The organism is Nostoc sp., assembly GCF_036917235.1.
GTDB lineage: Bacteria > Cyanobacteriota > Cyanobacteriia > Cyanobacteriales > Nostocaceae > Nostoc.
Map to the genome: position 1 here is coordinate 1 of NZ_JBALDU010000079.1, position 49,083 is coordinate 49,083.

The window sequence follows — 49,083 nt, forward strand, 5'->3', positions numbered from 1 at the left end:
CTAAGTCGAGTCAAGCCAATAAAATACATTTTCACCAACTTAATACATGCGTACTATTCATTAGCGATCGCATTGTGCCAGTTGCGTAAGTCCTGTTAGTGTTTAAATACGAAATCGATTTCATGAATCGAGTCATAATTGATTGAGGTAATCGTTGCGGATATTTAGAAAAATAGAAAATTCTTAATGGAATAAAAATTATAATTCGATTTATACGTATCTCCCATTGCTCTCGAAAGGAGAGTGTTTTAGCATAATCCTTAAACAACTGTTGGATTCGCGTTTCACTTGTTCCATTTGTAGAATCATCAAAAGTTTTCGTTCCTGGATAATATCTATAATTTCCCCAAGTTTCATTAAAATATTTAACATGAGCTACTTTAACTGCTTTAAGTAAGAAATCTATATCCATTGCATAATGCTCTTCAACTTTGTAGACTCCAATCTGTTGATGCAAGGATTTGTGGTAGAAATAAGCAGATGGATTCACAGGAAAAGCAGCATCAATAATTCCGTCATCATTAATTTGCTTTTTCATCAGTAAATCAACTGACCGTAGCCGTCTAGGTTTATTAATATGAATTAGCTTGTCTTGATGATCCCACGTATTACAATTACCAACAATCAAGCTAGGTTCTGGTAGAGTTTTAAATAGTTCTGAGATGCGGCTCAAAAGGTTTGGCTCATAGAAATCATCAACATTTAAAATGCCTATAATCGCTCCCTGTGCTATAGCAATTCCTTTATTCATTGCATCTGATTGTCCCTGGTCTTTTTCAGAAATCCAGTGAATGTGGGGATATTGATTGGCATAATGTTTGATAATATCTATTGTTTTGTCGCTGGAACCGCCATCAACAATGATATGCTCGACTTCTGCAAAAGTTTGATTAATGACATTTTGAAAACAGGATTCTATAAATTTCTCACCGTTATAAACTGGTGTAATTATACTAATCATTAGTTATCACCTCGTATAAAGAGACTAGGGGACTGGGGATTTGGAAAGAGTTTTCCTAATTACTTTTATGAACATAATTTAGGATTCCCATTTTCCTCTAGATAATTAAAAAACCCGATCTCTTTCAGAAAACGGGTTTTGTATATGATTTATAAGGTGTAATTAGCTGGTAAATACTTCAGCAGGTAAGCGACTAAAAGAAAGACGCTCATTTTGCACATCAACAAAGATGGTGTTACCGTCGTTGAATTCGCCGCGCAAGATGGATTTAGCAATTTGAGTTTCTAACTCTCGCTGAATCGCCCGTTTCAGTGGACGCGCTCCATAAACTGGGTCATATCCTACTTCTGCTAAAAAGTCAAGTGCAGCATCCGATAGTTTGAGAGATATTTTGCGATCGCTCAATCTTTGACGTAATCTTTCCACTTGCAGTAGCACAATATGCCGCAATTCCTTCTTATCTAAACCGTGGAAGATGATGATTTCGTCAATCCGGTTCAGGAACTCTGGACGGAAGCTATTTCGCATTGCTTCCATGACTCGACGGCGCATTTCATCGTAGTGGCTGTTATCCCCAGCGATATCAAGAATGTACTGGGAACCGATGTTGCTGGTCATGATGATAATAGCGTTCTTGAAGTCCACCTTATGACCTTGGGCATCAGTGACGCGACCATCATCAAGAATTTGCAAGAAAATATTGAAGACATCGGGGTGTGCTTTCTCGATTTCGTCGAAGAGAATCACTGAGTAAGGACGGCGACGAATCGCTTCTGTAAGTTGTCCGCCTTCTTCGTAACCTACGTATCCTGGAGGCGCACCAATTAAGCGAGAGACGGCGTGTTTCTCCATATACTCAGACATATCGATTCGCACCAACGCATCTTCGCTATCGAACATATACGCCGCCAGTGCTTTCGCCAATTCAGTTTTACCTACACCTGTCGGTCCAAGGAAAATAAAGCTAGCGATGGGCCGATTAGGATCGGCTAATCCAGCCCGCGATCGCTGAATTGCATCGGCTACTGCTGTGACTGCTTCTTCTTGTCCAACTACCCGACGATGTAGTTCATCTTCTAAATGCAACAGTTTTTCTTTCTCCGATTCCACCAACTTGCTGATCGGAATTCCTGTCCATTTAGAAATAATTTCGGCAATATCAGCTTCTGTGACTTCTTCTCGTAATAGTGATTTACCACTTCTTTGAGTGCTTGCTAATTCAGCTTCTACTGCTTCTAATTGACGATGCAAGCTGGTTAAATTACCGTATTTCAACTCCGCAGCGCGGTTAAGGTCGTAGTCGCGTTCTGCTTGCTGAATCTCTAAGTTAACCCGTTCAATCTCTTTTTTCACAGACTGAATTTTGTCAATGATATCTTTTTCAGACTGCCATTGAGTATTTAGGGTTTTTTGTTCTTCTTTGAGATCGGCAATTTCTTTTTCTAGTCTTCCTAAACGTTCGCGAGAAGCGGCATCGCTTTCCTTTTGCAGCGATAGCTTCTCCATTTCCAATTGCAAAATCTTACGGTCAATTTCGTCGAGTTCTTCTGGTTTGGAGGTAATCTCCATTTTTAATCTCGCGGCGGCTTCATCTACCAAGTCAATTGCCTTATCTGGTAAGAAGCGATCGCTAATATATCGACTCGACAATACGGCTGCGGCAACTAAAGCACTATCAGAAATCTTCACCCCGTGGTGGTTTTCATAACGTTCTCTCAATCCGCGTAGAATCGAAATACTATCTTCTACACTAGGTTGATCGACATAAACCTGTTGGAAACGTCTTTCTAGTGCGGCATCTTTTTCGATGTATTTGCGGTATTCATCCAGGGTTGTTGCCCCAATACAACGCAATTCGCCCCGCGCCAACATCGGTTTTAATAAGTTACCCGCATCCATCGCGCCTTGGGTTGCACCAGCGCCGACAACGGTGTGAATTTCATCAATAAATAAAACAATATTGCCGCCAGATTCGGTAACTTCCTTTAATACTGCTTTCAGGCGTTCTTCAAATTCACCCCGGAATTTGGCCCCCGCAATCAAAGCACCCATATCTAAAGCGATTAGCTTGCGGTCTTTGAGGGATTGGGGTACATCACCTGCAATAATGCGCTGTGCTAATCCTTCGGCGATCGCAGTTTTACCAACACCTGGTTCACCAATTAGCACAGGATTATTCTTGGTGCGGCGAGAAAGAATTTGGACAGTCCGACGAATCTCATCATCTCGCCCAATTACTGGATCGAGTTGACCTTTACGCGCGGCTTCGGTGAGGTCACGCCCGTATTTTTCCAGTGCTTCGTATTTGCCTTCTGGATTTTGATCGGTCACTTTTTGGCTCCCACGAACTTGTTTAATAGTATTTTTGAGTTTGCCTTCGTCTAAACCAAACTCTTGGAATAAAGCTTTGCCAAAGCGGTCATCTTTGGCGTAAGCCAGCAATAAGTGTTCAATTGAAATATATTCGTCTTGAAACTCTTTGCGATATCCGTCTGCTCGATCTAGAAGTGTATCTAAGCTCCGTCCTAAGTATACTGAGGTACTATTACCAGATACTTTCGGCTGACGTTGAAAAAATTGTTCAGTGCGATCGCGCAGTTTTTGGAGGTTAACACCCGCTTTTGTGAGAATCCCAGTTGCTAGACCATCTTGTTCTAGCAGCGCTTTCATCAGGTGTTCGCTTTCAATTTGCTGTTGTTGATATTGTTTAACAATATCCGGGGTATGGGCGATCGCTTCCCAGGCTTTTTCTGTAAATTGGTTAGGATTAGTAGGTTGCATAGGCTTTTTCAGGAACATAAAGGTGTAGTGGCTTGTCGCAGGCTACCACCAGAACACCAAGTAAAGACAATTTCTATTCTTAATAGATATTGTAAGAACAGGATAGCGATCGCCTAGATCGGTGTTCACGTCTTGTAAAAGTCGTATTTTCCCGTAGTTCCGATTTTCCCATATGCGATTCTTTTGCATTGCACAACAAGCAGAACAACTTAGGGAATGAAAATTCGACGTGTCCCCATGTAATTTTCAATGTGTTTTGAACAATTTAAAGTAGGCCATTAACACAGAGATCCCGGTAATCAGGGTCATTCAAAACTCAATCGGTATCTCTAATCGTGATAACAGGAAACGAAGTCGGCGTATTTTCTTCCTGCAATACTTGCTCTAGGAATCCTTGTATAGGGTAATGCGCGTACCTGCGATCGTTAGTCCTCGTTCTGTGCGGGCGATGGTTGCTTGTTCATTAGATGCTGAAGTCATACCGCTTACTTCTCAAAAGCTTCTCCCATCCTAACCTTAGTCATTTATCGAATTGATGTGATGACAAAATTCTTTTAACTTACCCCCGCTATTCTCCTCCTGCCTCCACACAGAGTTACCATAATTCCAGGTCGCATAGTGGATGCTAAAAATGATTGACCCCTACAACTTTGAAGATGATGTGCGAATCGTTGGCTAGAAACTAAAATCCATAAGGGTTTGGAGGATTAGCCGCAAGGAACAGAACCTTCTCCCAAAGGGAGAGGCTGCGCCAAGACAACTGAATGACCATGTAGGTGAGAGTTATTATCCTAGAACCCTCAAATCCTACCCCGTAGGTGCAACGGTGAAAGCATCACCCCCAGGTTTGAGACTAGCCATCAACGCCTGAAGCGGGGTGAAAAGGTGTTATTACTGACAGCCTAAGTTAGTAAGCATCGAGCAAAGTACCCATGAGTAAAGCCCCGGCTTGAAGATGCGCTTGAATCGTCGTTACAAAGAACCAGCGAAATAAGGCTAAATGCGCTGGAGCCAAAAGGCACAGGATATGGAGTTGGCAAGTGTGATCGTTGACCAATAAGCACCTCCCATAAACCCGGCGAATAGCATCACTCTAAAGGTACATAGTATGGTCATTCGGAACGAGATAACCTCTCGTCTGTTCTCAGGTGGTCGAATCCCTGAGTAGGTGCTAACCGTATGCAGCGAGTAGGAAAGATTAAGTCAAAAGCGAACGTCTGGGGTAATGCCCAGAATATGCAGACAGACTTACGGTGATTTGGATGATAAAGTCCCAATTAGTGAGTATATATGTCTAATACACAGTCTCAACAACTGATGGTGGAATGGCACAAAATTAACTGGTGCAAGCTAGAGCGTAATGTGTATAAGCTCCAAAAGAGAATTTATCAAGCCTCTGCCCGTGGTGATGTAAAAGCATATCGCAGACTCCAAAAGACGCTGATGAAGTCTTGGTCAGCAAGAGCTTTATCGGTTCGTAGAATCACCCAGGATAACCAGGGGAAAAAGACGGCGGGTGTAGACGGCGTTAAATCGCTGACTCCAAAGCAACGTGCAGAACTCATTGGAAATTTAAACCTGGGTACAAAGGTCAGCCCAACCAGACGGGTATGGATTCCTAAGCCTGGAACGGAAGAGAAGCGACCTTTGGGCATACCTACAATGAAAGACCGAGCCTTGCAAGCGCTAGTCAAACTGGCACTAGAGCCAGAATGGGAAGCGCGATTTGAGCCTAACTCATACGGGTTCAGAGCCGGACGCTCATGCCATGATGCGGTTGAGGCAATATTCAACGCAATTAGGTTTAAGCCTAAATACGTGCTAGACGCGGATATTGCCAAATGTTTTGACCGCATCAACCAGGAAGCACTGCTAATAAAATTAAATACATCTCCCACCATCCTCCGACAAGTTCGTACTTGGTTAAAAGCGGGAGTGATGGATGGTAAGCAGTTGTTTCCAACATCTGATAGCGAAGCGGGCGCACGTACCCGTGCGACGGGTACGCCGCAAGGTGGGGTCATTTCTCCACTATTAGCGAATATTGCCCTTCACGGGATGGAAGAACGGATAAAGCAATACGCAGAAACGCTAAAAGGGGGTAAGCAGGAGAACCGTAGTGCCCTCAGCTTAATCCGGTACGCCGATGATTTCGTGATTCTCCACGAAAATATAACCGTTGTCCAAAGATGTAGGGAGATAATCTCGGACTGGTTAAAAAGCATGGGACTGGAACTAAAACCCAGCAAAACTAGGATGGCACATACCCTCACCGTTCTTGAGGAAGAAAGACCAGGATTTGATTTTCTTGGTTTTAATATACGCCAATTTCCTGTCGGAAAATACCAATCAGGAAAAAATACCTATGGATATAACCTGGGATTTAAGACCCTCATCACTCCAAGCAAAAAAAAGCAGAAGGTACATTACGACCATATCGCTAGTGTTATTGAAGCTCATAAGGCAGCACCGCAAGCGGCGCTAATCAGCCATCTAAACCCAATAATTAGGGGATGGGCTAACTATTACGCGACTGTGGTAAGTAAGATAGCTTACTCAGATATTGACTACCTCATGTACCAAAAGTTAAACGCTTGGGCAAAACGCCGCCACCCTAAAAAGAACGGGGAATGGGTGTCAAAAAGGTATTGGCAATCCATAGGCGGTAATAACTGGGTATTCGCAACCAGGAAGGAAGGTTTAACCCCACTTCGGTTACTAAACCATGCCGACACTACAATAGTGCGCCATGTGAAAGTTAAAGGCGAATCGTCACCATACGACGGAAATCTGGTTTATTGGAGTTCAAGAATGGGTAAAAACCCCGAAATCCCAACCAGAGTAGCATTACTCCTGAAAAGGCAAAAAGGGAAATGTACTCACTGCGGTTTGTTCTTCCGTGAAAACGATGTGATGGAAGTTGACCACACCATCCCAAAATCAAAAGGTGGAAAGGATGAGTATAAAAATCTTCAACTACTTCACCGACATTGCCACGACACAAAGACTGCTAATGATGGTAGTCCCGGCATAAAATCCGGCTGTAATAGTGCCGAGCCTAAGCCCACTAGAAAACTTGTAAAAGTCTTGGATAAATGGGTAATGAGGTATGCGTGACAAGCACCAAATCATTGAGGAGCCGTGTGAGTTGGAAACTCTCATGCACGGTTTTGAAGACCAACGGGGTTGGTGACAACCTCGTTGAGTTTAATGACTTTGATTTTGAGGATGAAGATTTCTTGAAAATAAAACCCATCAGCCAAATGAGCGAAGGGGAAAAGCTACAGCGATTTAAGCGGTTCTTCGACAGCAGCAGCCGTGCTATGTTGCAAGACTGTCTATTTCGCATCGTCGATTACGAAGATGGTACAGGCACGTTAGAAATTCTTTGCCCTAATGAAGTTGTAAGACAACGCCTTTCCAAGAAAAAGCGCAAAATTACCAACAACATCAATACCTGCTGGAGTCATATCAGATGGTTTTCGCTATGTGTCCAGCAAGATAGTGAGTTGCATTGCCAGAAGTTTACCCGTAATGGCGATTTGGTGACATCTTAATTAGGTATTGGCGACTGGGGATAAAGAAAGTGTTTTCCCAATACCTAATGACAAATGACAAATGACTAATAACAAATGACTAAAAAACAAAAATTTCCTTACCTAGTTGGTTCTAAGTGGACAGCACAGCAAAAAGTCGATGGTTGGCGGCACTTCCAAGTTGTCAATCGAAAAAATCAGGCTAAGTGGGTTTATGCCGAAATGGTTGCTGCTTGCGATCAGAAAGTCCGTTTTTGGATAAATGCCAAATTATTACAAGATAACTCCCAGTGGCAAGCTGGCTGGCAAACATTACACGAAATCCACGGACTTGAAACTGAGGTGTCCTGATTTGCCTCCTTCCCAGTATCTGGCTGAGAATGCCCATTAGGCTGCCGCCTGTGAACAAGGCGGCAGCCGAAAGATTTTAATAATCTTAGACAATATCTCGTAATTTAATAAATTTTTACAAAATCACATTAACTTACTCTCAGGCAGCAATTAAATGGTTGTGACTAGCGACTGAAAACTGGCAATTTATCTGCGATACCTTCTCTACGAGAGGCTTCTCTTCGAGAGGTTTCTCCAACGCCAACGCTAACGCCAACGGTGAGCTACGCTAAGGCAAATTCCAGTAGTATTTCCAGCATCAGGCTGCATATACCTCTGTTTCCCCTTGACTCTGCGCCTCAACACCTTGAAAGCACGTTGTCCGACTATCAGCTAATTCTATGAAAAGCATTCAAAAAAGCTGAAATCTGCTTTTTTTATTTTGTAACTATTTTTATAAAAATAATTAATAAAAAGTTTTTATTATCTATTTTTATAGCTTTTAAGGTCTTTAGGGTTCATAAAAACCTAAATAAATTTAATTAAGCTTTAATTCATCGTCTGAGACTGTTTTACAGATTAGGAGCTACTTTCTTTTCTAGGTAATTTGCCCAATAATGAGATCAACAAACCTCACGCATCGCCATCTCAGGAAAGGTGAAGGCAAATGTTTGAGCCACAAGTTTGACAAGAAGCTATAAGAGGGAAACAACAGTGAAACTAGCAGTCTACGGAAAAGGTGGTATCGGTAAATCCACAACTAGCTGTAATATATCCGTCGCCCTAGCTAAACGTGGCAAAAAAGTGCTGCAAATTGGTTGCGACCCAAAACATGACAGCACCTTCACCCTGACTGGGTTTTTGATTCCGACAATTATCGACACCCTCCAAGAAAAAGACTATCACTACGAAGATGTCTGGCCAGAAGATGTAATTTATAAAGGCTACGGCGGTGTGGATTGCGTAGAAGCTGGTGGGCCACCTGCGGGTGCTGGATGCGGTGGATACGTAGTCGGTGAAACCGTAAAATTACTTAAGGAACTCAACGCCTTTGATGAATACGATATAATTCTCTTTGACGTTTTGGGTGACGTAGTTTGCGGTGGTTTTGCAGCACCACTCAACTATGCAGATTACTGCCTGATTGTTACAGACAACGGCTTTGATGCTTTATTTGCTGCCAATCGGATCGCTGCTTCAGTCCGCGAAAAAGCAAGAACTCACCCACTGCGTTTAGCCGGATTAATTGGCAATCGCACCTCCAAGCGTGACTTGATTGAAAAATATATAGAAGCAGTGCCCATGCCAGTTCTAGAAGTTTTACCTTTAATTGAAGATATCCGTGTTTCCCGTGTGAAAGGTAAGACTTTGTTTGAAATGGCAGAGCAAGATCCTTCCCTAGACTACGTTTGCGACTACTATCTCAACATCGCCGACCAAATTCTAGCGCGTCCCGAAGGTGTTGTACCTAATGACACACCAGATCGGGAGTTGTTCTCTTTGTTGTCCGATTTTTATCTAAATCCGGGTAAACCCCAGGTTCCTAATTCAGAAGAGGAACTAGACTTGATGATTGTATAAATCACCAAGTTCTCAGGATGGGGGACAATAACATGGCATTCTTTCACAGCTTTACAGATTCAATAAAGCAAAAGTGGTTGCAATTTTTCCAGAATAATCGAGACTGGATTACCCTTCACATGGAAGTGGAATCGGTGTACACCCCTGATGGCGGGAAGCGACCACCTTCCTACCTCATCCTGGGAGTTCTTAACGCCCTAGAGCCAAAACTAGCGCAGTTAATGCTGCCCTTTGCCAAACTCAATCCTGACGCCGATACCCTAATTGAGGTGCTGGATTTGCATTTTGACCCAGATTTAGCTCTTGGTAATCGCTTCGTCGTCAACCCAGATGTAGAAAAATACGTAGAAGAAGCAGCATCTGTCATTGATGAAAAGCCTGAAGATGAAACATTGACACATTCTCATACAAATGGCTTTGCAGCGGTGGCGGTAGTTCAAGAGTTCGCAATGGTGGATTCTGAGGATGAAAGCCTGGGAATCAGCGAGTTGGAAGAAACGGAAAATGGCTTTGGCGATATTTCCTTAACTAACGGACACAACTCAAAAGATGAGTCTCTCCAAAGCCCTAGTTTAGAAGCAGATGAGTTTGGGGAAATTGCCTTCGATACAACAGATGTAACGGAAGTAAAGCTGGATGAAGACGAAGATGAGGGGCTTGAAGATAGTCCACTAGATGAGAATGCGTTTAAAGACGTGTTATCAGATGTCTGGGGTGATGAAACAGCTTTACAAAAGGCTGAAGAAAGTAACGATTTTTTAGGGGAAGAACTGCCAGCAGGCGTTTTTGATGAATCAGAAATTGCCCGCCTCTTCCCCAACGCTTAATTATTGCCGTTCTTCGCAATTTTAAGTTTTAGATTTGGGACTTAGGCTTACCTCGGCTCCGCTCAAGGCGAGTCGCTCAGTCGAACGGTTTTGGATGAGGAATTAGGGAAATTGTCGTTAGACAGAGGATACTTTTGTTGTCCCAGCCTTCAATCCAAAATTATCAATCTAAAATCTGAAATTGGTTGAACTGCCATTAAATATCAAGGGGAGAAAAAACCAAAATGACTATCGCTCAACAACCAGAAGCTTTAAGCTTTGAATGTGAAACCGGGAATTACCATACCTTTTGCCCAATTAGCTGCGTGGCGTGGTTATACCAAAAAATTGAAGATAGCTTCTTTTTGGTGATTGGGACAAAAACTTGTGGCTACTTCCTGCAAAACGCGATGGGGGTAATGATTTTTGCTGAACCCCGCTATGCAATGGCAGAGTTGGAAGAGGGCGATATTTCCGCACAGCTGAGTGATTATGAAGAGTTAAAGCGGTTGTGCTTGCAGATTAAACGCGATCGCAATCCTAGTGTAATTGTCTGGATTGGTACTTGCACCACCGAAATTATCAAAACAGATTTAGAAGGTTTAGCGCCAAAGCTAGAATCTGAAATCGGGATTCCCATCGTAGTAGCGCGGGCAAATGGTCTAGATTACGCCTTCACCCAAGGGGAAGACACTGTATTAGCAGCAATGGCTAACCGTTGCCCTGATAAGGCTCCAGTGGCGGAAACAGAGAAGAGCGAACGGAATGCGATCGCTAAATTGCTAAACTTCGGTAAGAAGAAAGAAGATGTTGCCCAAGATGAATCTGAGTACGTAGATCATCCACCATTAGTTCTCTTTGGCTCCCTTCCCGACCCCGTGGTGACTCAGTTAACCTTGGAACTGAAGAAACAAGGCATCAAAGTTTCCGGGTGGCTACCCGCGAAGCGCTTCACTGAACTGCCAGTATTAGAAGAAGGGTATTATGTCGCTGGTGTCAATCCCTTCCTCAGTCGCACAGCTACCACCTTAATGCGCCGCCGCAAATGTAAACTCATTGGCGCACCCTTCCCCATTGGCCCCGATGGCACCCGCGCTTGGATTGAGAAAATCTGCTCGGTGTTTGGTATTACTCCCAAGGGTTTGGATGAACGGGAAGCCCAAATTTGGGCAAGCGTGGAAGATTACGTGAAACTGATTCGCGGTAAGTCTGTATTCTTCATGGGTGATAACTTGCTGGAGATTTCCCAAGCAAGGTTCTTAATTCGTTGTGGGATGACTGTTCACGAAATCGGCATTCCCTACATGGATAAGCGCTATCAAGCTGCTGAGTTAGCATTGCTGGAGAAAACTTGCCAAGAAATGAATTCACCCCTGCCAAGGATTGTGGAGAAGCCGGATAATTACAATCAACTTCAACGGATTTATGCGTTGAAACCAGATTTGGTAATTACTGGTATGGCTCACGCGAATCCGTTGGAAGCACGGGGTATTAATACTAAGTGGTCTGTGGAGTTCACTTTTGCTCAAATTCACGGCTTTACGAATGCGCGTGACATGTTAGAACTGGTGACTCGTCCGTTGCGTCGCAATAATAATTTGAAAGATTTGGGTTGGGATAAGTTGGTGAGAGAAGAAGCGAAGATTTAGATTTGGGTTTGGATTGAGCAACAGCATATAATTAAGGCGAACCCAAAAAGTTCGCCTTTTTTGTCTCACAAAGGCGCAAAGGAAGATCGCCTAAAAATAGTTCCAATCAGGTGGATATCGCTAAATCATAACTTAGAGAAAATTTAACCATTAGAGTTAATTATGCTTAAGCTCAATCCACAAAAGCTACCATTTCTAGAGTCTATTGGTTGGCAGCTAAAAAATGTATATCAAATGAGTGAGAAAGAAATTGTTCAATTGTATCAACGCAATTGGCATCATCAAACTACCTTCAACAATTTAAAACAAGAAGAAAAGGATTTTGTTCATTATTTAGCAAAAAAATATAACTCCTGGATATTACCGGATTTTGAAATGTTTCATCTCGATCATCATAATAATATACTTAAAATTATTAATGCTTTCAATCCAGAAGTTTTCAAAAAAGCTTCTGCATACTTTGGCGGTGGTACACTCTTAACATTAGAGTATGATGAATACAGGCTTAGTAAAGATATTGATTTCCTCTTCCCTTATGAAACGGAAAATTATAGGTATTTAAGAAATTTGATTTACGATGAAGGAATTGTGGCATTATTTCAAAGTACAACAGATATCGAATTAGGTGACAGTACAATAAATCAATATGGTATTCGTTTCCTTGTTGTAGTCAATGAAACAACTATTAAAGTAGAAATTGTAGCCAATGGGATTTTTACTTTAGACCCTCCTGTTTATCCAGAATGGACAAAAATTCCTTGTCTGAGTATAAGCGATAGATTTACATCAAAACTAATGGCTAATGCTGACCGATGGAACGATTCAAGTACACAATCTAGAGATTTGATTGACTTAGCAATATTGCGTGTAAATAACGAAATCCCCGCACGTGCAATTGCTAAAGCTGAAGAAAGCTACGAAGTAAAAAAGCCATTATTTAAAGCCATCACTAACTTTACTGAAAAAGAAAGATATAGAGATAAATGTTTTCATGAATTAAATATACATGAAGAAAATTTTTCCATAATAATGGATGGAATAAATTTGCTTCTTATTGACTTTGAATCTATGAATTAAAGTAATTTACAATGCAATCATGACTACAAAACGAGCGAAATTTTATTATTTTAGATTTGGGTTTGGATTGAGCAACAGCGTAAGACTATGTAAGTAGGGGCGGACTTTCTTTCGAGTTCGTCCTTTTTTTTATGAATTAATCATAATTTTCAGAATTAATTACGTAATAGCACTCATCTTTTTTAAGATTATAAAGTTATATAATGAACCAACACATCTATAACTTATAGCGTAATAGCACTTCTGAAATTGATATGCAGACACAAGCTGGAAGGAAATTAGATCAATTTGCATTTTTACATGACCACACTTTTGAAGAGAAACTAGACAAATTAGCGCAAAAGGCAGAAGAAGAAGATTGGCAATATGAAGATATTAATTGCTCAACAGTTAATAATATAATTGGAACATTTGAAACAAACTATCCAATATTAAGAAATTACTTAAATTACACGTTTAAACGTGTTGATGAAGAAAATAAAGTAATTTACGATACTGGTAATGAGAGAAATGCTAAATATGCCTGTTTTAACACAGGATTAATTTCAAGAAATTTAAGCAAGCCCATATTTGGCTTATTTGAAGTTAACGAAAATTATAAGAACAATGAACGCTTGAAAAAATGGCATTTATTCGGATTTTTTGACCGTAGCCAAGGAGAGTTTACTAGAAAATTCGCTGTATTACCTAAGTTAGCAAGATATGTTGATTTCAGTAAGCCAGAAAATTTTTCCAATTATGTATATAATCCTGATTTGGAATTAGATGTACCTGATGAAAATCAAATAAAGCAGCATATGATTAAAGATAATATATCTCGATTTCCACAAGAATTTCAGGAATTACGAGAAAATTACAGATTAGGTATATTAAATGATGCAATTAGAAGGGCTAAAGAATTAGCGGAACAAAGCAATAGGATAGCACTACCTCAATGCCGTCCTAAGCAAAGACAATTGCAAATACTGTTACCACTATTTCTTGAGCCAGATAATGAAGATGAAGCTAGTGTTGCGCTCCCGATCCAAACGCAAGGAAATCTATATGTGGTCAAGACGGTACTGCCTTTAAGTTGGGCTTATAGTAATGCAAGACTTCTATCTAGATTTAGAAAAGATTGGCTAAAACCGATAAAAGCTGAATCTATAGAAAATGAAGAAGATATTGATTTTGAAGATTAGAGTATAACAATTACTATTATTCAATGAGTTGTAGTTTGTGTAATAACGAGCGCGCTTTTTAACCAGAAGATGCAGAGCGATCGCAGATACAATCGTTAAAAGCGGCTTGAAACCTACCCTTAATTAATAAATTGCAGATGAGAGAGCGATCGCTATTTTTAATAAATTCAACTAACTAACGGCAGAATCTGTATATTTACGCACAGAGGGTAACTGAAAACCTAAAACAATATCCTCTTTTGGGACACCTAATTCAATCAATTCATTAGCAATTCCTACCTCTGTCCCATCTTGTTGAATCCAGATTTTCTCGTTAATAATATCTAAATGCAGAACAGGCCCATATATGCGGTCTTGATCGCGCCAACCTACATAAACTAATTGATAACGATCGTGTTCTGTATCAAAAATTGTCTGTGCTTGAATACGATTATCCCAAACTATACTGGCGTGTTGTTGAAGCAAATTCTTAATATATTGTCGATATTCGTCTAGCTTTGCCATTCTGCGAGCGCCTCCTGTTCAATATTATAAATTAGTAAACAGAGTTGATTAGTTTTAATTACAGATTGGATAAATGGAAGGATAAAAAACTCATTGTAAACAGTACTAGGAACTGCTAAATATAAAGTACGATTGGCTTATTGTTTTTGTAAAGCAATTCGGTAAATGATAAATTGTCCTAATGCAGCATAAAGTTCTGTAATTTTTGACGGACTTAGAAAACTTTTAATTTCAACAGCTATTTTTTGTCCTTGTTTTTCGGCTGCAATAACTTTTTCTGCTCCTAAATCAACATATAATTCAAGGGTTCCTGCCTGTAGAGCATAAGGATCGTGAGTGATTAACCAGCCATCTTTCTCAAGTGCTGTTTTGACAACTGTATGGGTAGAGTCGATGGGAGCTATTATGCTCCGCACCTCTCTGTTAGATCCGGACGTGTAACTTTCGTTACATCCGGCTCCCGATATTCTTAGCTTAAGCTTTTGCTCATGTGTATATAATCATGGCAGGACTCATGTATTGCTTGGAGGTTTTTGGCTTTCCAGTTATCATGATTCCCATCAATGTGGTGTAAATGAACCCGCTCGTTGCTTGTCAATTTCAGTCCACAATAACTACATGAATGGCTTTGCTTTTGTAAAGCTTTGGAGGTTGCGCCGTCGTATAATTTACTATTGCGTTGGCTCCAGTAAGGTAAGTCACCGTCATAAGGGGATTTATTTCCTTTTACCATGACGTATCCTGACTGGGAACATGGAACCCTTGGGAATGCCTTTTTGACAAGTTTAGTACTTGATTCGCGGGTATTCTTCGTTTCCTTGTTGAATACCGTATGGGTTCGGTGATTAAGGAACCAGAGTGATAATCTTGACCCTTGCATATCACAGAACCTGTGGTAATTTCTCCATCCTCTAACTATTGGTGCTAGCTTTTCAGCTTTCACTTTAGAGCCATAATTTGAGCAGTTGACGATGTTCTTAACTTTCTCGCGGAATTTTTTGAAGTTTTCCACTGAGGGAGTGCATCTAAATTTTCCGTTGGCTTGCACTTTGAAGTGCCATCCTAGAAAGTCGAAACCATCGGTCGCAGCAGTAATCTTGGTCTTCTTTTCACTTACTTTCATCCCGCGTGCTGCTAAAAATTCGTTGATTCTTCCGAGTATCTCGTTTGCATCGTCCTGAGGTCTTAACACTATAACCATATCGTCGGCGTACCGAACGGAAGGGTATTTAATGTCTTTTTCTGAGGTCTTTTCAGTAATTCTGTAAGTAGAAATCCTGTGATATCTATGGATATCTTCGACCCCGTTTAGGGCAATATTTGCTAACAAAGGACTTACGACCCCGCCCTGTGGTGTTCCTTGCTCTGGGAATTCGGGTTTTATTCCGGCTTTTAGGCATCTAAAAATCCCGATTCTTATCCCGTTAGGGGCTATCAAGTTATCCATGATGGTGGAGTGTGAGATCCTATCGAAACACTTTTCGATATCAAGTTCTATAACTCTCTTATCTATTCCGTTGGCTTGGGAATTTAGATTGTCGAATAGGAATTGTTGGGCATCATGTGCCGAACGTCCTGTTCTGAATCCGTAACTCCGGGCGTGGAAAGTGGACTCGTGTGCTGGTTCTAGTGCATATTTTGCAAGGCATTGCCATGCGCGGTCTGCAATAGTGGGAATTTTCAGCATTCTGGTAGTACCATCTTTTTTAGGAATGGGTATCTCTCTAAGACCTTGATGTTTCCAATTTCCTGATTCGTTCTTAAGGTGCGCTTCTAACTCGAAACGTTCCTTGAACTTAAGGGATTTTTTACCATCAATGCCTGCCGTTTTCTTCCCCGCATTTAGCTGAGATACTTGTCGAATAGCCAGAAATCTAGCTGCTTTGGACTTCAGAATAAGCTTTTGTAATGACCGCGCTTTCCGCTTGTCTCCTGTACAAATTGCTTTATACACTCGTTTTTGAAGGCGAAATAATTCTTTCTGGAATTGCTTCCAGGGTAAAGTCTTCCAAGATTCACTAGTATTGCTACTGTGCCTAATCATGCTCTTCTCCATTAAGTGTACTCTGAATACCTTGCAGCAATTACGCCGCATCCTACCCGACTTGAAAGAGTTCCGCGTCTCATCTCGCCTACATGGAATCGACATTTCCATGACTCTCAAATCGTTTTTCTTCGTTCCCTCAGATGATTGGTTGTTCCGTTAGGTGTAGCCACTTCAACCATCAGAAACCCTGGATTCTTGCAGGCAGCTACAGCACTTCCGGCAGCTATGAGGTACGTCCTAAAAGCTGAAAGCGATGATAGGAGAGGGGCGAGAATAAAACTATATTGCATAATAGCCGGAAGCGCTGTATTGCCTTCATATGCTGCGGGTTTTTAATCTCTGATGAAGTCAGGCTTGTTGGCTTATGCCCTGCTTAAAGAATAGGTTGCTTTTTTAGGCTCTATTTCACCTTAGGAACTCCCTATTAGCGCCAGTGTCAGCCCATAACGGCTAGTCTGGTTGCGCCCTGTTCCCAGCTTCACTCTCCAAGAATTGAGCTTGGTCGGTGTGGGCAGTTAAGGAGTCACGCTAGAATCTCGCGGAGAGGACTTTCACCTCCATCATTCTGAGAGTTCAGTCCTTAATGACAGTAATCTGCTGTCAAACTGGATTAGTTATGTACGGACTAAAACCGTGATTCACTAATCAACGAATCGCACAAAAGCATCTTTAGCAGGCACAGGTTTAATTCCAATTTATGGCGGTGCTTGATTTAAGAATTTCCATTTTGTTAATACATTGAGAACTTAGCCAAACTTTTTTTTAACTAAATTTAATATAGTTCTGTTTCTTCTCGCCTGTCTACTTACTCCAGATGCAGAGAAGAAGAGGATTGAATGAACCGCAGATGAGAGAGCGATCGCACCATCCCCCAATAACTTAGATAAAATCACTATGGTGCTAGTTAACCCTCCCTAAATCTAATGAAAAGCGATCGCCCTTCTTCCCAACTCTCCCTTCAACGTCCTGAACTACTTGCGCCAGCAGGTAATTGGGAGTGTGCTAAAGCTGCTGTGGAAAATGGGGCAGATGCGATTTACTTCGGTTTGGATCGGTTTAACGCCAGAATGCGGGCACAAAATTTTACTGAGGCGGACTTACCCCAATTGATGACATTTTTGCACCGTCGCGGTGTAAAGGGTTATGTCACTATCAACACACTAATATTTCCCAAAGAACTAGCAGAAGCACAGCAATATCTCCGCACAATTATTGCAGCTGGTGTGGATGCCGCGATCGTTCAAGATATTGGGATATGCCGTCTCATCCGTCACCTTTCCCCCGATTTTCCCATCCATGCTTCCACGCAAATGACAATTACAAGTGCGGCTGGGGTGGAATTTGCTAAGTCTCTTGGCTGTCAATTGGTGGTACTGGCGCGTGAATGTTCTCTCAAAGAAATCAATAAAATTCAGCAGCAGATTGCCCAACAGCAAACTTCGCTGCCCTTAGAAGTTTTTGTTCACGGTGCTTTGTGCGTGGCGTATTCCGGTCAGTGTTTGACTAGTGAGGCTTTAGGCGGACGTTCTGCTAACCGAGGTGAATGTGCCCAAGCTTGCCGGATGCCCTACGATTTAATCGCCGATGGGGAAATTGTAAATTTAAAAGAACGCAAATATTTACTCAGTCCTCAAGACCTAGCAGGGTTAGATGTTTTGCCCGATTTGGTGAAATCTGGAGTAACTTGTCTCAAGATTGAAGGTCGTTTGAAGGCTCCAGAGTATGTTGCTAATGTCACCCGTGTTTATCGACAAGCTTTGGATAGTGTAATGACTGAATTGGAAAGACCTAACCCCCTAACCCCTTTCCCTACAAGGGAAAGGGGAATAAAGGCTCCCCTCTCCGTTTCGGAGAGGGGTTGGGGGAGAGGTCAATCAGACCAAGAACACTACAACCTAGAAATGGCATTTTCTCGCGGACTCTACACGGGCTGGTTTAGCGGGATTAATAATCAGGAACTAGTTCACGCCCGCTTTGGTAAAAAACGTGGGGTTTATTTAGGTGAAGTCACCCGCATTCACAACGAACAGGTAACAATCAAACTGGAAGCACCTGTAAAACCAGGGGATGGAATTGTATTTGACTGCGGTCATCCAGAAGCGAAGGAAGAAGGCGGCCGGGTTTATGCTGTGGTGTCCAAGGGTAAGGAAACTATGCTGACCTTTGGGCGAAATGACTTGAACCTGCGCCGAGTACATATAGGCGATCGCATTTGGAAAACCAGCGATCCAGAACTCGATAAGCAAGTGCGTCAGAGTTTTGCAGGTGAGAATCCTCAATTTCAACGTCCGATTGACTTGAAGGTTTATGGAGAAGTTGGTCAGGCGTTGATTGCGATCGCCCGCGATCGACTCGGTAATATTGTACAGGTAGAGTCCGCAATTTCACTAGTTGAAGCCCATACCAAACCACTAGATACAGACCGTTTACAAGAACAATTTGGTCGTTTGGGTAACACCCCTTTCTGTTTGAGACAGCTAACCAACCACCTCAGCGGTGCTATTATGCTACCCGTAAGTGAATTAAACCGGATGCGACGGGAAATCGTAGCACAGTTGGAAGAATTGCGAAGTCATCCCAAACGCTGGCAATTACATTCTGATGTCTCTTTCCAAGACTTACTCCCTTCTTCATCTTCCTCATCCCCCTTATCTCCTTCACTCATCGTCTTAGTACGAAACCTTAAGCAACTCCAAGCCGCCCTCAAAGCCGGAGTTGAAACACTGTATTGTGAATTTGAAGACCCCCGCGCCTACCGAGAAGCGGTGCAAATGGTACGCCAACAACAGCAAGAAAACAAAGCAGACAATTCTTCACTCCTAACTCCTTTTTGTACAGACGCGATTAATCGTGTCTTCCAACTCCCCACAATCTGGGTTGCACCACCCCGAATTACCAAACCTGGGGAAAATTGGATTTTGCAGCAGGTACGCGCCTGTGAAGCAGATGGCTATCTGATACGGAACTATGACCAATTGCAATTCTTTGCTCAAGACCGTTGTATTGGAGATTTCTCGCTCAACATTGCTAATCCCTTAACAGCAGACTACTTTCAGCAACGCTTTGGTTTTGAACGGCTGACGGCATCTTATGACCTGAATATTAAGCAACTACAAGACCTGCTCACCAGTTGTCCACCCCAGTGGTTTGAGGTGACAATCCATCAACATATACCGATGTTTCACATGGAACACTGCGTATTCTGTGCTTTTCTATCGACAGGTACAGATCATACTAACTGTGGGCGACCTTGTGAAAAGCAGGAAGTAAAATTAAAAGACCGTGTAGGCAGCGAACACATCCTCAAGGCTGATGTAGGTTGCCGTAATACTGTATTTAACGGCACTGCCCAGACTGGAGCCGAGTATGTACAGCGTCTCATAGAACTTGGATTAAGTCACTTTCGCATCGAATTTGTGAATGAAACTCCAGACCAAGTGACTAAAATAATACATCGCTATCGTCAATTATTACAGGGTGAAATTACAGGTTCCCAACTCTGGCGTGAGTTGAAATTGCAAAATCAATTGGGTGTAACTCGTGGCCCTATGGGAGTGTCTGCACTTAGGTAATAACGGTTACACTTACCACGACTGGGAAGCTTGTCTAACCACCTCTAGAAACCTCTGTACGGTTGGAGATGTCTCGTTTTTTCGCCAAATCATTGCAATGCTAACTTTTGGGGTAGGTTCTTCTACAGTTTTATAAACTACCCCAATCCGTTGCAGGTTTTGCAAAGATGCTGGGACGATCGCAACACCCATCTCGGCTGCTACTAGGCTGACAATCGTTTGCATTTGGATAGCTTCTTGAGCAACCTTGGGGCTAAAGCCTGCTTGCTGACAGACACTAATGATTAAATCATAAAGTCCCGGCGCTAATATCCTGGGAAATAAAATAAACAGTTCATTGGCAAGGGATGTCAAACACAGATCGGATTGACTCGCTAGGAAATGTGCTTCAGGTAGTGCCACCATCAGCGACTCTTGAAAAATTGTTTCGCAACTAAATCTATTTTCTTCAACAGGTGGACGCAGGAATCCTACATCCATTCGACCTTCTCGTAACCACTCTAACTGTTGATCTGTAGTCAGTTCATGCAACTCGATGCTCACACCAGGAACGTAACTACGAAAAGTTCGCAAAATAATAGGCAAAATATTATACGCCGCAGAACTGACAAAGCCGACCACCAACTGTCCAATTTCGCCGCGACTAGTTTGCTGCCCAACTTGGATTGCCTGTTGTAATTGCCTCATAATTTGCTGAACTTCACCCAAAAACACTTGCCCAGCTTCTGTTAACTGCACATTTCGTTTCGTGCGGTGAAACAGTTCAAAACCCAATTCTCCCTCTAGCTGCCGAATTTGTTGACTTAGGGGAGGTTGGGCAATGTGCAATCGTTCCGCCGCCCGTCCAAAGTGCAGTTCTTCTGCCAAGGTGACAAAGTAGCGTAAGTGTCGTAGTTCCATCTGTTCTTCTAACTCATATCTTTAAAATATTAGTTAAGGTGAAAATATATATTGGACATAATTAAAAATCTTTTTTATTGTGATGATCGAGCGGTCATCAATCGGCAAATCAACACACTGTAATTTAACTACCTATGAATAATCTTTCAATAGCTAAAAATTATTGGGACGCTACTCTTTACGAAGATAAACACGCCTTTGTCTGGCAGTATGGCGAGGACTTACTAAAATTCCTCAACCCTCAGCCAGGAGAATCCATTTTGGATCTTGGTTGTGGTACTGGACAACTCACAGAAAAAATTGCTCAAGCTGGCGCTGAAGTCGTGGGAGTTGATTATGCATCCGCGATGATCGAAAAGGCAAGAGAAAACTATCCCCATATCCGCTTTGATGTTGCTGATGCTAGGAAATTCCAAGTAGACAAGCCATTGGATGCTGTGTTTTCCAACGCTGTATTACATTGGGTGAAAGAAGCAGAGAGCGCGATCGCTTCCATCCATCAATCCCTAAAACCAGGAGGGCGTTTTGTCGCAGAATTTGGTGGTAAGGGAAATGTGCAAGCGATCGCTACAGCTTTGGAAAGCGCCTTAGAAGCAATTAATATCCCTGCACAAGCCCTAAATCCTTGGTATTTCCCTAGTATTGGCGAGTACGCCAGCCTACTAGAACAGCAAGGCTTTGATGTCATCTATGCCATGCTTTTTGCTCGTCCAACTCCTTTAGCAGAAGGAGAAACAGGTATGGGCAACTGGATTCGGATGTTCGCTAGCTCTTTTTTAGCAGGACTGTCTAGTGAGCAACAAATACAAGTAATTCGCGTCGTGGAGGAATATCTCAAGCCGACGCTGTATCAAAAAGGAACTTGGACAGCAGACTATCGAAGAATTCGCATCGTTGCCATTAAAGTTTAATGTGTGCGAATTTTTACTAATTCCTTAATTACGAATTACAAATTAGTTATGTATATACCTAAATTGTGCGATCGCCCTACAGCCCTTTGGGCATCCTACGGCAGGCGTTGGCGCAGCCATCGCCAAACATCATTTTCATTACTACTAAGCATCGCCCTCACCACTTTATTAGTCCCGCCCTCACAAGCGCAAACGCCCCCAATACCGTCACCTTCTAGTGCGCCTTTAGAACTAGAGTTATTGACCAAGCCAAAAGACTATATAATCACAGCTAACACCATTCATCCAGAAGGATTAACCGTTCCGAGTTTATGGTGGGCACAACAAAACTCTGAGAAAAAGCTATTAGATAATTGGATAGCATATCCAGCTTCTGACAAAGAACCTGCACGAGTAGACTTGATCGTGAATCAGCAAATTTGGAGTTTACTAGAGTATATAGAACGCTACGACTTCGTAAATCGCTTGGGTAGCACAGCACGGAACTTTGGTTACAACGTCCGGGTATTTAATTATCAAAAAGAACCCTTGGCAACCTACACTTGCAACTTTAGTACAAGTCCAGCTTTATGCAGTATCCAAACCACTATTAAGAACAAGATAGGGTTACAGCGTTCTTTATAGGTACTGGGGATGCAGGGGAGCAGTTAAAGTAAGTTTTTCTACCTCTGCCCCTCTGCCTAATGCCCAATTCCCAATTCCCAATTAAACCTTAATTTTGGCAAATAAAGACTCGTATTGTTTTATTGCTGATGGGGGTAAGGGAAGCAAAAATTCACTTTTATCGAAAACTTTGCGTAGGCGTAGCCCGTCGTAGACATCGCTCTCTAACAAACTCCATAATGGTTCTTGGATATCAGAAGCGGCAATATTTGTAGAAATTGGCGAATTACTTTTAGTCAGCACCGAAATTTGTTTAGCTGTGCTTGGTTGCCAACAAAAATCAATCCATTGATCTGATAAAGTATCCTTAGTAATCCCTGCAGGACGTACCCATAAGTCCGCCCAGATTGCTGTTCCTGACTGGGGGATAACTGCGGCAAGTTGCGGATAACGTCCCAGAACAGGCAATACATCGCTTGACCAACCAACCGCTAGCCAAGTGTCTTCCATAATTAGAGGTTCCAAATAGTTATTGGAACTGTAAAACTTCACCTGTTGGTTTAATATCTGTAATTCCTTTTCCAAATCTGGTACTTGGTCAAGATTGTCTGTATTATAAGATTTTCCTAGCTTTTTTAAGACCAAACCAATAACTTCTCGTGGTTGATTGAGTAGGGAAATACGCTGCTGCATTCCATCTCGCCACAAATCACTCCAATCTTTGGGTGTCCATCCCAATTTTTGGAACTTGTCACGGTTATAAACAATTACCGTGCTACCCCACCTGTAAGGCGCACCCCAAACCTTCCCTTGAGTATCCAAAATACCTTGTTCGTTGCGCGTTACCAGTTGTTTCCACCTTTCATCTAAAGAAGACCACTGTTTTAATTGGTTTCCCTGCACTTCTTGGAGTGGTTGAATCAATTTCTGTTCAATAGCTGCTTGTAGCCAGTAATCTCCCAATGTCACTAGGTCTGTGTCAGCGGCTTTTTGACCTTGCCTAAAGGGTATAAAACGACTCCATCCCTGCTCATCGCTGGTCTTTGGTTTCTGCTGCCAATTTTGTAATTGCTGAAATAAATCCTGTATCCGCTCGACTGGGGCAAACTTTAACTGCACCTGTTGCTGCAAACCTTTATGGAACTGATTCACCACCTGACCAGGTATAGAACCTTTTAATAACTGTACTTTTAGTTGCGCTTGCTTGTTTCCACCACAGCCAAAAAGCAGTTGTGAAAGTGCCAGCGTGCTTGTACTTAGCAAAAAAGACCGTCGATCCATTGATTTGGGATTTGAGATTTTTGATTATACCTAATATTAAGCAGAGATTCACCAGTGGCTGACTAGCTAAAAAAGGTGGAGTTGGAGATTTATCAGTATTTTTTCTTGACAATACGGATGATTTTGAAGATTTGGCTCAAATTAGCGAGCTTTTTGTCAAATTAGTACCTAATGATTAATTTTTCTCCATAAATTTACTTGATGGTACTTGTAGTGAAACCTTGCTTGTATTGAGAAGTAATGATTTAAATGTCACACTTCCAGCAAAAATTATCAATACTTAAATAATCCATAAGTATCGTTAAGGTTGAGAGTAAATTGAATAACATAGAGAAAATGTACGGATAAAGGTATTAAATGGAGCTATTACAGCAGCAGATCCTGACTTTAAGCCAAAAGCTGGATGACCTGTGCCAAGTAATTGAGCAGCTTGATAGTAAAGTCACTCAAACTTTCTCAGAGTGTTCTTTAGCGAATACACAAGCAAAGGATAATTATCAACAAAATGGCGCGGCTGGAGGCTACCAGTTTAAAGGACGTAATAATATAAATCCAGAAATGGAACACAAGGATGTGTTGACAGATGGCATTTATCTAGATATGCATCGTCAAGCTGGAGATAATATAACACCAGAAATTCAAATACAACGACTGACAGCGCAATTAACAGCAGCCTACAATCGCATTGCTGCTTTAGAAGAACAATTACTTAGAGAGAGAATTCATTAAATTTAACCTGAAGTTCAACGAATAAAAAAATAGATTGAGGTAGGTAAGACAAGCCTTTAGGTTCAATATGAGTGATGGTTTTATGAGCATATACTTAGATACAAGTAAGTAATCCAGCCATCAAATTGATAAAAAAGTTAAACACACTATTACATATCTTTACGTAATAGTGTGATATATCTACCCATAGGTTTTTAGTTAATACCTCACTATGAAACAAAAAAAACAACCCTAAGACTGGTGTCTTTAGGGTGTTGTCTGGTTTAAAAACCAAGATTTTCTTATTAATCTGTATTTTTCTCATTAGTGTTTTTGGCATCTTGTTATCAAATTGGTTGATGACAAGCCAGACAGCTTTCGCAAAAATTGACCTTTTGCAACCTGCTCCTACTCAACCATTAGGCTATTACGACTATTTCGGCAAACTGCTGAGTCCTCAAGAAGCATCACAACTAGTTGTAAATAAAGGATTTGACCCTAAAAATTCCATTTCCTATCAGCGGGTAGGGGCAGTTAAAATTACTAAAGAATTAATTGCAAAAGGCGAAGATATATTCTTCAACCGCAAAATTGGTGACACATTTGGCTTGCAAGGGGTATTTGGTTTTGGATTTGGCCTTGCTACAATTTTGCCAGAAATACAGACAGCAATAGTTAAGTTGCAAGGTCAGCCGACAACGAACTTACAAATTATTCTTAAGAAGAATATCACACTAGGTAGTCGAACTTTTCCCCAAGGAAGTGTCATTAATACAGGCTTAAAAGTGGAAAAGGGAGGGACTTTTCCCATTGGGCTAGGAATCACACCTAAGATTGATATTAGCTGTGCTATATGCCATATATCTCTTTCAAATAAGGGTGAACGTCTTTTAGGAGTACCTAATGGCGAAATTGCCACGCCACTGCTGATTGCTTTAGCACCAAATACAGCCGCAGGGTTTGCGCGGTTAAACTTCAACCCCCTAGATCCACAATATAAAGGTAATGGGAAAATTATTCTAGACAGCAAAGGTAATAAAGTAGAATTACCCGATCCTGAAAAGTTTGAAAAAGCTTTTGATGATGCAGTGTTAGACGTACCTTTTGGTCATTTCGAGAGTTCACCGGATGGTATTAGAAACACTACTCAAATCCCCAATATCTTTACCTTTAAGGATCATCCCTATGGAACTGATGGACAGTTTGCTGTCGGCCCGTTTGCGGGATTGAGTACTATCAACAATGGTGTTCACTCTTCGGAAATCAATCTGTCGGCAGATGCTCAACTAAGTGCAAAAACCCTTGGTATTGATCCAGAGGTTTATATTGGTACATTTCTGCAAAACGCTGCCACTCCCAGCCTACGTTTACCAGAAGGAGTGATAGTAAAACCCTCTGAATGGCTACGGAAGATCGCACCGAATCCTACACAAGCACAATTAGAAGACCAAATTCCTGCTCCTGGGACAGGAACTTACCCAAACCTGCGCCCTAGTTTGTTTACTTACAACGGTTTAGTTTTCAGCCCAAATACTCAAAAGCCCGGTGATATTGCGAGTGGTCCTTTCTTATTTGCTGCCAATGCTATGTCTGCTTTTCAAAATAGCTTAGTGCCACCTGCCAACAAAACTTCAGAAAACTGGCAAGCGTTGAACAGCAATTCTGTTAAGCGTGGCGCAAAAGTATTTGAGAAAGCCAATTGTGCTACTTGCCATATTCCACCTTTCTTCACCGACAACAAAATTCATCCAATTGATGAAATTCGTACTAACCCCGCTCGTGCCCAATCTCGCTTAGGGCTGAGTAATTTGTTAGTACCACCCAAGCTATACACCTTTAACACTCCTGTTCCCATACCTGCTAGTGCTGAAGTGCTGGATGTACCAACGCAGGGGATCTCTGATACTCCCACAACTCTACCCAAAGGAATATTGCCAAAAGGCGGTTACAAAACTACTTCCTTGCGTGGTCTTTATTTAAGCGCACCATATTTGCACGATGGTGGTGCAGCTGTACGGGCAGGAAGCCTGAAAGTGAACTCAAATGGTAGTTTCACGGTTGTTAACAAGAATGGTTTAGGGCTATCTGGGACTCTTAGCCAAGGTATACCTGCCGATCCTGCTAGCAGCTTGCGTGCCTTGGTCGATCGCGATCTTCGTAGTTTGGTTGTAAAAGCCAATAAAGCTAACCCTAGTTTAGTGCGTAGTAACCTTGATGGCACAGGACATCACTTCTACGTAGATAGACAATCTGGGTTTAATTCCAAACAGCAAGCAGACCTGATTAATTTCTTGCTGGCACTTGATGACAATCCTGGAAGTTTTTAATCAAGCTACGGTTGATATCATATTTTAATACCAAGTCGTCTATTGATACATCATGAAGGCGACTTGGTATTTTAAATAAGAATCAAGATAGCAGGCATAAAGCAATCTAGATCGGAGATGCACTGTAAACCTTATAGATAGATTCCTCTATAAGACTTCTTCTGGAAAGCTAGTGCTTGCTTTCAATTTGTCCACCAGCCAAAACCAAGAGCAACCAATGAGCCACTTACTGTGTAGGGTTCGGGAACAGGACGTGGAGTGACAACACTAAAGCTGCCATAATCTACGTTGCTTGAAAGCTCTGAATAACCTTCATTGAAATTACTGTAAAATACGTTAACGTTGCCATTTCCGTCTTCCCCGCTTCCAGAAACCAGGTAAGAAAAACCGTTCTGAGTTAGCAGCGGCGTAGTTGTATTTAAAAAATTATCATTGGTTCCGTATGTAGCGGGTGAAAGCAGTCCGATAATTGTCTCAGTAATTCCTTGGGCTGTCCTTGTCCCAGTTATTCCTGTGATTGTGTAATTGTTTTTTATAGGATCTAGATCGGTGGTTGTAAGGGTGCCGCTAGCGGAAATCGCTATACCATTTGCTTCATAACTGGGAAAAGAGTACTGAAAATCAAATAGCTGTACAGCTTGGGCGGGAGAAGATGTACTAACAGCAGTGAGACACATAAGAGTACTGGCAGTAGCAATACCAAAATTTTTGACTAATTCCATCAGATAATTCTCCTGAAAAACTAGAAAGTAAACAAAGTTGCATATAGCACTCTCCAACTCGGAGAGGGACGACTTTAATCTTTAGTTCAAGGTAATACTTAGGCGTTCAAGTTGGGCTTCAATGGCTGCCAAAAGTTCGTGTTGCTGCCAATTTTGGCTAAGATGGGCGGCTATGCAAGCGGCTCCAGCGCCCATACCTTCTTTCACAAAGCCCTGCTCATAAGCTCTCAGTTGAGGATAACGAGAATTAGCAAAGCTCAGATGAGTTGCTAATAGGGGAGGGGTTCCTCCACTGTGAGTTAAGCTGCTTTTTCCTAAGCTGAGGGCTAAGTCAACTGTAGCGCCAGTAGGATCTTCTGCCACCCAGCGGGTTGTGCCTACAACTACTGCTTCTGGTTGCCATGATAAGGCGTAAGCTTGAGCGATCGCACTCATCAACGCATAAACCGCCAGCATTTGCGTCCCTCCAGCCAGCATTACACCACAATTACGGCTAGCAGCGATCGCCATCCCAGCTACCACCACTTGCATCGGATCGCCCACGGCGGCTACAAGTTGTAGGGGATCTACAGAATTTTGGATTTTAGATACTTCTCTACGAGAGGCTGCGCCAACGACTTCGCTCAGTACAAGTTTTGGATTTTGGATTTGAGATTGGAAGTTTATCTCCCCCTGCCTCCCCTGCCCCCCCTGTCCCCTGCTCCCCCTCATCTTCTCCAGTCCAGCTTGCACTAGTGCCCACTTTTGCGCGTGGTTACAAACAGGGTGGCTACTGTTAACTTTTCCGGCAGCATCTATACCTAAACCAGTTAAGATTGCCAGGGCAGTTGTAGTACCTCCGACGACGCACTCACCGAGAATCAAATACCCCTGTTGGATATTGGCAGCTAGGCGTTCTCCCCAAAGTAGCCCTTGTTCAAACAAGTGATGTACCGTTGTAATTTCCATAGCAGCACCTCCACTTAAACACTTAGCAGGAGCGCCACCCAAATCAATTACTGGCACAGCAGGAGCTTGGGGTAAACCAGCATTAAATAAATGAATTGGTATCTTTAGCGACTCAAATACAGCGCGAGATATCAGCACAGGTGAAGCCCCAGCCGCCAATGGTGGTAGGGGATATTGGGCTTTATGTTCTGGACCGTAATACAAAAACTCAGCATCGGCACAAGCTGTATATTTCCGATCTTCTGGAGTGCGACCAGCTGCTGAAATCTCTGGAATTAAACCAGTTTCAGTAAATCCTAAAACACAAGCAAATATGGGTAGACAACCACGATACCTTCGCAGCCATTGTTCACCCTGTTCTTTTTGAGTATAAATACTAATTTGGGAATTGGGCATGGGACATTGGTTATTAGTTAGGACTGATCGTTTAACCAATGACAAATGACAAATGACAAATAACTATCCTTCATAATCCATGAGAACTTGTACCCAGTGTGGTGGGCGGGGGATCGGGTTGCCCAGACGGTCAAAAAGCAACCATGCTGCCAGGTGTACCACAAAAAGGTAGATAAAGTTGTTGAGTATAATTAAAGCGATCGCTCCCACTTGAATCAAAAATACACTGGGACTCGCCAACAAACTCAAGTTAAAAAATACCCACTCAATGAACTCAGTCACCTGGGTAATCACATAAATCCATAGGTCTTCACCCGACAAAACAGACAGCAACCACAGCCGAAAAAAGACTCCTAAAGTACCCAATAGCGTACCCAAGGTAATAGAAACAATCCAGGGAAGACGACGACGACACCATGTAGCGCCCAAAAGAACGCCCATGAACCCGTAGGGCATGACAAACAGCAAACTGCGGGCTGGCCCCATCAATACCGTCAGCAGTAATCCAGAGGTGAGTGCTGCCATCCATGCCGCACGTTTGCCCCAACGCAGATAGACTAGAGCGATCGGCACTGGAAAAAATATCCGCAAAACTGGGCCCAAAGGAAAGTAAAAATTAATAAACCAAATTAAGCTAGCAGTACTGGCTAAAAATGCCGTTTCCACCATCCTCAAGGGCGCATCAGCTTTGATTTGAGGAGGCATTAACTGCTGTTCTTTATCTAACCAATGATTTTGAGGAGTTGGAGATTCAGAGGATGGATCTTCCTCCGGTTCATCTGGGAGAGAATCTAAAATACTCATATCTGACAAGTTTTTAAACGATCATTCTTTCTAAGGCTGACAAATCGGGAATACAAATAGTGTCTTGATCCCGTTTAATCAAGCCTTTTTTTTCTAGCCTTGTCAATACTCGTGTCACCGTTTCCCGCGCCAGTCCGCTCAAACTACTCAATTCCCGATGAGGTAAATTGGGTATTTCGGTTCCAGTTTGCCCTTTTTTTCCCTGTCCTTCTGCCAAAAATAACAACGTATCTGCTACCCTTGACTGGCTATCAGATTCCCGCAACCGCAATCGGCGATTTACTTGCCGCAAACGTCGTGCCATGAGTTGCGCCAATCGAACTCCCGCCAAGGGTTCTATCTGAAGTAATTTGACAAAATCCTGAGCAGGCATACTACCAATTACCGTTGGGGCCAAGGTAATTACATCTGTGGATCGAGGTGCTTCATCTAGCGCCGCCATTTCACCAAACAATTCACCTTTGCCAATAATATTCAGCGTTACCTCTTTTCCTTCCAGATTGTAGGTGCGGATTTTTACCCATCCGTCCATAATAAAATACACAGAACCACCCCAGTCATTTTCCAGTAGAATCACCTGATTGGCTGGGTGAGTGCGGGTAACAAGATGGGTGAGGGCTGATTCCACAGCAGTTTCTGGCAACCCTTGAAAAAAGGGAGCGGAGGCGATCATCCAGGAATTAGCCTGTGCTTGCAAGCTATATCGATCTTCCATTACGACATCTTTAATTCAAGCTGCTATGTACACACAAAAAACTAGAGCGCCATTTGTAGCCTAAGCTATCATTGCACAGCTCCCTTTCAAAGAAAAAACTAAACTATGCTACACAAGAAAGCGACAATAAGTTTTTCTAAATAATCTTTACCTATAAGTTTAAACGGGGTAAAAGTTTTGCAAAAAGTAGTTTATAGCCTGCGGTTGGATTGCTTAGGGGCTAGCTGTACTGCAAACTTGATTAGTTATGAATATAGGCAAACAACATTAATGATACTAAAGGGAGTAAATTATTGCTCAGGTATTTTAGCGATTTTCAAAAATAGGCGACCAATGACCTGCAAAATTAAGCTTTTCGAGCAAAGGCTGTCTGAAAAGGACAAGGGGATGGGGGGACAAAGAGAAACTTTTTTCCTTTTTTTCTTGGATGATTGAAGATTGCCACGACTCCCAGTAATCCATAACATAATGACAGTCACAAGTCCAAGCAGCGGCTCTTGCCACTCAAAACTTCTTGTATGGTGACACTGCGCGTAGCAAGATCCCCATAGGGGTACGGTGATTGTAAAGTAATTGTTCACATGAGTTGACATAGATTTATATATAAGGTAAAAAAGTGACTTTTAGTACAGATGAAATTCAAAAGCTGATCGCAGACATTGACAACTTACTTGCCAGCGGTGGCAAGCGCCTGTCAAGATTTCTCTCTGGTCAGGCACAAGAGCCTAAAGAAGTTTTAGAGCGAATTCGCGACTTCTTGGTGAGGTTACAAGAAAAAGAAACATTAGAGAGCGGCATCCCAAATCAGTCTTCTGAAGATCCGCCAACGCCTTTGTTAACAAAATTTATCGATCGCGGTAATAACCAGTATCCACTACCGCCGCTCGAACCCAGTCAGGAACAGAGTACTGTTGGCGCAGGACAATTAAATAATGAATTTTCGAGATTGATTCAGCCGTTGCGATCGGAATTAGAATTGCTTTTGCAAGAGCGAGCCACTCTCATACAAGAAATTCGGCAACTAGAGCAAAAGCGATTGCAAAACTACTCCTTAGCGCAGCAGTTGACAAACCAGGAACAAATGATTACCGAGTTTTTACAGGTACTCATGAGTCGCCTTGTGCCAACCTTAACACCACTGATTGGACAGACCAGAGAAAATTCCGCCAGTTCTTCAGGAGGAATTAATTACGCAAGCTCTGCAACTCAATCTTTATTAGAATCCTCTGACGATGTGGAGCGCTTAACCCAGCTAGCTAGGGAGTTGGATCAACGCTTATTATCACTAGATGGGACGGTGAATGTAGTTTTTGAAGCACTACAGCGCAACATTAATACTTATTACGAATCCTTGTCCCAAGCACTGGCAAGAATGCATAGCAAGGGGATGCAAGGCGAACAGCTGATGGCCAGCTTTGTCAACAATTTGACCCAGCATTTGCAACAAGAATCCTCTAGTTCGCAGTCATCTTTGCTGGGAGGAGAATCTGAGACACTACCATCATTGACTGAACCAGCCGAGATTCCTGCTGGAGTTGCACCCCAATCCTTGGAGCTTATCCAACCAGAAACTTCATCTCCACTCGCAATTGAGCAACAGGAAACTACCCTCACAGAGGATCTAGATGCAGTGCTGTTGCAGCTTGGTGTAGACTCATCTGAATATTCTCAAACTCCGACCGAATTACCTGAAGATATTTCTGCGGAAATTGGTGATGAAGTAGACCAACTTTACGCCAGTTTGTTTGATGCTGGCGATCTTAATAATCCCAGCCTTGATGTTCCCATCAATGACTTATCCGCTTCTACAGCCTCTGCATCTCCGTTGAACATTGCACAGGCTCCACCTGTCTCTCCAATTGTGGATTCTGCGGTTGTAACACCAGATACGGGTCTTTCAATCCAAGAGACTTTAGGCGAAACCACAGATTCATCAGAGCCACAGGAAGAACTATTTTTTGAAGAAGATACTGACCTAGATTCACCTCTTAGCTTTTCTACTCCACAAATAGACAGTTTGCCACAAATCAGCACTCAGCCAGCTAGCGTTGATACAATTAATACCCTAACTGACTTATTAACTGATGCCGATAGTGAACTACAATTGCTGGAAGTCTCATCTTCTGTAGATAATGCCACAACTACAGCAACTGACCTATTGCCTAATGACGATAGTGAACTGCAACTGCTGGAAGTCTCATCTTTTGTGGATGATGCCACTACCACAGCACCAGTGACTCCAGAAGTAGCAGAAATTGCGTTGGTAGAGCCTACTGTTCCCGAAGCGTTTGTCTACGACACGCTGCGCGATCGCAGCGAAGATATCGCGATATCGGAAGTATTAATTAACAGCGATCGCTCCGAACTGTTTTCAGATAACTACATTGCTGCTTCACCCCAAGAAAACTTACTTTCTATTGAGTCAAACCAGTCTCCAGCCGTACCAGATATTTCTTTAGATGAAGAACAGTTGCAGCAATTAGATCGGGATTTGGCTAATTTCGATCGGCAGCTAAATTCTGAGTCGCAGCCAGATAACAACTTGGGTGTTTTCTCGGAACTACTTGATAGCATTCAAGACACAATTCCCACAACTGCCCTTCAAAATCTCCAAAGAGCAGAGAATACATCAACTGCTGCTTTCTCTAGTTTGGCAGTTTCCCAGGTAGAAACTGAAAAAAAAAAGGAAGTCACAATTCCTGTTCCAGAAAGTTCTCTACCTCCAATTGCCAACTCCATAAATAATCCAGAAGTTTCGCCCAATATTCTAGAATCAGTCTGGTATTTAGGAATTGATTTAGGTACAACAGGAATTTCCGCCGCATTATTAAATCGCTCGACTTTTGTTGTACATCCTATCTACTGGTCAGCAGAAAATCCGCCGGGAATAAGTTCCTTTCAGCAATCGTTTCGTTTACCAACAGAGGTTTATCTGCCTACAGCTTCTGTACCCCACGGTGAAAACGAAACTATCGAAGCACATGAGCAGACAGCACCTGCGGCTGTTGCCCAAGATAAAGTGCCCGATCGCTCGGCTACCACTTCTGCAACACCAAGATCGACAACAGATCCGACGAAAAATAATCTCTACTCGGCGCAGTTGAAGCCCTATCTACAAGTAGCCATTCCCTACAAGAGTGAACGACAGAAATGGGAACCTGTTTTGCAATTAAATGAATTTTCGGCAGGGCCTTTGATTTGGGTTGTGCGATCGCTCTCTAAGTTACTATTAACTCTCAAATCCGAAAAAACTTCTACCACCCCTAGTTTAGTGGCTGCCGCTGTTGGGATTGGCGAACAAGATTTTCCCCAGATTATCAATAATATTGCTGGTGTAATTTGTACCTGCCCATCTAGCTGGTCGGAACAATATCGCTTTAACGTGCGGGAAGCTTTACTCACTAGCAAACTTATTCAACATCCGCAGCAAGTATTTTTTGTCGAAGAAGCGATCGCTAGTCTACTCCCAGAACTCGATGCAGTTAATGGTGAGCAAGTAAAATTAAGCGATGCTCAAGGTACTCATCCAGCAAAAACTAGCGAACATCCCATTGTTGGCAACACCCTTGTGATTAACATTGGGACAACTGCCACAGAAATGTTGCTGGTAAATCTACCAGAAAGCTTGCAACAATTGACATACAGTGATTTCATGCTCCACAGTTTTGCTTATGCTGGCAAGGGTATTGAACAAGATATAATTTGTCAGCTGCTATTGCCACCGAAATCTCGGCAATCACGCCTAGAAACACCAAGCGATAGCAAAACTTCCACGAGTAATCTTTGGCAATGGCAACCGTCAATTCCCGGTTTAGACCAAATGCGTTGGCAGACTTTAGGGTTGGAAGAATTAGAACTACCTAGAGTCGGAGAACCAGATATCACCGCTCGAATTCGTCTCCAGCAGCGTCTAGAAAGTTCTCTACTGGGACAGGCGGTATTAGATGCGGCATTAGCCCTAAAGCTGATTTTGCAACACCAAGACTCTTTTACCCTAGAATTAGCCGATCAGCGGTGGGTTTTGCAGCGACGAGACTTAGAAAGCCAAGTATTTATTCCCTTTGTGCGCCGTCTGAACCGAGAACTCAACAAGTTATTGGTAGCTCGTGGTATCCCCACAGAAGCCATTAATCAAGCGATCCTGACTGGTGGAGTGGCTTGTATCGGGACAGTGAACCGCTGGTTACGGCAAAAACTTCCCAGTACTAAGATTATTCAAGATTTATATCTCGGCGAAAACGGCGCTCCCAATTGCAGTCGGGTTGCTTATGGTTTGGCGATGCTGCCTCTGCATCCCCAGATTTTAGATATACCCAGACAACAATACACTGATTATTTCTTGTTTACAGAATTGTTGCGACTGCTACCAGACCGTCCCTTATCTTTCGGTGAAGTTATCCAGTTATTTGAGGGTCGTGGGATCAATACTCGCATTTGTCAGCAACGGCTGCTGGCTTTTTTGGAAGGTGAACTGCCTTCCGGTTTGATACCTTCAGTCACAGAATCAACCTGGCTTACCCAGAGTTCGCAAGAAAATCCTGACTATCTAGCGATCGCCACAGCACCACTTTTTGAAAAACAAGGAAGTCTCACTTATCGTCCCAATTCTCAACAATTGTTGTCTTTGCGTCGCTATCTAGATGCAATCAAGGCTAGTAATCAGCAATCACTAGAAGAACCATATACGGTGAATTTCGCCTTAGAGGTCGATCGTTGAGACTAGCAAATCGCGCTAGAAATAAGAATACTACTCAAAACTCCAAATGCTCATAACGTAAGCATTTGGAATTTTGCAAAGTACTACTAGTACTTCAGGATAATAATTTTCGGTTCTGTACGATAGTAGTATCTTTGTTATTAGATGGATAAAATACCGTAATTTTACAATCTATCACTTGAATTGAAAGATTCTGTAAATTTTTGGTTTTTGGTTTTTACATCGGCTAAAATTTGTGTATATTAACACTCAGTAGTAACGACAAGAGTAGTAAAAATCGCCCAACAATCATGTCTATGTCTACACTACTAATGTAAAAATTCCTGTTATAAAACTAAGTTAGCCCTTGTGAATAATCTTTATCTTTATTCAGTTAATTGTTTGCAACAGCCTTCACACCCTTCAACTTTAAGCGTGAGAAAACGATTAATTGACATTGTTGGAGCAATTGTGGGGCTGATTATTACATTTATGATAGCAATTCCCGTAGCAATTGCTACCTTTATTCATGAGCCAAGTCCAATATTTTATTCCCAAATTCGCTGTGGTTTAAACGGAAAAACTTTCCGCATCTGGAAATTCCGCTCCATGATAGTCGATGCTGATAAACTCAAGCATTTGGTTGAGAACCAAGCCAAAGGTCACATCTTTAAATCTGTTGACGATCCTCGCATTACTCCTGTTGGTAAATTTTTGAGGCGTACTAGCTTGGATGAATTCCCTCAATTTTGGAATGTTCTGATTGGGGACATGAGTTTAGTTGGTACTCGTCCACCTACTCCTGATGAAGTCAGTAATTACGATCCACACCACTGGGATAGATTGCGAGTCAAACCAGGCATTACCGGAGAATGGCAAGCTAATGGGCGTTCCAGTATTACAGACTTTGAAACCATTGTGAAAATGGATATGGATTATCAACGCAAGTGGTCTGTAACTTATGACCTGAGTCTGATTATTAAAACTATCTGGGTGGTATTTAAAAAGACTGGTGCTTATTGAATTGGGTATGGGGCATGGGAGAAAATATTTTTATCCCTTGACGCCGCTACCTGTTTCTGTAGGTACAATGTAACGTTGTAAAAACAAAAATAGTAATAAGACTGGGGCGATCGCAATCACTGAGCCAGCAGCTACCAACCGCCAGTCAAGAGAAAATGTACCTGCTAGCTTGGCAACTCCCAAAGGAAGAGTGTATAAATTTTCGTCTTGGATGACAATTAAAGGCCACAAGAAGTCACTCCAAGCACCAATGAATACGAAAATAGCTAAAGTTACCAGTGCTGGGCGAACTGCTGGTAACATAATATGCCACCATAATCCTAACTCTGAGCTGCCATCCATCCGGGCGGCTTCTTCTATTTCTTTGGGAACGCTCATAAAAGCTTGGCGCAACAGAAAAATGCCAAAGGCAGAAGCTAAACTCGGAAAAATCATTCCTAGATAAGTATTTCTCAAACCCAACTGGACTGTCAAAATATAGAGGGGAATCATCACAATTTGGAAAGGAATCATAATCGTAGAGACGATCGCTACAAAAATCCAGTCTCGCCCGACAAATGACAATCTGGCCAAAGGATAGGCAGCTAAAGCACAAAAGAGCAGATTTAAGCCCACAGTCAGCACTGACACCAAAGTACTGTTATACAGGTATTGTCCAAAAGGTAGAGAGTTCCACACACTAAAGAAGTTATTTAGTGTCGGTGACGCAGGCAATAACTGTGGCGGCGACTGAAAAATATTTTCCGTGGGCGATTTCAAGGCTGTACTAATTAGCCATAGTAAAGGAAAGAGCATCAACAGTGCGATCGCTCCCAAAACTGCATACATTAGTAGAATCTGCGATCGTGATTTTTTTGAATTCAGCATTTGATTAATAAATTCCGAGTTTTGTAAATATTAATTTTTGACTAAGAGATTTTTTTAATCCATTATTTAATAGGTCAACCTGAATTAATAAATGTTTCAATACTCTTGGTAAGTAGCTGCCTTTCTTCATAGCTAAAACTTCTATAGCATTCATTTAGAGGTAGATTATTACCTGATGCTAATTTTAGATTAAAGCGATAAACTTTACCATCTTCACCATCACCTTCTTCTATTTGTAAACCTACAATTTGACTTAGCGGATATTCAATTACTTGAGTACTCAACCATTTGTAAGTAGTCATTTTTATCCTATTAGCTTCTCGATCAAAAGTGTAATTGCTAAATGGAACAACTGCTAGTATTAAAAAAGTAACTATACCAAATAAAATTGCCATGCCAAAAGCTGTGAACAACACTTCTGTTGTGAAATCTGGAATAAAAAACACAGAAAAGATTAACAGTATTGCTATTGTCAAAGGAAATATCGCAAAAAATAAACTCAAAGTTCTCAAAAATACAAACCTAATTTGAAATATAAGTTTTGTAGAAGTTTGTTCAAAAATTTCTATATCTGGGCGAACAAAAGGCAAAGAAAATATAATCAATATCAAGCTGAACGCAATCAGAGAAAAAATCCAACCAGCAAATTGAGAAAATACATTTTGTTCCATAAAAAATAATTGATTATTTTTTAAGTAGCTCAACCTAAAAAAACGTAAGACGTAGATGTAAATAAGTGTAGGGTGTGTTATACTACGGCATAACACACCTCAATTGATCTAGGGTGGATAGCAAAATGATTACGAATTTCCTTTTTTAATTCAACAGGAATGCAAACACTCACGCTAGTTGCTGTTTATTTTGAAAAACATTTAATATATATCTAGCTCTAGTTTTAATAATATTTAATTGGTCAACCTGTGCCAATAATCTGTCTAAGGTTTCAGTTTCGTCATCTGACAAATCATTGTCAGAATTTTTAACTAATAATTCCTGTAACTGTATCTGAGCTTTGGGAGATAAATAACTTTCTGCCAAAGCTTGCAACTCATCTAGATTTAAACCAATCAATAATTCCGAATCTACATATAAGTTAGTTAGCTGTTGATAAGTTTCTAAATCTAACAGTACTCCAACTTTTTTTCCCTCTGCGTTAGTGACATACTGAACTGAGTCAGACATGGCTTTACTTGAGAATTTGCTTAATTTTATTCTAATCTATCATTAAAAATCTGGGAAATTAACCTAATTCTGTTATGGAATTTATTCACATATTAATATAATTAAGTCTCTTCATTTTCTGAACTCCCTAATTCTTCCAGAATATCAAAGAAGTCGTTGATTAGTTTTGCGTCATATTCTTTTATATCACTCCATGTTTGACTGTTGTGAATTATATCTTGTGCTTCGAGAAGACAAATACCCAAAGCATTTTTTAAAATTCCAATTGATTCGGCTTTTGAATAATTACTCAATCTTAAAAACTTAATAACAGATTCTTTATCGGCGGATTCAGTCAACATTTTGTTCAATTTTTCAGTTATTTCATTATCTTTATTCATAGTTTGTCCCCAATTTATAAAAGGCATTATGTTGCACAAATTAAATATTTCTCAGATTCTTGAGCCATTAGTCTCATAAAAACTATCTAAGCTAATCGGCATTCAAGTTGCATAATCAGGGCGGGCAAGATGCCTACCCCACAAGATATTGAGAAAATTTTAATATGCAAATTAGATGGGTTTTAGCTTACCGCAGTTATACAATTATTTATTCATTAAACCAAGATTACTGACTTATTTTAAAAGTCGGTAATCTTGGTGTTTCAATTTTTACTAATTAGATTTAATTGGTAGAAAGTCCGATTTTGTACACACAGCTTCCAAGCACCCTCTTATAGTTTGAAGCAAATTCACAGTAGTTAATCTTCAACCGCGACATAAGGTTGTGGTTCCCGCGAACGTTGGGCAATTTGTTCTCGTCGGTACTTTGCAAGTTCGCTGTAAAGCCTCTTGCGAGAGAGATTTACACTTCCAACAGGTTCATGCTCTAGCAGTGTATGCCAAGGAGAAAATAGCGAACCCTCATCTAAACGTTTGCGTTCTTCAAAATCAAATTTCTGACTGGGAATGCGGACAGTTGCAACTTTAATAAACGGTGAATCTGCTTCTTGCCATTCTTGAACGTGGTCTTCAATCGGCGTTTTTTCATCATCTACATAAAACTGAATTAAGAAGTCAAAAGAAACTTCTCTACCTTCTTCCGTTAAATATTTGACCAGCGTTTCTCGGAGGTAATTTTCTGATTCTGGAAGTGTTTCGGGTGGTTGTTCAGGCTGTTGAGATTTTACAGATAATTTTACAAGGCGACTACCAAACTTAAACGGAGCCATACTCCAATATTGAATCAAAAGTGGATTTCCTACCTTGTGGCTGCCAATTTTTTGCAAGATAGCAAAGGCGTAACCAAGTTCTTCCAGCCTTTCTGGGGTAAGTTGTCCACTACCTGCTCTGGAAAGATCGGCGTAATCACGAACGTCTTTGGTCAAGAAAATAGGATAATTGTTGAGTATAAAATCTTGAGTTTTTTCTTCATCATCCAAGGCTTTTTGCCCGTCCACATTCATCACCTTAATGGCAATACCGCGAACATCAGGCTGGCTATCGGAGTTGAATTTACCACGCTTTTGAGGCGAACCACCGCTAGAGAACCGAATCCACGCAGGATAGGTTTGGGGCGTTTTGAATAAACCTACTCTCAGGTCTTCAGGAAGATTGGCTTCAATAATAAACTCTCCCCAAAGGAGTCCATGACTTTTGCTATGAATTTGGCGCAGGTCTGGGCCTGTTTTTTGTTGAGCTTGGAGACTACTTGCGATAATCTCGTCGATTATTGCTTCTTGCTCAGTGGTAGATGACGTTGGATTAGTCATAAAACATTTGATAATGTGTCTTTCTTATCCTGAATCCTTCAACCTTTCCGAGTCAATCCGGTTTCTGTAGAAACAGCTTGTAGTGGTTTATCCCAAGGTTCAATAGGTATTTGCGACAAATAGGCAAAATCAAAGACGATTCCGATGGTCGCCTTTGTCTGCCACTGCGGTAAACTGAGCAAGCGATCGTAATATCCGGCGCCATAACCCAGGCGATATCCTTGATAGTCGCAAGCTACACTAGGGACGAGAATCAAATCTACTTCACCCGGATTTAAGATTGGAGCGTCAGGGTGAGGTTCAGTAATGCCGTAAGCGCCGCTTTGGATAGAATCGTTAGGTGTCCAAATATGCCAATGTATGGATTTATCAACGCAGCGAGGAAATCCCCAACGGTATTTGGTGTTTGCAAATAGTGGACTGAGGTCAGGTTCTTGGCGAAAGCTGAAATAAGCAAGTATTGTTTTTGCTTGAGTAAACAAAGTAGAGTTTTGTAAATGAGAGCAAATGCGATCGCTTTTTTCTCTCCATTCTGCAATGGACATTGATTGACGTGTTTTGAGTAGAGTGCGGCGCAGTTCTACTTTATTTAGTTGATAATTAACTTTGTCCATAAAAATAGTCAAAAAAATAAGCTGGGCATCACCCAGCTTGTATCACTCTACATTCAGCAGTACATACGTTATGCAGCGTGTTGACGATACCACTCAATGGTATTTTTTAGCCCTTTTTCAAAGCTTACCTGAGCCGTGAAATTAAAGGCTTGCTTTGCCCGTTCAGTATCTAAACAGCGGCGGGGTTGACCATTAGGCTTGTCAGTTTGCCAAACAATCTCACCCTTAAACTCCATCAATTTGCAGATTAGAGTTACTAAATCAAGAATGGAGATTTCATAACCGGTTCCCAAGTTAACTGGTTCCGATTCGTTATAGAATTGAGTCCCCATAACAATCCCCCGCGCTGCATCTTCTGAATACAGAAACTCACGGGTGGGACTGCCATCACCCCAAACTGCAAGTTGCTTTTCTGCATTAATTTGGGCTTCGTGAACTTTGCGAACTAATGCTGGAATGACGTGAGAACTTCCGGGGTCAAAGTTATCTTCTGGGCCATATAAATTTACTGGCAGTAGGTAAATCCCATTAAAACCGTACTGCTGACGGTAAGATTGCAATTGAACTAAAAGTGCTTTTTTTGCAATTCCGTAAGGGGCATTAGTTTCCTCTGGGTAGCCATTCCAAAGATCGTCTTCTTTGAATGGTACTGGAGTGAATTTAGGATATGCACAGATTGTCCCAACACAAACGAATTTTTCTACTCCAGCTTGGTAAGCAGCATGAATTAGCTGGGTTCCCATGATCAAGTTATCGTAGAATAGCTCTGCGGGTTTTTCGCGGTTCAAACCGATGCCACCGACATGAGCTGCTAGATGTATGATTATGTCTTGCTGGTCAACTGCAAGTTGGCTATTTTCCCAAACACGCAAATCTTGATCGCGCGATCGCGGTATTGTAATTTTCTCGCGATCGGCTCCTGCTTTACACAGTTGATCTATCACCTGACGGCCTAGAAACCCCGACCCACCAGTGACTAGAATGCGTTTGTTTTTTAGTTCTAAGGCGGTCATATTTTATCCTCTGTGATGCGAATCAGAAGTGCAAAGCGCCCAGTGTTTGACGAATTGTCGCAATGTCATCTGGAAATTGCGAACCTTTTCCATTCGGTGAAGTATGACCCAATGCTTGTAAGTCTGCTTCTACCATTAGGGAAACTAGTTCTTCAAAGGTTACTGATGGTGTCCAGCCCAAGTTCTGCCGTGCTTTGGTAGAATCGCCAATCAACAGCTCTACCTCAGATGGACGGAGGTAACGCTCATCAAACTCTACATAATCTTGCCAATTAAGATTCACATAAGTAAATGCCAGTTCTAAAAACTCTCGTACCGAGTGGGTTTCACCAGTAGAAATTACGTAATCGTCTGGCTGGTCTTTCTGTAACATCAACCACATTGCTTTGACGTAATCCTTTGCATAGCCCCAATCTCGCTTGGCATCTAGATTACCCATGTAAATCTTTTTCTGCTTGCCAGCAACAATACTAGCCACGGCTCTAGTAATTTTGCGGGTTACAAAGGTTTCACCCCGCCGTGGTGACTCGTGGTTAAAAAGTATACCGTTACAAGCAAATAAATTATAAGATTCACGATAATTTACAGTTTGCCAGTGAGCGTAAACTTTCGCACAGGCATAGGGGCTGCGGGGATAAAAGGGTGTTGTCTCAGTTTGAGGTATTGCTTGTACTAAACCGTACATTTCTGAAGAACCCGCCTGGTAAAATCGCACCTGAATTCCGGTACGATGCTGGTAGTCTCGAATTGCTTCCAACAGACGCAATGTCCCCATTCCTACTGCATCTACTGTGTATTCTGGTGAATCAAAGCTGACTCTGACGTGGGATTGAGCGCCGAGGTTGTAAATTTCTACTGGCTTTACTTCTTCTAAAATACGCCGTAACGTTGTACCATCCGTCAAGTCGCCGTAGTGAAGAAACAACCGTACTCCCTCTTTGTGGGGGTCTTCGTAAATGTGGTCGATACGGTCTGTGTTGAAGGTAGAAGTCCGGCGAATGATGCCATGAACTTCATAACCTTGTTCCAACAAAAACTCACTTAGATATGAACCATCTTGTCCAGTAATACCAGTAATTAACGCTCGCTTCTGTTGCGTCATACTCAATTATCCCTTATTGTCTTTGATTAAAAATTTACAGCCAATCTGATACAACCTAGCAATTAATTGCTGAATTGCCTAATGGGAAACCTACGAGTTCTTGTGGTTATGAGACTTTTTCCGTAAATAAATATACTTAACAAAAAGTAATTTAGCACGTAAGTCCAACATTGGATAGCTCAAGATTATTTTTATGTATAGCAGTGGTCAGATAGCTGAGGACATTGGCAAATCGTAAGAGAGCAGCTGTCACAGCTATCCATAGCAGACTTGTTCTAACCAGAATGGCAGCGGCTATATGTTGTTTTTTGTCAAAACTTCATATATCTCTAGTTTTATGAAGACTTAATAAAATAGCAATTTTAAATTAGACTTCTGACAAAAGTGCCAAATATCCACACTTACAGAAGTCTGAATATAAGTAGAAAAGCACAAATTATAGAAACAAAAATGAGCAATCCTTTAGTTTGAGGGGAGAATTGTACTTAGGGGCATTAACTGCCCCACAGAATCCACCCTAAGTAGTTACTCAGTATGCACCGTTATTTTTGGGTAGAATTACCACATCAACAGTTTTCAAGATGATCCATAAATCAAGCCAGAAATTTCTAAATTTGACATAATGCAGGTCTATTTGGACTCTCCGAGGATAGGGAATGTCATTACGCCCAGATACCTGCCACAAACCAGTAATTCCTGGACGGATTGTTAAAATCTCATCAATGTGACAACCGTATTTTGGCAGTTCTTCTGCTACCAAGGGTCGGGGACCGACTACACTCATGTCCCCTCTTAAAACGTTCCAGAACTGGGGAAATTCGTCTAAGCTAGTAATCCGCAAAAATCGACCAATTTTGGTAATCCGGGGGTCTTGTTTCAGCTTAAAACTGCTCTCAAATTCTTGCCGCAATTCGGGCGATGTTTCCATCATTTGCATGAGGATTTCGTCCGCATTGCTTACCATTGTTCGGAATTTAATACAACTAAACGCTTTGTAATTTTTCCCTACCCGTTCCTGGACATAAAAAATTGGTCCTTCTGAACTAAAGGCAATCAGCAAGGTCAAAATTAAGTAGACGGGGAAGAACAAAATTAATACCGACAGCGAAAACACTATATCGAACAGTCGTTTGGCTAACTCTCCGTTTAAACCCTGAAAAGATAAACCTTTGGGCTTAACTTTTGGCGTCTTTGTTTTTTGACCGCGTTTTAAGAAACGCGTAGACGCTCTAGTGTCTTGCCTTACGCCTCGCTTGCCGGAGAGGAGTGAGCTCTGGGCAGTCATCATACTCCTTAATAATCCACACCACACATAGTCCCAATATTAAAGCCAAAATGAGATGCTTCTGGGGGAAATTGCCAAAAGCCTAAAAAAATAAGACGTTAATCAACACCATCATTCCGAAAACGGTCTTTTTCGTTGCACTTGTTTACAAAATTTAGATAACGATCTGCAAAGATTTGCGGTGAAAACTGCGCGGCGTGCGATCGCATATACTCGGAATTAAACGAACCCTCATACATTTCAAACTTTTCTACTGCCTCCACCAAAGCCGCCTCGGTTTGCGTCTTGAAAAATATACCTGTCCCTGTATCCGCATCAGAGCGGATATCTCGCACTGTTTCTAAAGCACCCCCTGCACCATAAGCAATTACTGGCGTGCCGCAGGCTTGTGCTTCTACTAGGGCAATACCAAAATCTTCACAAGCTGCATACACAAACGCCTTAGCCTTAGACATATATTTTTTTACCACATTATCGGGTTGCCAACCGAGTATTTGGATATTTGAGTTTGCCATCTCGCGAATCTTATTCATTTCATCTCCTGTACCAATGACTACTAATGGTCGTTTTAGTTGATTAAAAGCCTTGACAATCAACGATATTTGCTTGTAACTCACTAACCGAGAAACTGTCAGATAAAAGTCCTCTTTTTCAGACAGAAACGGAAATTCCGCAATATTCACTGGTGGGTAAATGACTGTTGCTTCTCGCCGATAGCAACGCCAAATCCGCCGAGCTGTATGCTGCGAGTTGGCAATGAAGTAATCAACACGATTGGCACTCAATACATCCCACTGGCGCAAGCGATGTAATAAATATCGCGTCACCCATCCAGGTAAACCACTACCCAGTTTGCTGTGGCGCAGATAATCAAAGGTCAAATCCCAGGCATAGCGCATAGGGCTGTGACAGTAGCAAATATGCATCTGTTCGGGAGTGGTAAGGATTCCTTTGGCAACAGCGTGAGATGAAGACAGAATTACATCATAATGCCGCAAATCAAGTTGTTCAATTGCCAAGGGCCACAAGGGTAAGTATTTTTGTATACCGTTGCGGGCATAGGGAAAGTTCTGGAGAAACGTCTTGCCAATTTGACGCTTATATAAATAACTTTCTCTATTGCTGGATTCAAAATCTATGAGGGCATACAAATCAGCATCAATGTGATTCAAAATTTCTCGTACAACGAGTTCTGAACCACCGGTGGCTTTGGGTGTTAGCCACTCATGAACCAGAGCATATTTCAAGGGCACAGCTAACTTGAATAAGTGGAAAATACAAAGGCTAACTTGATGACGTTAACTGAAAAGTTTCCCCTTGTGATTAATTAATGGGAAGCGCCCCAGATTAGCACATAAGACGGAATCTTTCCCTCAGAGGTTCCAGATGGATGCGGCAACCTGATAATCTCAGATTGGGATTAGGGATTGGGGATTGGGCATGAGGTATGTATGAGGCATTGGGTATGGGTTATTCTCCTTGTCTCCCTAGTCTCTAGTCCCTAGTCCCCAATCCCTTGATAAAAACTGATATAGAAAGGGTGAATTTATGCGAATTCTGATTATGGGTGGTACTCGATTCATTGGTGTCTATTTGACTCAACTACTAGTGGAAAAAGGACACGAGGTAGTGCTGTTCAATCGTGGGAATCGGCCAGCACCTTCTTTAGAGGGAGTAGGACAAATTATAGGCGATCGCACAGATGCTACTCAATTAAAAGCAAAGTTATCACAAGAAAATTTTGATGTCATTTTTGACAATAACGGGCGCGAACTTACTGATACTCAACCACTAGCAGAAATTTTTCAAGACCGAGTGCAACATTTTGTGTATATGAGTTCTGCGGGGGTTTATCTCAAATCTGACCAATTACCCCATATAGAAGGCGATGCTGTAGATCCCAAAAGTCGCCATAAGGGTAAACATGAAACAGAAGCTTACCTGACTCAATTGGGATTACCCTTTACTTCTATTCGTCCTACTTATATTTACGGGCCTCGTAATTATAATGAGTTGGAAGGCTGGTTTTTTGACAGAATTGTGCGCGATCGCCCCATTCCTATCCCTGGAAATGGCTTGCATATCACGCAGCTAGGTCATGTAAAAGACTTGGCACTAGCAATGACTCAGGTTTTGGGCAATAAACAAGCCGTAGGGCAGATTTATAATATCTCTGGCGATCGCTTTGTCACTTTTGATGGTTTAGCCCGTGCTAGCGCTGTAGCGGCTGGCAAATCACCCGATGCTGTCAAAATCGTCCACTACGACCCGAAAAAGTTTGATTTCGGCAAACGCAAAGCTTTTCCCATGCGAGTGCAGCATTTCTTTGCTTCGGTGAACAAAGCGCAAACAGAATTAAACTGGCATCCTGAATATGATTTGATTTCTGGATTGCAAGACTCTCTGGAAAATGACTATTTGGCTAATGCAAAAGACAAAGCTGATGTTGATTTTTCTGTAGATGAGGAGATTTTACAAGCGTTGTGAGTGCAGCGAATAGAATTCGCGGTTACACAGGCAAAGTCCGCCTCCGCGGACTAAGGTCAAATTAAGGGTTTGAAACCCACGGAAGTGGGTTTTGTTTCGTGTAGACGCGATTTCTAACCGCCCGTTTCGCTTCAGTTGACTGATGCGATCGCATTTTCATAACTCATCAGGGTTAACACCTAACTCTCGCAGTTGTGCTGCTAATCTGTTAGCACGTTGGCTTTCTCGTTCTAGCGGCGTGGGAAGCCAATTCCCGGATGCATCATACCAACGTAGCCACAATCGCTCAATTCCTTGGTAAGAACCTTGCCAAAGTCCTAAGCCGAGTTCCAAACCCGGCATCCACACTCGTGGGGTACTCAAGTCCAATTCGCTGTAACTATCTGCAACTAATTGGAATACTTGGAGTTTGTCAGTGTAGCGATCAAACACAATGTAGTAAGGAACTCGCAAAATCCGCTCATAAACTTCCCATTTGGTCGGTCGTTGGTTAATCTCCCGCAGAGTTTGTCCTAAGTCTTCTTTTTCAGTGCCAGGAGAAAGCAATTCTACCACTACAAAAGGAGCAACTCCTTCTTGCCAGATAACATAACTGAGACGCAAGTTTTGCTGTTCGTAGAGACGCGAAACTCCCACAGCAGCAAACCAGTCTGGGCGTTTGTACCACAGTGTATGCCGTAGGTGATAGTAAAGGTTTAAGTCACTGGCAACAAATACTTCCTCTGCTGGATAGTTAGGTGGACAGAAGGTTTCGCGCAGAAGTTGGGGCTGAAAAAGGTAAAATTCGTCAGGCAAACCAGAGTCCTCCGGGTATTCACTGGGAAGATCGTACATGGTTGGTAGGACTTCTTTGGGAGAGAGAGGCGGGTCTGTTTGGTACATAAAGAGAATCTTGACCGACTAATTTTAAGTTAACGGATCGCAGTAAAGATTAAGTCAAAATCAAAAATATTTTCTTCTACCTGGGGAAGACGTAATTTATCGCGTCTTTAGTCTTTACTGAAACAGGAATGAAAATTTTCTTTATTAGTCAGGCAAACGTTTTTTAGAATTGCCTGAACGCTACTGAAACTAGTTTCTGTAAATACTATTGTTGGTTGATAAAATGAGCCAAGTTTTACAATATCCACTCCAGAATGTATTAGAAGCCCGTGCCCGCTTGGGTGAAGGCCCCATCTGGGATTCTACCCAAAACCTACTGTACTGGATCGATATTTACAACCATCGCGTACATCAGTTCAATCCTGCTACGGGGAAAGACTTGTTTTTTAATGTGGGAGATGTCGTAGGTGCGATCGCAACAGCAGGGAAAGATAGATTAATTATGGCACTACGTCATCACTTGGCATTCCTGAACACCCAGACAGGTGAAGTTACTCCCATTTTGGAAATTGAAAGAAATCTGCCAGACAACCGTTTTAATGATGGCAAATGTGACCCCCAAGGCCGCTTTTGGATCGGCTCAATGTGTTCTTTAGAAAAACCCCAGGCTAGCCTCTATCGCTATAATTGTGATGGTTCATTGCATATTATAGAAACGGGATTGACTATCTCTAATGGTTTGGGGTGGAGTCCCGATCAAAAAACTTTTTATTTGAGTGATTCTCCTCAACAAAAAATATATGCTTACGACTTTAATTCAGTAACAGGTAACATTACTAATCGCCGGATTTTTGTTGATTTAACTCATGAATCTTTCTATCCAGATGGGTTGACGATAGATAGTCAAGGAAATATTTGGTCAGCCATGTGGGATGGATGGTGTGTGATTCGTTTCAACTCTAAGGGTGAAGAGACATTGCGGATCAATTTACCTGTGCAGTTGCCAACCAGTTGCACTTTTGGTGGCGAAGATTTGCAAACACTTTATATCACTACAGCTTCAGTTGGACTCAGCCAAGAGGAGATAGGAAAAAGTTTCTACTCAGGTGATTTATTTGCTCTCCAAACTGATGTTACCGGCTTACCTAGCTATGATTTTGAGAAATAAAGTAGTCGCTATGTCAAAGTGAGGCGCTAAATTGCCTCCCATATTTGTTCAACTCGACTCTTTATTTGTTTGCGAATTCTAAAAATTCCGAGTTTTAAACTTTTGATCTTGAAGTTCCGAGTTCAAAGGTGCAACTTCCGAGTTCAAAGGTGCAACTTCCGAGTTCAAAGGTGCAACTTCTGAGGTCAGAGGTGCAACTTCCGAGTTCAAAGGTGCAACTTCCGAGTTCAGAGGTGCAACTTCCGAGTTCAGAGGTGCAACTTCCGAGTTCAAAGGCTCAACTTTCGAGTTCAGAGGTGCAACTTCCGAGTTCAAAGGCTCAACTTCCGAGTTGAAAGAGACTTCTAAATAAAAAAATATCAGTCCCGTGGAGCTTTTTTGGTTTCACTTTGTACTTAAAGGTATATTTTCCCTAGTTGGAATTTGTGGTATGGGGTAAATTGCTCCAGATATTAACGTCAAGGCTATAGAGTGCTAATAATTAGGGTAAGGATTGGATAAACTGAAAGGAAATGTTTGTAGTCAAAGGCTTTGGCAGTGGTTTTCCTTGTGCTTGGTAATCTTCATTAGACCTCTTGCATAAATCAAAAAGAAGAAAGAACCCCACCCCGCCAAAGCTACGCTTTGTCTCCCCTCCCGAAGCAGGGCTGATTCATTCCCTAAAACAGGTAAAATTGCAAGTGTTGAGGGGAGGAAAATTATGGGTAGTTCTCTGATTGAACAACTGCGGCTTG

The 49,083-nt window shown here is 41.9% G+C and carries 41 protein-coding genes and 2 pseudogenes; 18 read left to right on the forward strand and 25 right to left on the reverse strand.

The annotated features are described in order from the left end of the window. Positions 1–31 precede the first annotated feature (31 nt). The 3 genes and pseudogenes from V7K44_RS22810 to V7K44_RS33280 form a co-directional block, all read right to left on the reverse strand. Positions 32–961: a glycosyltransferase family 2 protein gene (locus V7K44_RS22810; protein WP_334934635.1), complete on the reverse strand. Its 930-nt coding sequence runs from the start codon at positions 959–961 to the stop codon at positions 32–34. Between the two features lie 162 nt (positions 962–1,123). Further along, the gene (clpB, locus tag V7K44_RS22815; protein WP_334934637.1) at positions 1,124–3,742 is read right to left on the reverse strand and encodes an ATP-dependent chaperone ClpB; all 2,619 of its coding nucleotides are present in this window, start codon (positions 3,740–3,742) and stop codon (positions 1,124–1,126) included. A 396-nt stretch (positions 3,743–4,138) separates the two neighbouring features. Next, a pseudogene (locus V7K44_RS33280) lies at positions 4,139–4,222 on the reverse strand (DUF433 domain-containing protein); the annotation flags it as partial. Between the two features lie 810 nt (positions 4,223–5,032). Between V7K44_RS33280 and ltrA the strand changes: the two are divergent. From ltrA to V7K44_RS22855, 8 genes are all read left to right on the forward strand, one after another. Beyond that, entirely contained in the window at positions 5,033–6,859 is a 1,827-nt protein-coding gene (gene ltrA, locus V7K44_RS22820; RefSeq protein WP_334934639.1) for a group II intron reverse transcriptase/maturase, read from the forward strand. Between the two features lie 26 nt (positions 6,860–6,885). Beyond that, positions 6,886–7,299, forward strand: coding sequence for a hypothetical protein (locus tag V7K44_RS22825; protein WP_334934641.1), 414 nt, complete (start codon positions 6,886–6,888; stop codon positions 7,297–7,299). Between the two features lie 75 nt (positions 7,300–7,374). Then, positions 7,375–7,629: a TIGR02450 family Trp-rich protein gene (locus V7K44_RS22830; RefSeq protein ID WP_334934643.1), complete on the forward strand. Its 255-nt coding sequence runs from the start codon at positions 7,375–7,377 to the stop codon at positions 7,627–7,629. A gap of 693 nt (positions 7,630–8,322) precedes the next feature. Then, positions 8,323–9,189: a ferredoxin:protochlorophyllide reductase (ATP-dependent) iron-sulfur ATP-binding protein gene (gene bchL / locus V7K44_RS22835; RefSeq protein ID WP_196528135.1), complete on the forward strand. Its 867-nt coding sequence runs from the start codon at positions 8,323–8,325 to the stop codon at positions 9,187–9,189. Positions 9,190–9,221: 32 nt separating this feature from the next. Next, a complete protein-coding gene (locus tag V7K44_RS22840; RefSeq protein ID WP_334934645.1) occupies positions 9,222–10,016 on the forward strand; it encodes a DUF5331 domain-containing protein in 795 nt (264 codons plus the stop codon). Between the two features lie 224 nt (positions 10,017–10,240). Next, positions 10,241–11,644, forward strand: coding sequence for a ferredoxin:protochlorophyllide reductase (ATP-dependent) subunit N (locus tag V7K44_RS22845; RefSeq protein ID WP_334934648.1), 1,404 nt, complete (start codon positions 10,241–10,243; stop codon positions 11,642–11,644). Positions 11,645–11,806: 162 nt separating this feature from the next. Next, positions 11,807–12,721: a nucleotidyl transferase AbiEii/AbiGii toxin family protein gene (locus V7K44_RS22850; protein ID WP_334934650.1), complete on the forward strand. Its 915-nt coding sequence runs from the start codon at positions 11,807–11,809 to the stop codon at positions 12,719–12,721. A gap of 254 nt (positions 12,722–12,975) precedes the next feature. Further along, positions 12,976–13,902 (forward strand): DUF3825 domain-containing protein, encoded by a 927-nt coding sequence (locus V7K44_RS22855; protein WP_334934652.1) that lies wholly within the window; start codon positions 12,976–12,978, stop codon positions 13,900–13,902. Between the two features lie 171 nt (positions 13,903–14,073). Here the strand turns inward: V7K44_RS22855 and V7K44_RS22860 are convergent, their stop codons facing one another. From V7K44_RS22860 to V7K44_RS22870, 3 genes and pseudogenes are all read right to left on the reverse strand, one after another. After that, the gene (locus V7K44_RS22860; protein ID WP_334934654.1) at positions 14,074–14,406 is read right to left on the reverse strand and encodes a XisI protein; all 333 of its coding nucleotides are present in this window, start codon (positions 14,404–14,406) and stop codon (positions 14,074–14,076) included. Further along, a pseudogene (locus V7K44_RS22865) lies at positions 14,394–14,822 on the reverse strand (element excision factor XisH family protein). The gene V7K44_RS22860 and the pseudogene V7K44_RS22865 overlap by 13 nt, the downstream one beginning before the upstream one ends. A 53-nt stretch (positions 14,823–14,875) precedes the next feature. Further along, on the reverse strand, positions 14,876–16,450 hold the full coding sequence (locus V7K44_RS22870) for a group II intron reverse transcriptase/maturase (RefSeq protein ID WP_334934707.1): 1,575 nt from the start codon (positions 16,448–16,450) through the stop codon (positions 14,876–14,878). 31 nt (positions 16,451–16,481) lie between these two features. Between V7K44_RS22870 and V7K44_RS22875 the strand changes: the two genes are divergently transcribed. After that, entirely contained in the window at positions 16,482–16,613 is a 132-nt protein-coding gene (locus tag V7K44_RS22875) for a hypothetical protein (RefSeq protein WP_334934656.1), read from the forward strand. Positions 16,614–17,376: 763 nt separating this feature from the next. Next, positions 17,377–20,025: a U32 family peptidase gene (locus tag V7K44_RS22880; protein WP_334934658.1), complete on the forward strand. Its 2,649-nt coding sequence runs from the start codon at positions 17,377–17,379 to the stop codon at positions 20,023–20,025. A gap of 12 nt (positions 20,026–20,037) precedes the next feature. On the opposite strand, the gene V7K44_RS22885 is transcribed toward V7K44_RS22880, so the two are convergent. Then, positions 20,038–20,925 (reverse strand): LysR family transcriptional regulator, encoded by an 888-nt coding sequence (locus V7K44_RS22885; RefSeq protein ID WP_334934660.1) that lies wholly within the window; start codon positions 20,923–20,925, stop codon positions 20,038–20,040. A gap of 134 nt (positions 20,926–21,059) precedes the next feature. Between V7K44_RS22885 and V7K44_RS22890 the strand changes: the two genes are divergently transcribed. Then, positions 21,060–21,836, forward strand: a complete 777-nt coding sequence (locus tag V7K44_RS22890) for a class I SAM-dependent methyltransferase (RefSeq protein ID WP_334934662.1) — start codon at positions 21,060–21,062, stop codon at positions 21,834–21,836. A gap of 48 nt (positions 21,837–21,884) precedes the next feature. Next, positions 21,885–22,460 carry a hypothetical protein gene (locus tag V7K44_RS22895; RefSeq protein WP_334934664.1) on the forward strand — a complete coding sequence of 192 codons (576 nt, stop codon included), beginning with the start codon at positions 21,885–21,887 and terminating at the stop codon, positions 22,458–22,460. A gap of 81 nt (positions 22,461–22,541) precedes the next feature. On the opposite strand, the gene V7K44_RS22900 is transcribed toward V7K44_RS22895, so the two are convergent. Further along, positions 22,542–23,720: an extracellular solute-binding protein gene (locus tag V7K44_RS22900; RefSeq protein WP_334934667.1), complete on the reverse strand. Its 1,179-nt coding sequence runs from the start codon at positions 23,718–23,720 to the stop codon at positions 22,542–22,544. 357 nt (positions 23,721–24,077) lie between these two features. On the opposite strand from V7K44_RS22900, the gene V7K44_RS22905 reads away from it, so the two are divergent. Continuing rightward, positions 24,078–24,449, forward strand: coding sequence for a hypothetical protein (locus V7K44_RS22905; protein ID WP_094349198.1), 372 nt, complete (start codon positions 24,078–24,080; stop codon positions 24,447–24,449). Between the two features lie 338 nt (positions 24,450–24,787). Next, a complete protein-coding gene (locus V7K44_RS22910; protein WP_334934670.1) occupies positions 24,788–26,755 on the forward strand; it encodes a di-heme oxidoredictase family protein in 1,968 nt (655 codons plus the stop codon). 182 nt (positions 26,756–26,937) lie between these two features. Here V7K44_RS22910 and V7K44_RS22915 read toward each other — a convergent pair whose 3' ends face one another. From V7K44_RS22915 to V7K44_RS22930, 4 genes are all read right to left on the reverse strand, one after another. Continuing rightward, entirely contained in the window at positions 26,938–27,477 is a 540-nt protein-coding gene (locus tag V7K44_RS22915; RefSeq protein ID WP_334934672.1) for a PEP-CTERM sorting domain-containing protein, read from the reverse strand. Positions 27,478–27,558: 81 nt separating this feature from the next. Next, a complete protein-coding gene (locus V7K44_RS22920; RefSeq protein WP_334934674.1) occupies positions 27,559–28,821 on the reverse strand; it encodes a nicotinate-nucleotide--dimethylbenzimidazole phosphoribosyltransferase in 1,263 nt (420 codons plus the stop codon). 63 nt (positions 28,822–28,884) lie between these two features. Then, positions 28,885–29,625: a DUF2232 domain-containing protein gene (locus V7K44_RS22925; protein ID WP_322671171.1), complete on the reverse strand. Its 741-nt coding sequence runs from the start codon at positions 29,623–29,625 to the stop codon at positions 28,885–28,887. A gap of 13 nt (positions 29,626–29,638) precedes the next feature. Next, positions 29,639–30,340: a Crp/Fnr family transcriptional regulator gene (locus tag V7K44_RS22930; RefSeq protein WP_094349203.1), complete on the reverse strand. Its 702-nt coding sequence runs from the start codon at positions 30,338–30,340 to the stop codon at positions 29,639–29,641. A gap of 616 nt (positions 30,341–30,956) precedes the next feature. On the opposite strand from V7K44_RS22930, the gene V7K44_RS22935 reads away from it, so the two are divergent. Both V7K44_RS22935 and V7K44_RS22940 read left to right on the forward strand, forming a co-directional pair. Beyond that, positions 30,957–35,057, forward strand: a complete 4,101-nt coding sequence (locus tag V7K44_RS22935) for a hypothetical protein (protein WP_334934678.1) — start codon at positions 30,957–30,959, stop codon at positions 35,055–35,057. A 348-nt stretch (positions 35,058–35,405) separates the two neighbouring features. After that, a complete protein-coding gene (locus V7K44_RS22940) occupies positions 35,406–36,059 on the forward strand; it encodes a sugar transferase (RefSeq protein ID WP_334901007.1) in 654 nt (217 codons plus the stop codon). Positions 36,060–36,089: 30 nt separating this feature from the next. On the opposite strand, the gene V7K44_RS22945 is transcribed toward V7K44_RS22940, so the two are convergent. The 10 genes from V7K44_RS22945 to V7K44_RS22990 form a co-directional block, all read right to left on the reverse strand. Further along, a complete protein-coding gene (locus V7K44_RS22945) occupies positions 36,090–36,926 on the reverse strand; it encodes a carbohydrate ABC transporter permease (RefSeq protein WP_334934680.1) in 837 nt (278 codons plus the stop codon). A 74-nt stretch (positions 36,927–37,000) separates the two neighbouring features. Further along, positions 37,001–37,597, reverse strand: coding sequence for a hypothetical protein (locus V7K44_RS22950; protein WP_334934682.1), 597 nt, complete (start codon positions 37,595–37,597; stop codon positions 37,001–37,003). Positions 37,598–37,766: 169 nt separating this feature from the next. Next, complete coding sequence (locus V7K44_RS22955) at positions 37,767–38,108, reverse strand: hypothetical protein (protein WP_334934684.1); 342 nt, start codon at positions 38,106–38,108, stop codon at positions 37,767–37,769. 101 nt (positions 38,109–38,209) lie between these two features. Next, on the reverse strand, positions 38,210–38,488 hold the full coding sequence (locus tag V7K44_RS22960; RefSeq protein WP_334934686.1) for a hypothetical protein: 279 nt from the start codon (positions 38,486–38,488) through the stop codon (positions 38,210–38,212). A gap of 359 nt (positions 38,489–38,847) precedes the next feature. After that, positions 38,848–39,858: a catalase family protein gene (locus tag V7K44_RS22965; RefSeq protein ID WP_334934687.1), complete on the reverse strand. Its 1,011-nt coding sequence runs from the start codon at positions 39,856–39,858 to the stop codon at positions 38,848–38,850. Positions 39,859–39,896: 38 nt separating this feature from the next. Continuing rightward, positions 39,897–40,472, reverse strand: coding sequence for a 5-formyltetrahydrofolate cyclo-ligase (locus tag V7K44_RS22970; RefSeq protein ID WP_334934689.1), 576 nt, complete (start codon positions 40,470–40,472; stop codon positions 39,897–39,899). Between the two features lie 68 nt (positions 40,473–40,540). Then, positions 40,541–41,485: a GDP-L-fucose synthase family protein gene (locus V7K44_RS22975; RefSeq protein WP_334934691.1), complete on the reverse strand. Its 945-nt coding sequence runs from the start codon at positions 41,483–41,485 to the stop codon at positions 40,541–40,543. A 22-nt stretch (positions 41,486–41,507) separates the two neighbouring features. After that, positions 41,508–42,587 carry a GDP-mannose 4,6-dehydratase gene (gmd, locus tag V7K44_RS22980; protein WP_334934693.1) on the reverse strand — a complete coding sequence of 360 codons (1,080 nt, stop codon included), beginning with the start codon at positions 42,585–42,587 and terminating at the stop codon, positions 41,508–41,510. Positions 42,588–43,116: 529 nt separating this feature from the next. Then, positions 43,117–43,872, reverse strand: a complete 756-nt coding sequence (locus V7K44_RS22985; RefSeq protein WP_334934709.1) for a sugar transferase — start codon at positions 43,870–43,872, stop codon at positions 43,117–43,119. A 98-nt stretch (positions 43,873–43,970) separates the two neighbouring features. Beyond that, entirely contained in the window at positions 43,971–45,125 is a 1,155-nt protein-coding gene (locus V7K44_RS22990; RefSeq protein ID WP_334934695.1) for a glycosyltransferase, read from the reverse strand. A 295-nt stretch (positions 45,126–45,420) separates the two neighbouring features. Between V7K44_RS22990 and V7K44_RS22995 the strand changes: the two genes are divergently transcribed. Then, complete coding sequence (locus V7K44_RS22995) at positions 45,421–46,359, forward strand: NAD-dependent epimerase/dehydratase family protein (RefSeq protein ID WP_334934697.1); 939 nt, start codon at positions 45,421–45,423, stop codon at positions 46,357–46,359. Positions 46,360–46,515: 156 nt separating this feature from the next. Here the strand turns inward: V7K44_RS22995 and V7K44_RS23000 are convergent, their stop codons facing one another. Next, positions 46,516–47,241, reverse strand: coding sequence for a Uma2 family endonuclease (locus V7K44_RS23000; protein ID WP_334934699.1), 726 nt, complete (start codon positions 47,239–47,241; stop codon positions 46,516–46,518). Positions 47,242–47,464: 223 nt separating this feature from the next. Between V7K44_RS23000 and V7K44_RS23005 the strand changes: the two genes are divergently transcribed. Continuing rightward, positions 47,465–48,349 (forward strand): SMP-30/gluconolactonase/LRE family protein, encoded by an 885-nt coding sequence (locus tag V7K44_RS23005; RefSeq protein WP_334934701.1) that lies wholly within the window; start codon positions 47,465–47,467, stop codon positions 48,347–48,349. Between the two features lie 78 nt (positions 48,350–48,427). Here the strand turns inward: V7K44_RS23005 and V7K44_RS23010 are convergent, their stop codons facing one another. Together V7K44_RS23010 and V7K44_RS23015 are read right to left on the reverse strand one after the other, a co-directional pair. Beyond that, positions 48,428–48,664, reverse strand: a complete 237-nt coding sequence (locus tag V7K44_RS23010) for a hypothetical protein (protein ID WP_334934703.1) — start codon at positions 48,662–48,664, stop codon at positions 48,428–48,430. Between the two features lie 207 nt (positions 48,665–48,871). After that, positions 48,872–49,083, reverse strand: a 212-nt coding sequence (locus V7K44_RS23015; protein ID WP_334934705.1) for a hypothetical protein, incomplete at its 5' end; no start/stop codon positions are given.

What these genes read in the sequence shown, in the direction of transcription:
- V7K44_RS22810 (WP_334934635.1), bottom strand. Translation starts at nt 961, where the DNA reads ATGATTAGTATAATTACACCAGTTTATAACGGTGAGAAATTTATAGAA.
- clpB (WP_334934637.1), bottom strand. Translation starts at nt 3,742, where the DNA reads ATGCAACCTACTAATCCTAACCAATTTACAGAAAAAGCCTGGGAAGCG.
- ltrA (WP_334934639.1), top strand. Translation starts at nt 5,033, where the DNA reads ATGTCTAATACACAGTCTCAACAACTGATGGTGGAATGGCACAAAATT.
- V7K44_RS22830 (WP_334934643.1), top strand. Translation starts at nt 7,375, where the DNA reads ATGACTAAAAAACAAAAATTTCCTTACCTAGTTGGTTCTAAGTGGACA.
- V7K44_RS22840 (WP_334934645.1), top strand. Translation starts at nt 9,222, where the DNA reads ATGGCATTCTTTCACAGCTTTACAGATTCAATAAAGCAAAAGTGGTTG.
- V7K44_RS22845 (WP_334934648.1), top strand. Translation starts at nt 10,241, where the DNA reads ATGACTATCGCTCAACAACCAGAAGCTTTAAGCTTTGAATGTGAAACC.
- V7K44_RS22850 (WP_334934650.1), top strand. Translation starts at nt 11,807, where the DNA reads ATGCTTAAGCTCAATCCACAAAAGCTACCATTTCTAGAGTCTATTGGT.
- V7K44_RS22855 (WP_334934652.1), top strand. Translation starts at nt 12,976, where the DNA reads ATGCAGACACAAGCTGGAAGGAAATTAGATCAATTTGCATTTTTACAT.
- V7K44_RS22860 (WP_334934654.1), bottom strand. Translation starts at nt 14,406, where the DNA reads ATGGCAAAGCTAGACGAATATCGACAATATATTAAGAATTTGCTTCAA.
- V7K44_RS22870 (WP_334934707.1), bottom strand. Translation starts at nt 16,450, where the DNA reads ATGATTAGGCACAGTAGCAATACTAGTGAATCTTGGAAGACTTTACCC.
- V7K44_RS22880 (WP_334934658.1), top strand. Translation starts at nt 17,377, where the DNA reads ATGAAAAGCGATCGCCCTTCTTCCCAACTCTCCCTTCAACGTCCTGAA.
- V7K44_RS22885 (WP_334934660.1), bottom strand. Translation starts at nt 20,925, where the DNA reads ATGGAACTACGACACTTACGCTACTTTGTCACCTTGGCAGAAGAACTG.
- V7K44_RS22890 (WP_334934662.1), top strand. Translation starts at nt 21,060, where the DNA reads ATGAATAATCTTTCAATAGCTAAAAATTATTGGGACGCTACTCTTTAC.
- V7K44_RS22895 (WP_334934664.1), top strand. Translation starts at nt 21,885, where the DNA reads ATGTATATACCTAAATTGTGCGATCGCCCTACAGCCCTTTGGGCATCC.
- V7K44_RS22900 (WP_334934667.1), bottom strand. Translation starts at nt 23,720, where the DNA reads ATGGATCGACGGTCTTTTTTGCTAAGTACAAGCACGCTGGCACTTTCA.
- V7K44_RS22905 (WP_094349198.1), top strand. Translation starts at nt 24,078, where the DNA reads ATGGAGCTATTACAGCAGCAGATCCTGACTTTAAGCCAAAAGCTGGAT.
- V7K44_RS22910 (WP_334934670.1), top strand. Translation starts at nt 24,788, where the DNA reads ATGACAAGCCAGACAGCTTTCGCAAAAATTGACCTTTTGCAACCTGCT.
- V7K44_RS22915 (WP_334934672.1), bottom strand. Translation starts at nt 27,477, where the DNA reads ATGGAATTAGTCAAAAATTTTGGTATTGCTACTGCCAGTACTCTTATG.
- V7K44_RS22920 (WP_334934674.1), bottom strand. Translation starts at nt 28,821, where the DNA reads ATGCCCAATTCCCAAATTAGTATTTATACTCAAAAAGAACAGGGTGAA.
- V7K44_RS22925 (WP_322671171.1), bottom strand. Translation starts at nt 29,625, where the DNA reads ATGAGTATTTTAGATTCTCTCCCAGATGAACCGGAGGAAGATCCATCC.
- V7K44_RS22930 (WP_094349203.1), bottom strand. Translation starts at nt 30,340, where the DNA reads ATGGAAGATCGATATAGCTTGCAAGCACAGGCTAATTCCTGGATGATC.
- V7K44_RS22945 (WP_334934680.1), bottom strand. Translation starts at nt 36,926, where the DNA reads ATGCTGAATTCAAAAAAATCACGATCGCAGATTCTACTAATGTATGCA.
- V7K44_RS22950 (WP_334934682.1), bottom strand. Translation starts at nt 37,597, where the DNA reads ATGGAACAAAATGTATTTTCTCAATTTGCTGGTTGGATTTTTTCTCTG.
- V7K44_RS22955 (WP_334934684.1), bottom strand. Translation starts at nt 38,108, where the DNA reads ATGTCTGACTCAGTTCAGTATGTCACTAACGCAGAGGGAAAAAAAGTT.
- V7K44_RS22960 (WP_334934686.1), bottom strand. Translation starts at nt 38,488, where the DNA reads ATGAATAAAGATAATGAAATAACTGAAAAATTGAACAAAATGTTGACT.
- V7K44_RS22965 (WP_334934687.1), bottom strand. Translation starts at nt 39,858, where the DNA reads ATGACTAATCCAACGTCATCTACCACTGAGCAAGAAGCAATAATCGAC.
- V7K44_RS22970 (WP_334934689.1), bottom strand. Translation starts at nt 40,472, where the DNA reads ATGGACAAAGTTAATTATCAACTAAATAAAGTAGAACTGCGCCGCACT.
- V7K44_RS22975 (WP_334934691.1), bottom strand. Translation starts at nt 41,485, where the DNA reads ATGACCGCCTTAGAACTAAAAAACAAACGCATTCTAGTCACTGGTGGG.
- gmd (WP_334934693.1), bottom strand. Translation starts at nt 42,587, where the DNA reads ATGACGCAACAGAAGCGAGCGTTAATTACTGGTATTACTGGACAAGAT.
- V7K44_RS22985 (WP_334934709.1), bottom strand. Translation starts at nt 43,872, where the DNA reads ATGACTGCCCAGAGCTCACTCCTCTCCGGCAAGCGAGGCGTAAGGCAA.
- V7K44_RS22995 (WP_334934697.1), top strand. Translation starts at nt 45,421, where the DNA reads ATGCGAATTCTGATTATGGGTGGTACTCGATTCATTGGTGTCTATTTG.
- V7K44_RS23000 (WP_334934699.1), bottom strand. Translation starts at nt 47,241, where the DNA reads ATGTACCAAACAGACCCGCCTCTCTCTCCCAAAGAAGTCCTACCAACC.
- V7K44_RS23005 (WP_334934701.1), top strand. Translation starts at nt 47,465, where the DNA reads ATGAGCCAAGTTTTACAATATCCACTCCAGAATGTATTAGAAGCCCGT.